This is a genomic window from Nocardia higoensis NBRC 100133 (assembly GCF_000308595.1).
Classification (GTDB): Bacteria; Actinomycetota; Actinomycetes; order Mycobacteriales; family Mycobacteriaceae; genus Nocardia; species Nocardia higoensis.
In genome coordinates this window covers 171811-228963 of sequence record NZ_BAGA01000077.1, presented here as the reverse complement: position 1 = coordinate 228963, position 57153 = coordinate 171811, and the positions used below count along the sequence as shown (strand labels likewise).

The window sequence follows — 57153 nt, the reverse complement described above, 5'->3', positions numbered from 1 at the left end:
TCGGCACCGAGTTGACCGACCCGCTGGTCGTGCACGCGGCGATCGCGGCGCGCACCGAGCGGATCAAACTGGGCACCGCCGTCTATCTGGCGCCGCTGCGGCATCCGCTGCACACGGCGCGCAGCACGATCACCGTCCAAGAGCTCAGTGGCGGCCGGCTGCTGCTCGGCGTGGGAGCGGGCTGGCAGCAGGAGGAGTTCGACGCCTTCGGCATCCCCTTCCGCACCCGGATATCCCGCACCGAGGAGTGCGTCGAGGTCCTCCGTAGAGCCTGGTCGGGCGAGGAATTCGGCTATCGCGGCACGCATTTCGCCTTCGATGCCGTGCAGGTGCATCCGCGCCCGGTGGACATCCCCGTGATCATGGGCGGGAACGCGCAGGCCGCGCTGGCCAGGGCAGCCCGCCTCGGTGACGGCTGGTTCACCTCGGGCACCCCCGCATTCGACGAGGCACGGCGGCTGGTCGCCGAGGTACACAGGCACCGCGAAGAGCACGGCAGAACCGGCCCGTTCACGACCTACGTGCGCGCACCGAAACCCGATATCGCCGAACTGCGGCGCTACGAGGAGCACGGGATGGCCGACCTGGTGTTGTGGGCCGACGCGGTCTGGCACGGCCGCACCTCGGCGGAGCGGCACGACAACCTCGCGGCATTCGCCGAACGAGCCGGTCTCACGCCGGTGGCCGCACCGAAGGGCGGTGCGCTAGCGTGATGAAATTCGTTCGCGAACACGCGATTACACCACGAGATCGGGGGGTGACACGGTGGGCAATGTGAAGGTGCGCGAAGCCGAGGGGCAGCGGACACCGGGCGGCGCGGCGACGAGCCGCAAGGCCGTGAAGGAGCGCGGTCCGGCGAACGCCAACGGCGGCGAGGTGTCGCTGCTGCGGCCGCTCAAGGCCGCCGAGTCGGTCGCGCGCACCATCGTCGGCGAGATCCAGAGCCGGCGGCTCGCGCCCGGCGCGAGCCTGCCCTCGGAAGCGGCGATGCTGGAGAAGTACGGCGTGAGCCGGGAATCGCTGCGCGAGGGGCTGCGGCTGCTCGAGGTACAGGGCATGATCACCATCCGCCGAGGCCCCGGTGGCGGGCCCATCGTCGGATCGGTGGACGCCGCGCATCTGGGCCGCGTCTCGGCGCTGTTCTACAACATGGACGGCGCCACCTACGAGGAGTTGCTGGAGTCGTGGGTCTGGGCCGAAGGCGAGCTCGCCGAGCGAGCCGCGCGCTATCCGGACGCCAAGCTGCGCGCCGCGCGGATGGAGCCGTTCCTGCACGAGCACGACGACACTCCCGAGGGGCTCGGCACCTACCTGGAGCGACATGCGGGATTCCACGGCAGCGTGGCGGGGTTGGCAAGCAATCGCGTCCTGGCGTTGAGTCTGCAGACCTACGGTCAGATCGTGGCGCACCACGTGGCGGTCCTCGCCGATCCGCGGCAGCTGCGCGACGTCCTCGTCGACGACCATCGACACATCGCCAAAGCCATCGCACTCGGCCGTCCACGCCAGGCGCGCGAGCTCATGACGGCCCATCTGCGCGGCGTCGTGGAGTACTGCCGCGAACGCCTCACCGTTCCACTGGATTCACCCATCGAGTGGTTGTAGCCCTCCGAAGGCCCCATCGAGCCGGTAGCGCATCCGCGCTGCCGGCTTTTTTCGTCCCTGGTCAGCAGTAGTTTTCCGCTATCAGCCCCGGCCCGGGCCAACTTCGGGCTATTACCGCAATACATCATGAGGAATTCTGGCGAGAGCTCTTGACTTACGAGTTCATCATGAGCAATATGGTGGTCAGCGCGAGCGAGTGACAGCAGTCACAAGACTTTCGCCAGGTCGATTTCCTCACCTGAACCTCGAGAGGAACACCTCCACTGCACGGGAGGCCGCCCGGACGATCCGGCGCGGCCGATACACCCGTGCCGAGAGAGCGCAGGAGGCGCATATGAAGCGGTTGGACGGCAAGGTCGCCTTCATCACCGGAGCTGCCCGCGGCCAGGGCCGCACGCACGCGCTGCGGCTAGCACAGGACGGCGCCGACATCGTCGCGGTGGACCTGTGCAAGCAGCAGTCGAATCTGGACTACTCGCAGGGCACCCCCGAAGACCTCGCCGAGACCGTCGCACTGGTCGAGAAGGAGGGCAGGCGCATCATCGCCCGCGCCGCCGACGTGCGCGACCTGGCCACGCTGCAGGCGGTGGCCGACGAGGCGCTCGCGGAATTCGGCCGCATCGACATCCTGGTGTCGAACGCGGGCATCTCGAACCAGGGCCAGGTCGTCGGCCTGACCGATCAACAGTGGACCGACATCCTCGACACCAACCTGATCGGCGCCTGGCACGCCTGCCGCGCGGTGCTGCCCTCGATGATCGAGCGCGGTGAGGGCGGCTCGATCGTCTTCGTCAGCTCCACCGTCGGCCTGCGCGGCGCGCCCGGCCAGTCCCACTACGCGGCGTCCAAGCACGGCATCCAGGGCCTGATGCTCTCGCTGGCCAACGAGGTGGGCCCGCACAACATCCGCGTCAACTCGGTGAATCCGGGCGCGGTCAACACCCCGATGGCGATCAACGACAGCCTGCTGCGGATGTTCCTTCCGCACCTGGAGAACCCGACCCCCGAAGACGCCGCCGAGCTGTTCTCCGAGCTGACTCTGCTGCCGATCCCGTGGGTCGAGCCCGAGGACGTCAGCAATGCCGTGGCCTGGCTGGTCTCCGACGAGGCCCGCTACATCCACGGCGTCGCGATCCCGGTCGACGGCGGGCAGCTCGCCCGGTCCTAGCCCGCCGGACCCAGCCCACCCCGGCCGACAGCCCTACCGGGCGAAGGAGGAAACCATGACGACGAAGACGGCGAAGGTCGCGGTCGACCTCGACTACTGCCAGGCGCACGGCCGCTGCTACGCGCTGTTCCCCCAGCTGTTCACCGCCGACGACGAAGGACGCGGCGTCGTCCTCGGTGACGGCACGATCCCCGCCGATGTGGATGTCTCCGAGGTCACCGCTGCCTGTCCCGAAGCAGCGATCACCGAGGAATGAGAAGAAGGACCCGAACATGACCGAGCAACTGGAATCGCCGGCGAAGGCCACCACCACCGGCTGTCCGATCGACCTGTGGTCGGAGGAGTTCAACCAGAACTTCTGGACCGAGATCAACGCCATGCAGGACCGCGACGAGTTGGCGGTGCACACCCAGGGCGAGACCCCCTGCTACGTCGCCACCCGCTACGAGGACGTCTTCAAGATCCTGCGTGACTGGAAGCGCTTCTCCTCCGAGTACGGCGTCGCGATCCTGGGCCACGACAACCGCGCCGAGCCGCCGAAGAACGAGGGCCGCTTCCTGCCCGAGGACCTGGATCCGCCCGCCCAGACCGATTGGCGCAAGCTGCTCAACCCGGAGCTCACCGAGGAGCGGATGAGCCGCTTCGCCCCGAACATCAACGCCGTCATCGACGAGTACCTCGATGCGGGCATCGCCGCGGGCAGCTTCCGGATCATGGAGGACTTCCTGCGTCCGCTGCAGCTGCGGGTGGTCTTCTCCAACCTGCTCAACCTCGGCGGCGACCGGATCGACGACTGGATGAAGTGGGCGCACGACATCTTCGTCGGCGAGACGGCCGAGGAATCCGAGACCGCGTTCGTCAGCCTCTACACCGCCATCGATGCCCTGGTCCGCGAGCGCATGGCCAATCCGCTCGAAGACGACCTGGTGAGCCTGGTCTGCCAGGTGAAGGAGATCGACGGCCGCGAGCCCACCATGGCCGAGCGCATCGCCGTGGTCCTGCCGCTGTCGATCGCCGGCCTGGAATCCACCGGCACCGTGCTGGGCGGCACACTGCACCACCTGGCCACCCACCCGGACGACCTGGCCGAGATCGTCGCCGATCCCGCCCTGATCCCCAACGCGGTGGAGGAAGGTCTGCGGATGTTCGCCAATGTGACCGTGCTGCAGCGCACCACCACCTGCCCGGTCTCCATCGGCAAGACCGAACTGCCCGCCGAGGCCAAGGTCTGGACCTCCTACAACGGCGCCAACCGCGACCCGCGCAAGTTCCCCGAGCCGCACACCTGGAATCTGCACCGCAAGGACAAGAACCACATCGCGTTCAGCATCGGCCCGCACCGCTGCCTCGGCTCCAACTTCGCCCGCGTGGTCATGAACTGCGTGCTCGAGCGCTTGGTCGAGAAGATGCCGAAGTTCACCCTCGCCGAGGGCCAGGACGTGCATTACCACTCGATGCCGACCCGCGGAATCCACGAGTTCGTCGTCGCCGTCGCGCAGTAGTCCTCTCCGCCACCCTCTCGAAGGAATACGAAACATGAGCAATACCGATCCCGACGAACTGCTGAAGCTGGCCCTGTCGGTCGTCGACGCCTGGAACCGCCTCGACATCGACGCCCTGCGCGATCTGGTCGACGAGAACGTGGTGGTCGTGCACCAGAACCGCGGCGTCGCGGCCAAGGGCCGTGACCTGATGCTCGAGACCGTGCAGCAGATGTCGCAGGTCTTCCCCGACCGGTTCATCGGCGAGACCACCCGGTGGGCGACCACCGGCAACTCGATCATGCGCGAGACCACCTGGCAGGGCACCGCCACCGCCGACGTGCCCGGCTTCGGCAACGCGGGCGAGTTCTGCAAGCTCGACGTGCTCTCGATCATGAGCTTCGACAACGGTCGCCTGACCGAATGGTGCGACTACGGGTAGATCCCCTGCCGCGCCCGGCCCTCGTCCCCTCCGGGGGCCGGGCGCACTCCCCTGCCAAAGTCTCTCGGAAGTGGACATGGACCTCGAACTGCGTGTCGTGCAACGACGCCTCATCGCCGACGGCATCGTCGAACTGGGCCTGGAACGGCCCGGCGGCGGCGCGCTTCCCGCGTGGGAACCCGGCGCCCACATCGATCTCGAACTCGGCGACCTGGTGCGTCAGTACTCGCTGACCGGCCTGGGCGCGACCGGGCCCCGATGGACGGTCTCGATCCTGCTCGAGCCCAACAGCCGCGGCGGATCCAAGTACGCCCACGCCGCCATCGCCGAAGGCGACACCATTCGGGTCTCCCTGCCGCGCAACCACTTCCAGCTCACCACCGATGCGCCGTCGGTGCAGTTCGTGGCCGGCGGCATCGGCATCACCCCGCTGCTGCCGATGATCGCCGAACTGGAGCGGGCGGGCACCCCGTGGCGGCTGTTCTACTGCGGCCGCTCCCGCGCGAGCATGGCCTACCTCGACGAGCTCGCCGCCTTCGGTGACCGCGTGCGGATCCACCCCGACGACGAATTCGGCATTCCGGATCTGCGGACGCTGCTCACCGGCACCGACGCCGACACGGTCGTCTATTCGTGCGGCCCCGAGGGTTTGCTGGCGGCGCTGGAGACGCACTGCGCCGACCCCGCGCACCGCCGCACGCTGCGCCTGGAACGCTTCGTGCCCAAGGTGGTCGAGCGCGACGAGCCCGACGGTGAGTTCGAGGTCGAATTCGCCACCAGCGGGATCACCGTCACCGTCGCCGCGGACCGCACCATTCTCGAAGCAGCCGAGGAAGCCGGCGTCGACATCGTGTCCTCGTGCGCCGAAGGCACCTGCGGCACCTGCGAGACCCCGGTGCTGTCCGGCGTGGTCGACCACCGCGACTCGGTGCTCTCCGACGAGGAACGCGAATCCAACACCACGATCATGCCGTGCGTCTCGCGGGCCCGATGCGCCCGGCTGGTGCTCGACGCCTGAGCGTCACCCGAATCTTCGTCCCCGACAGGAAGAAACATGAACGACAAGGCAGGCCCGCTCGCCGGGCAGACCGCACTGATCACCGGAGCCAGCGAGGGCATCGGCCTGGGCATCGCCGAGGCGATGGTCGGCGCGGGCGCCGATGTGCTGATCTCGGCCCGGCGCCGCGAGAAGCTCGAGCTCGCGCAGAAGCAGCTGCGCGACCTGGCCGTCGCCGGTCAGCGCGTGGAGATCGCCGAGGTCGATGTCCGCGACCCGGCATCGGTCGAAGCGCTCTATGCCACGGTGGACGCCGAATTCGGCGAGCTGAACATCCTGGTCGCCAACGCAGGCGCGGGCTCGATGGTGCGATTCCTCGACATGACCGAGGAGATCTGGCACAACACGCTCGATCTGAACCTCAACGGCACCTTCCGCACCGTGCACGGGGCCGCCACGCGGATGGCCGCGCGCAAGGACCCGGGCAGCAATGCCGCCATCGTGGTGTTGTCGTCCATCCGCGCCCTCGGCACCCGGCCCGGCACCATCCACTACGCGACCACCAAGGCGGGACTCAACCAGTTCGTCCGGGTGGCCGCCTACGAACTCGCCGAGCACGGGGTGCGCATCAACGCGCTGTCCCCCGGCATCACCGCCACCCCGATGGCGCTGGAACGCAATCCCGAGACCTTCGCCAGGATGGCCGCCACGGTGCCGATGGGACGCGCGGGCTCGGTCGCCGACATGGGCGCGGCCGCAGTGTATCTGACCAGTCCGGCCAGCGGTTTCGTGACCGGCGTCAACCATATCGTCGACGGCGGCGAGTCGCTGTACTGACCCGGGTCGGTGCATCCGACCGGAACGGAGAACCATGACGACCGATCGCAACAATCTGCGTGACAAAGTTGTTCTGATCACCGGCGGCAGCCGAGGGCTCGGCGCCGAGATGGCCTGGGCCTTCGCCGACGAGGGCGCGAATATCGTCATCGCCAGCCGCAAAGCGCAACCCTGCATCGACCTCGCCGCCGAGATCGCCGCCGAGAAGAAGGTGCAGGCCCTGGGCATCGGCGCGCACGTCGGCGACTGGGATGCGCTGCCCGCGCTGGTGGATGCCGTCTACGAACGATTCGGCCGCCTGGACGTGCTCGTCAACAACGCCGGCATGGCGCCGCTCTACGACGGCCTCGAGTCGGTGAGCGAGCAACTGTTCGACAAGATCATCGATGTCAACCTCAAGGGGCCGTTCCGCCTGAGCACCCTGGTGGCCGAGCGCATGAAGGCCGCGGGCGGCGGGTCGATCATCAATATCAGCTCCACCGCCTCCGAGCGGCCCGCCCCGGAGTACGTGCCCTACGGCGCGGCCAAGGCCGGGGTGAACTCGCTGACCAAGGGATTCGCCGCCGCCTACGGGCCCGAGGTCCGGGTCAACACCATCATGGCCGGCGCCTTCTTCACCGATATCAGCAAGGCCTGGGACATGGACTCCTTCGGGGAGCTGTCCTCGGCCTGGCCCATCCCGCGCGGCGGTGATCCGAAGGAGATCGTCGGGGCCGCAGTGTATTTCGCCGGTGACGCGGCGAGTTTCACCACCGGCACGATCCTGCCGGTCGACGGCGGACGGATGGCCGTCGGATGACTCGCGCACCGCAACGAGGATCGATGAACGAAGCATGGGAAGAGAAGCGATGACCACGATCGAAGGCCTGGCGCCCGCCACCGGCGAACGCCGACCGCGCCCGCGCGTCGGCCCGCTGGCCGGCATCCGGGTGGCCGATTTCTGCTGGATGGGTGTCGGCGCGGTGGCGACCCGCATGCTCGCCGATTTCGGCGCCGAGGTCATCAAGATCGAGTCGCGTGACCGGCTCGACATGCCGCGCAGGTTGCCGATCTACAAGGACGAGGTCCGCTCCTATGGCGAGGAGGACCCGAATCCGGACCCGAACAAAGGCGGGCTGTTCAACAACTACAGCCGCAACAAGCTCGGCATCACCGTGAACATGAAGTCCGAGCGCGGGCAGCAGCTGGTGCGCGAGCTGATCGCCCGGAGTTCGGTGGTCACCGAGAACTTCGCGCCCGGCGTCATGGAGAAGTGGGGCCTGACCTACGAGGATCTGACCAAGATCAACCCGGAGATCATCATGGCCCGCATGAGCGGGTACGGACACTCCGGCCCGCACCACCGCTACAAGAGTTACGGGCCGGTCGTGCAGGCGGTCTCCGGGCTGTCGTTCATCTCCGGCCTGCCCGGCCGTGAGCCCTCCGGCTGGGGGCTGTCCTACATGGACAATCAAGCGGCGTACCACAATTCGGCCGCCGTGCTGATGGCGATCATGCGCCGCAACATCACCGGCAAGGGCCAGGAGATCGACGTGTCGGCCGTGGAGGCGGGCATCAACATGATCGGCCCCGATCTGCTCGACGTGTCGGTCAACGGGGTGGCCACCCGCCGCCCGGGCTATCCGGCGGGCAACCGGCTGCTGGAGTCCGATGCCGCGCCGCACGGTGTGTATCCGGCCGACGGCACCGACACCTGGGTCGCCATCGCCGTCACCGGTGACGACCAGTGGGAGCGTCTCGTGCGGGCGCTCGGTGCGCCGGAGTGGACGCGGCGTCCCGAGTTCGCCACCGTTGCTCAGCGGCGCGCCCACCAGGACGAACTCGACGAGCACCTGTCGAGCTGGACGGTGGCCCGTTCCGCGCACGAGACCATGCATCACCTGCAGGCGGCAGGCGTGCCCGCCGCGGCGGTGCAGAACTCGCGCGATCTCGCCGAGTTCGATCCCCAGATCGCCCATCGCGGAACGTTCTTCGAGCTCGACCACCCGGTGATCGGGGTGGCGAAGTTCGAGGGCACCCCGATCCGGTTCGGCAGCACCGTGCAGGAGAACTGGCGTTCGGCGCCGCTGCTCGGCGAGGACAACGACTACGTGTTCGGCGACATTCTCGGTCTGAGCTCCGAGGAGATCGCCGCATTGACCGAAGAGGGCGTGATCTGATGGAACTGCCGTTCGAAGGCATCCGCGTCGTCGAGATCGCCGACGACCCCGCCGGCGAGTACACCGGCAAGCTGCTCGCCGACCAGGGCGCGACCGTGATCAAGATCGAGCCGGTCGGCGGGGCCGCCAGCCGCCACATCGGCCCCTGGGCGCACGGCAAGCGCGACCCCGACCACAGCCTGAACTTCTGGACCTACAACACCTCCAAGCAGTCGGTCGTGCTCGCCGACGACGAGGCGGGCCGCGCCGAACGCGCCACGTTGATCGCGGGCGCCGACGTGCTGCTGGTCACCGGCCGCCCGGTCGACCTCGAGGCCGCCGGACTCGATCCGGATGCCCTGGTCGAGAACCACGACCGGCTCATCGTGCTGTCGGTGTCGCCGTTCGGCCTGACCGGCCCGTGGGCGAACTACCTGAGCACCGACCTGGTCGGCCTGGCCGCCGGCGGCCTGCTCAACAGCTGCGGCTACGACGACCACTCGATCCCCCCGATCCGCCCCGGCGGCAACCAGGGCTACCTGACCGCGGCCAGCTACGCGCTGTGCGGCGTGCTGCTCGCGCTGATCGAACGTCAGCAGACCGGCAGGGGCCAGCTGGTCGACGTGTCCATGCACGAGGCCATCGCCGTGACCGGCGAGCTCGCCAACCCGTACTGGTTCTATCCGAAGGCGATCGTGCAGCGGCAGACCTGCAGGCACGCCCAGCCCGTGCCGACCCAGTCGGCGCTGTTCCAGTGCGCCGACGAGGTGTGGGTGTACTTCGCGCTGATCCTCGCCGATCAGGCCGCGTGGAAGGCGCTGGTCGGCTGGATGGACGAGGTCGGCGTGGCGGCGGATCTGACCGAGCCGCACTACGATTCGCTGGCCTACCGGCAGGAGAACTTCGCCCACATCCAGGGCATGCTCGAGGCGTTCTTCATGATCCAGGACTCGGAGACCGTCTACCGTGACGGCCAGCGCTGGGGTCTGCCCATCGGCCCGCTGCGCGCCCCCGAGGAAGTCCTGCACGACGAGCATCTCGCCGCCCGCGGCTTCTTCGAGCAGGTCGAGCTCGCCGACGGATCCACCGCGACCTTCCCCGGCGCGCCGTTCCGGTTCTCCAGCGGCTACGGCGGTCCCGGGCGCCCGCCGAATCTGGGCGAGCACACCGAGCAGGTGCTGGCGAATGTCTGATACCTCGACCACCCGATCGGCATGGCCGCGGGACCGATGCGCGATCGTCGGCGTCGGCGAGTCCGAGTACTCCAAGGACTCCGGGGTCAGCGTCACCACGCTCGCCGCGCGCGCCGCGCTGGCCGCACTCGCCGACGCCGGCGTCGACCCCGCCGAGGTCGACGGCGTGATCCGCAACGACATGGACCTGGTCTCCTGCGCGGCGCTGGCCGATGCCATCGGAGCCCGCGATCTCACCTACTACGGCGAGGCGGGCCCCGGCGGGTCGGGGCCGTGCGCGATGGTCGCCCAGGCGGTCGGCGCGATCCTCAGTGGGCAGGCGAGCACCGTGGTGGTGTTCCGCTCGCTCAACGGCCGCTCCGGCAACCGCTTCGGGCTGTCGTCGGAACTGGACGCGAGCATCGGCGGCGGCGAGACCATGACCGAGTTCTTCGGTCCCTACGGGCTGCTCTCCCCCGGCCAGTTCTTCGCGCTGCTCACCCGCGAGTACATGCTGAAGACCGGCCTGACCAGCGAGCAGCTCGGTCACGTCGCGCTGGCCGCGCGCAGGCACGCCAACAACAATCCGCGCGCCCAGATGCATGCCCGCACGATGACTCTCGACGACTACCTGAACTCCCGCATGCTGTCGGAGCCGCTGCGGCTGTTCGACTACTGCCTCGAAACCGACGGCGCGGCGGCGGTGGTCGTCACCAGTGCCGAGCGCGCCCGCGATCTGCGGCACACGCCCGCACTGATCCGCGCGGTGGCGATGGGCAGCGGGCCGCGCCCCCAGCCGGGGCAGATGTATCCGGTGCTGATGCGCGAGGATCCGCTGTCGCTGCCGTCGCGGCACTGCGCCGAAACACTCTACGCGCGAGCGGGTCTGGGCCCGAGCGAGGTCGACAACGCCCAGCTGTACGACTGCTTCACCATCACCGCGCTGCTCCAGCTCGAGGACTACGGGTTCTGCGCCGAGGGCGAGGCGGGCGAGTTCGCCGCCGACGGCGAACTCGAGATCGGAGGCAGGTTGCCGTTCAACACCAGTGGAGGTCATATGTCCGAGGGCTACATCCACGGCATGAACCACATCGTCGAGGGGGTTCGCCAGATCCGCGGCACCTCGACCAGCCAGGTGCCCGGCGCGGCCGTCTCGCTGGTCACCTCGGCGCCCCCGCCGTCGACCTCCGCGATGATCCTGGTGGCGCCATGACCGGCCGCCTCGCTCCCACCGTCGTCGACCCGGCCTCGCGCGGCTTCTTCGAGGCCGCCGCCGAGGGCAGGCTCGCCGTGCTCACCTGCGCGAGCTGCGGCGGGCACACCCACCTGCCGCGCCCGTTCTGCGTGCACTGCGGCGCCGACGCGCTCGCCTGGCAGCAGGTGCCGCGCCGTGGCCTGGTCCGCACCTGGACCGTCGTCGAACACCAGGTGCACCCGTGGTTCCCCACGCCCTACACCGTCGCGGTCGTCGATATCGAGGACTGCCCCGGTGTGCGCATGATCGCGCATCTGCCCGGCCGCGCCGATATCGACGAGAACACATGGCTCAGTGCGGATTTCGAGGATCTGGGGCCGGACGCGCACGGCAATCCGACCGTCCTGCCGCGCTGGCGCCGGGAGGAGACCGCATGACCGCCGACAGCAAGGAAGCCAGGACCGAGCTCGCGCGGGTCCGCCCCGGCGAGGACCTCGACTGGGACACCCTCGCCGCCTACCTGCGCCGGGAACTGCCCGAACTGGGCGGCGAATTCTCGGTCCTGCAGTTCCCGCGCGGCTCGGCCAATCTCACCTACCAGGTGCGCTTCGGCGACACCCGCCTGGTCGTGCGCAGGCCGCCGTTCGGACAGCTCGCGCCCGGCGCGCACGACATGGCCCGCGAGTACAAAGTGCTCTCCCGCCTGTACCAGCGCTATCCGCGCGCGCCGAGGGCCCTGCTGCACTGCCCGGACCCGGCCGTGATCGGCGCGGAGTTCCTGGTCAGCGAGTACCGCTCCGGGATCGTCGTGTGGGACGAGATTCCCGAATCCATGCGGCAGGTGGCCGGGCCCGGCCGTCGTATCGGCCTGGCCGTCATCGACGCGCTCGCCGATCTGCACGAGGTCGACCCGGACGCGGTCGGCCTGTCGGATCTGGGCCGCCCCGACGGATACCTCGAGCGGCAGGTGCGCGGCTGGCGGAAACGCTGGGCCGCGGTCGAGGCCGAGGCGGTCGATGCGGAGGGAAACGGTGACGGCACCGCCGTGCTCGTGCGCGAGCTCGGCGAGCGGCTGGCCGCCACGATGCCGCGGACGCTGCGCAGCGGCATCGTGCACAACGACTACAAGGTCGACAACTGCCAGTTCGCCGAGGGCGACCCCGACCGGGTGGTGTCGGTCTTCGACTGGGACATGGCCACGCTCGGCGATCCGCTGGTGGATCTGGGCACGCTGCTCAACTACTGGCCCGATCACACCGTCGACCCGGACTCCGACGCGGCCTTCACCGCCGTGCCGGGCATGCTCGGGCTCGGCCTGCCCTCCCGGGCCGAGGTGGTCGAACGCTATGCGAGCCGCAGCGGAGCCGATATGAGCAGGATCGCCTGGTACGAGGCGTTCGGCTGCTGGAAGACCGCCGTCATCCTCCAGCAGCTCTACGCCCGCTGGGTGCGCGGCGAGTCCACCGATCCGCGCATGGCCGAGCGCGGCCCCGCCGTGGCCCCGTTGACGCGCCGGGCGCTCGATCTGCTGCGGTGACACCGGGGAACTGTTGCGTTGAGACAAGGAAGTAGGTGCGGGATGTCCGATCCCGATATCGAGGAATTCCGCAGGCAGGCGCGGGAGTGGCTGGCCGCGGCGGGCGTCGCGCGCAAGCCCGCGGTCGGCGACGGGGTGCCCGCCTGGGGCGCGGGATCCGAGAACGTCGCGGTGTTCCACGATCTGTCCTTCGAGGACGAGCAGCGGTTGCTCGACCGTCTGCGGGAGTGGCAGCGCGTCAAGTACGACGCGGGCTACGGCGCGCTCGGCTGGCCCGCCGAGTACGGCGGCCGGGATCTCGGTCCCGACTACGAGGCCGCCTTCGAGGCGGAGGAGCACGCATTCGAGACCGGCGGCGCGCACGAACTGCTCTCGGTCACCCTGCATCTCATCGCCCCGACGATCCGGCTGCTCGGCACCGAGGCGCAGCGCGAGCGCTTCATCCGCCCGTTCCTGCGCGGCGAGCAGCTGGCCTGCCAGCTGTTCTCCGAGCCGGGGGCGGGATCGGACCTGGCGTCGCTGGGCACCCGCGCGGTGCGTACGGGCGACGAGTGGGTGGTCACCGGTCAGAAGGTCTGGACCTCCGGGGCGCAGTTCGCGCAGTGGGGTGAGCTGATCGCGCGCACCGATCCCGATGTGCCCAAACACCAGGGCATGACGGCGTTCATGGTGCCGTTGGATCTGCCCGGGATCCGGATCAGGCCGCTGCGGCAGATGTCGGGCGGCACCAGCTTCAACGAGGTCTTCTTCGACGAGGTCCGCATTCCCGACGAGCTGCGCCTGGGCGAAGTCGGTGCGGGCTGGAAGGTCGCGCTCACCACGCTCGGCTTCGAACGCGGCGCGAGTTCGTCGAACACCGAGGTGGGCGGCAGCTGGCAGCAGACGGTCGCGCTGGCCCGGTTCACCGGCGCCGATCGCGATCCCGTGCTGCGACAGCAGCTCGCCGACGTGGTCATCGCGCACAAGCTCGCCGAGATCGCCAAGGTGCGTGACGAGGCCGCCACCGAACGCGGCGAACCGCTCGGCGCCCTCGGCTCGGTGCGCAAGATGCAGTGGGTGCACCGCATGCTCGGTATCTCCGAGTTCGTGACCGCGGCGCTGGGCCCGCGCCTGGTGGTCGATTCGGGCGAGTGGGGCACCTTCGCCTGGACCGAGCACGTCCTCGGCGCGCCGGGCTACCGCATCGCGGGCGGCTCGGACGAGATCCAGCGCAACATCATCGCCGAACGCCTGCTCGGACTGCCTGCCGAACCCCGTGCCGATCGCGGCATGTCCTGGCGCGAGAGCAGGCACTGACCCCTCGCACCCGGTCGGCGGAGAACGAGAAACAGGAAACCCCTTGCCGAAATTCCTCATGATAAATAGTCTGCTATTCAGAAAGGAGGCGCGACGGTGACGAACCAGCGGCTGATCGACCCGAGCCTGTTCGCCGGCGATCTCGACTCCGGCGCCCCACTCGCCCTGCGCGGCAGTCGCTGCGGAGGGTGCGACACCGTCACCTTCCCCGCCCAGGACGCCTGTCCGCGGTGCAGCGGCACCGACACGACCGCCGAGGCACTGCCGAAAGAAGGCAGCCTCTGGACCTTCACCGTGCAGGGCTTCGAACCCAAGCCGCCCTATCGCGGCGACGGCCCGTTCACCCCCTACGGCGTCGGCTATGTCGATCTGGGCTCGGTGCTCGTCGAATCGCGCCTCACCGAGAACGACCCGGCGGCCCTGGCGGCCACCGATCGCGTCGAGCTTCGGCTGATCCCGGTGTTCACCGACCCCGACGGCACCACCGTGCTCACCTACGCTTTCGCGCCCGTCACCAGTCAGGAGATCCGATGAGCAGCAGCGACGTCGCGATCGTCGGCATCGGCATCCACCCCTTCGGTCGCACGCCCGGCACCAGCGGCCGCGCCCAGGGCGCCTATGCCGCCCGCCAGGCACTCGCCGATGCCGGGCTCACCTGGCAGGACATGCAATTCGCCTACGGTGGCAGCTATTCCGCCGGCGACGCCGACACTTTGGTCACCGACCTCGGCATGACCGGTCTGCCGTTCATCAATGTCGCCAACGGCTGCGGCACCGGCGGCTCGGCACTGACCTGCGCGAGCCAGGCCATCGGCTCGGGCGCGCACGAACTCGGCATGGTCGTGGGCTTCGACAAGCACCCGCCCGGCGCGTTCAACGAGGACCCGGCCAATCTCGGCCTCGGCGCCTGGTACGGCGAGTCCGGCCTGATGGTCACCACCCAGTTCTTCGCCATGAAGATCCAGCGCTACATGCGCACCCACGGCATCGAGCACCGGACTCTCGCCGAGGTCGCGGCCAAGGCCTTCCGCAACGGCTCGCGCAATCCGAACGCCTGGCGACGCAAGGCGCTCACCGTCGAGGAGATCGCCGCCGCCCCCATGATCAGCTACCCGCTGACCCAGTACATGTTCTGCTCCCCCGGCGAAGGCGCCGTCGCCTTGGTCGTCGCCCGCGCCGACAAGGCGGCGCAGTACACCGACACCCCGATCTACCTGCGCGCCTGCGAATTCCGCTCCCGGCGCTTCGGTTCCTTCGAGGTCTACAGCCCGTGGACATCGCCGGAGGTCGTGCCCGGCCCGACCACCGAAGCGGCCGCCGCCGCCTTCGAAGCCGCCGGTATCGGCCCGGAGGACATCGACCTGGCCCAGATCCAGGACACCGAGTCGGGTGCGGAGATCATGCACATGGCCGAGACCGGTCTGTGCGAGCACGGGGAACAGGGCGCGCTGATCGCCGCCGGCGCCACCGAGATCGGCGGACGCCTGCCGATCAACACCGACGGCGGCGTGCTGGCCAACGGCGAGCCGATCGGCGCTACCGGTCTGCGCCAGGTCTACGAGAACGTCCTGCAACTGCGCGGTGCCGCGGGCGACCGCCAGGTTCCCGGCTCGCCGCGCGCCGCCTTCACCCACGTCTACGGTGCGCCCGGGATCAGCGCCTGCACCGTGCTCACCCGCTGACATCACCCGAGGAGACCACCGCCATGAGCTGGGGATTCGAACCCGACGACGACTACCGCGAGGACCTGGAGTGGGTCGAGCGGTTCGTCACCGACGAGATCGAGCCGGTCGATCGCGTCGTCACACACGCCTGGGACGTCGGCGATCCCGTTCGCAACGCGCTCATCCGCCCGTTGCAGCAGCAGGTGCGCGAGCGCAAGCTGTGGGCCTGCCACCTCGGTCCCGAACTCGGCGGGCCCGGCTACGGCCAGCTCAAGCTGGCCCTGCTCAACGAGAAGCTGGGCCGCACCCACTCGGGTCCGGTCGTATTCGGTTGTCAGGCACCGGATTCCGGCAATGCCGAGATCCTCGCCCACTACGGCACACCCGAACTCAAGTCCCGCTACCTCGAGCCGCTGCTGGAAAACGAGATCGTCTCGGCCTACTCGATGACCGAACCGCAGGGCGGCTCCGATCCGACCGCCTTCGTCACCCGCGCCGAACTCGACGGCGACGAATGGGTCGTCAACGGCGAGAAGTGGTTCTCCTCGCATGCCAACTTCGCCTCGTTCCTCATCGTCATGGCGGTGACCGATCCCGAGGCAGACCGTCACCATCGGGCATCGATGTTCGTGGTTCCCGCCGACACCCCCGGCATCGAGATCATCCGCAATGTCGGCGTCGCCGGCCACGAGAGCCTCGGTGGCACCCACTCCTACATCCGTTACACCGACGTCCGCATTCCGAAAGACCACCTGCTCGGCGAGCGCGGCCAGGGTTTCGCGGTCGCCCAGACCCGGCTCGGCGGCGGCCGGATCCACCACGCCATGCGCACCGTCGGCCTCGTCCAGCAGTCGCTGGACATGATGCTCGAGCGCGCGGTCTCCCGGCCGAGCAAGGGCGGCACCCTCGCCGACCACCAGCTGGTGCAGGAGATGATCGCCGACTCCTGGATCCAGCTGCAGCAGTTCCGCCTGCTGGTGCTGCAAACCGCCTGGAAGATCGACAAATACAACGACTACCGCAAGGTGATCATCGACATCGCCGCGGTCAAGGCGGCCATGCCGAAGGTGCTGCTCGACGTCGCCGGTCGCGCCATCCAGCTGCACGGATCGCTCGGCATCTCCACCGAGATGCCCTTCGGTTCCTGGGTGCTCGAGAGCTTCCACATGGCGCTGGCCGACGGCGCCACCGAGCTGCACAAGATCCAGGTCGCCAAGCAACTGCTGCGCGGCGTCGAGCCCGCCCCCGGACTGTTCCCCACCGGCCACCTGCTCGCCAAGCAGGAGCAGGCGCGCGAGAAGTTCCGCGATCTGCTCGCCCTCGACGAGATCGGCTGATCGCTCCCGACCACCCCCGTCCCGCCCAGGGACCCTACGAAGGCAGACCCATGAAACCAGGTACCCGGCTCCACAGCACCGTGTGCGACACCTCCGTCGTCGTCGTCCGCACCTCCGGCGACGTCGCCGTCGAATGCGGCGGACAACCGATGGTCGAGGCCGGCGCTTCCGTCGAGTCCGCGGGCGAGCCCGCCGCGGGCCTCGACGGCGGCACCGTCGTCGGCAAGCGCTACGAGGATCCCGACAGCGGGCTCGAGGTGCTGTGCGTGAAGGCGGGCGCCGGATCGCTCGCCGTGGGCGGCCGCCTGCTGACGCTCAAAGACGCCAAGCCACTTCCCTCGTCGGACTGAGGAAGATCCCATGAACCTCACCATGCTGCTCGAGATGGCCGCCGACGCCGGGCCCGATCGCATCGCCGTCGGCACCCGCGAGCACGGCCTGACCTACCGCGAACTGTTCGACCGCTCCCGCGACCTGGCGGATCGGCTGCGATCGGCCGGTCACCGCAATGTCGCGGTCCTCGATCTGAACACCGCCGCGGTGCCGGTGCTGCTGTTCGGCTCGGCCATGGCAGGCGTGCCGTTCGCGCCGCTGAACTACCGGCTCACCGATGCCCAGCTCGCCGACGCGACCGCGCGTTTGGCGCCGGTTCTGGTGGCGGCCGGTCCCACCGCCCGCGGCCGCCTCGCCGCGCGCGACGGGGTCACGATCCTGCCGACCGACGAGGTGGTCACGCCTTCGGCGGATGATCCCGGCGCCGACCTGCCCTTCACCGATCCCGACGATCCCGCCGTACTGCTGTTCACCAGCGGCACCACCGGGGCACCCAAGGCGGCCGTGCTGCGCCACCGCCACCTGGCCGGCTACATCGTCGGCAGTGTCGAATTCTGGAACGCCGGCGAGGACGAGGCCATCCTGGTGTCGGTGCCGAACTACCACATCGCCGGCGTCAGTTCGATTCTCAGCTCCGTCTACGCCGGGCGCCGCATGGTCCAGCTGCCCCAGTTCTCCCCGGAAGGCTGGGTGGAAGTGGCTGCGGCCGAGGGCATCACGCAGGCGATGGTGGTGCCGACCATGCTCGGCCGCATCCTCGATGTCATCGAGGCCACCGGCACCGAACTGCCCGCGCTGCGCGCGTTGTCCTACGGTGGCGGCCGCATGCCGCTGCAGACCATCGAACGCGCCATGCGGTTGCTGCCCGAGGTCGGCTTCGTCAACGCCTACGGGCTCACCGAAACCAGCTCCACCATCTCGATCCTCGGACCGGAAGACCATCGCGCGGCCTGGGCCTCCGATGTGCCGGAGGTCCGCGCCCGCCTCGGCTCGGTGGGGCAGCCGCTGCCGTCGATCGAACTCGAGATCAGGGACCAGGACGGCAATCCCGTCCCGGCCGGTGAACCGGGCGAGGTCTACGTGCGCGGCGAGCAGGTCGCCGGCGAGTACACCTCGCACAGCGCCATCGACGCCGATGGCTGGTATCCCACCCGCGACCGGGGCTACCTCGACGCCGAGGGCTACCTGTTCCTCGACGGCCGCGCCGACGACGTCATCGTGCGCGGCGGCGAGAACATCTCCCCCGGCGAGGTCGAGGAGGCCCTGCTGTGCCATCCGTCGGTGGCCGAGGCCGCCGTGGTCGGCGTGCCCGACGCCGAATGGGGCGAGCGCGTGGAGGCCGTCGTGGTCGCCACATCCGGTCAGTGCGTCTCGGAAACCGAACTGCGGGAATGGATCCGGCAGCGCCTGCGCTCGACCCGGGTGCCCGCCCGCGTCCACGAATGGACCGAACTGCCCTACACCGAAACCGGCAAGCTGCTGCGCCGCACACTGCGCGAGGCGCTCGCCGCCGACGCCCGCACCCCGGAGATGGCCCGATGATCCTGCGCCACGATCCCGACCTCGCCACCTTGCGTGAGGTCACCCGCGAATTCCTCGGCCGGGAGCCCGTCGTCGCCGACGACGAGCCGAAGTGGAAGCCCGCGCAGTGGTCACGGGCATGCGCCGAACTCGGCCTCGCCGGTGTCGCCGAACCGGAGGAACTGGGCGGCGCGGGTATCGGGTACGCGGGCCTGGCCGTGGTCCTCGAAGAGGCGGGGCGCGCGCTGTCCCCGCTGCCGATCCTCGGTTCGGTGGTTCTGGCCCAAGGCCTGCTCGCCCGCGCGGGCGACGCCGACGCCCGCGCCGACCTGCTCCCCGCGCTGCTCGACGGATCCCGCACCGCCACGGTGGCACTCGACGCCCTACGCCGGGACGGCACCATTCCCGGCGAACTCCGCGCCGCCGCCGACGCTCAGGGCAGTTGGGTGATCACCGGTTCGACGTCCTTCGTCCTCGACGGCCCCACCGCCGACTGGGTCTTTCTGCGCGCCGACACCCCCGACGGTCCCCGGCTGTTCATGGTCGACAGCGACGGCCCGAACACCACTGTCACCGCGCAGGACTCGATGGACCTCACCCGGTCCTTCGCCCGCCTCGACTTCCGCTCCGCTCCCGCCCGCCCCCTCGGCGCCCCCGGCGCCGCCGACGCCGTCCTCGCCGACCTGCGCACCCTGCTGACGATCGCCGTCGCGTGCGAACAACTCGGCGGCGCCGAAAGAGCCCTGGCGATGGCCGTCGAGTACGTGCAGGTCCGCGTTCAGTTCGGTCGCGTGATCGGGTCTTTCCAAGCGATCAAACACCGCTGCGCCGATCTCGCGATTCAGCTCGACAACGCCAGATCCGCCCTCGACCATGCCGTGTGGGCCCTGCACGAACACCCCGGGCACCTCCCCACCGCCGCCCCCATGGCCGCCGTCGAATGCGCCCGAGCCTTCGTCGCCTGCGCCCGCGAGAACATCCAGCTCCACGGCGGCATCGGCTTCACCTGGGAACACCCCGCCCATCTCTACTTCCGCCGCGCCACCACCGACGCCGCCCTGTTCGGGGACGTCAACCGTCACCGTGCGGATCTGCTCGCCGCGACCGGCATCTGAGCCGGCGGATGCCGTCGACCGCCGGCTCGTGTTCGGTGACGCGCTACCCGTCCCGGTGGCGCTGTTGATGGTAGGCGAGCACTTCGGCCAGTAATCGGGTCAAAGTCTCCCGGTCGGGCGGCGACAGCGGCGCCAGGAGTTCGTCCTGCACCTCGCCGAGCGTTGCGTCCAGGCGGCGCAGTTGCCGTCGACCGGCCTCGGTGAGGGTGACGATATTGCGGCGCCGGTCGGCGGGATCCGGCGAGCGCTCGACGTAACCCTGTTCGGCGAGTTGGTTGATCGCCGCCACCACGTCGCTGCGGTCGATGTTCCCGCGACGCCCGATATCGATCTGGCTCGCCGGGCCGAACTCGGCCAGGGTCGCCAGGATCCGGTAGTGGTATCCGCGCGCGCCCGCCTCGGCGAAGCACTCCGACGAGAGCTTCTTGGCGTGCACCGCCAACTGGGTGAGCAGCCAGCTCGGCTTCGCGGTCAGGCGTTCGGGTGTGTCTTCCACGACAGCAACCTTACATTGTTGGCAATCCCAACGAATATGCATATAGTTGGCAGCACCAACATTGGTGTCGCCAATTCATTGGCGCTGATCGAATCGTGGAGTCCACACCGTGATCGAACCCTTCCGCATCGACATCCCCCAGACCGACCTCGACGACCTGAACGACCGCCTGGCCCGCACCCGCTGGCCCAACGAGGTCGACGGCGCGGGCTGGGACTACGGCTTCCCGCTGGTGCGGCTGCGGGAACTGGCCGACTACTGGCGCACCGAATACAACTGGCGCGAACACGAGGCCGAGCTGAACGAGCTGCCGCACTTCACCACCGAGATCGACGGCCAGAACATCCATTTCGTCCACGTCAGGTCATCGAAGCCGGACGCCTCGGCACTGATCCTCACCCACGGCTGGCCGGGTTCGTTCCTCGAGTTCCTCGGGATGATCGAACCGCTGTCACGGGACTTCCACCTGGTGATTCCCTCCATCCCCGGCTTCGGCTTCTCCGGGCCGACCCACGAACGCGGCTGGGATGTCGTCCGGATCGCCCGGGCCTGGGCCGAACTGATGCGCCGCCTCGGATACGAGCGCTACGGCGCGCAGGGCGGCGACTTCGGCTCGGGCGTCTCGACGGCTCTCGGCGCGGTGGCGCCCGAACACGTCGTCGGCGTGCACGTCAACTACCTGCCGACGCGGCCGGACCCGGACGCCGGCGTCACCCTGTCGGCGGTCGAGGAAGCACGCTTGGACAAGGTCAGGAACTTGATGGCGAATCGTCCGCCGTACCAGGCGCTGCAGGCCGCCACCCCGCAGACGATCGGCTACGCGCTCACCGATTCACCGGTGGGCCAATTGGCCTGGATCGCGGAACGTTTCGCTCAGTGGACGGGGCCGGACACACCGGTCGACGACGACCGGATGCTCACCGATGTCGCGCTGTACTGGCTCACCGCCACCGCGGCCTCCTCGGCACGGCTGCACCACGACACCGCACGGCGGGTCGAGCCCTGCCCGGTGCCGCTCGGGGTCGCGGTGTTCGCGCACGACATCACGCAGTCGGTGCGTCCGCTGGCCGAGCGGCTCTACGACATCAGGCATTGGTCGGAGTTCGAGCGCGGCGGTCATTTCGCGGCGATGGAGGTGCCGGAACTGCTCGCCGCGGACATCCGCGCATTCTTCCTCGAAAGCCTCGCGACGGCCTGAGGGCCTCTTCTCCCACGAGCCGCCCCGCTCGGACCCGTCGCTCTCGCGCGGGGCCGCCATCGTCGCGATCCACCGCACGCGGCCGGTGCGGGGCATCGCTCGGCACGGCGATCGGGCAGGATCGAAGCGCAGACCACGCGAGGAAGAGGAGCGACGATGAGCCAGGGTGAGCGCGTCCCCAGCAAGTGGGAGGAGATCGTGGCCGCCGATCCCACCCACTCCGACCGCTATATCCAGCGGTTCCGCGATCTGGCCGAGCAGGGCCACGACATCGTCGGGGAGGCGCGGCTGATCGACGCGATGCTCCCGCGCGGCGCGCGGGTCCTGGACGCGGGATGCGGACCGGGCCGGGTGGGCGGTCATCTGCACGAGGTGGGCCATGTCGTGGTCGGCGTCGACGTGGATCCGGCCCTGATCGCGGCCGCCGAGGAAGATCATCCCGGGCCCACCTGGCTGGTCGGCGATCTGGCCACGCTGGATCTGCCCGCTCGCGGCATCCCGGGCGAATTCGACGCGATCGTGTGCGCGGGCAATGTCATCACCTTCGTCGCCCCGCAGACGCGCGGCGCGGTGCTGGCCGGATTCGCCCGTCATCTCGCCCCCGCCGGGCGCGCGGTCGTCGGCTTCGGCGCCGGCCGCGACTACGCCTTCACCGATTTCCGCACCGACGCGAAAGCCAACGGCCTGAAGATCGACCTGCTGCTCTCGACCTGGGATCTGCGCCCCTTCACCGAGAATTCGGACTTCCTGGTGGCGATCATGTCCCGCGCGGACGCGGCCTAGCTCACAGCGGCTGCCACCCCGCGGTGGCGCCGTCCCGGAAGGCGGCGAAGGAGGCGCCGAGATCGCCGGTGGCGCTGCACATCACCTGGGTGCGGTTCTCGATGTCGAGGGCGTGACGCAAGCTCGGCGCGTCCACCGTCTGCCACATCGTCTCCTTCGTCATCCACACCGCCAGCGGCGAGTTCCGGGCGATCTCCTCGGCCTTGGCGACGGCTCGCGCGATCAATTCGCCGGACTCGACCGTCTCCAGCACCAGACCGATCCGCTCGGCTTCCTCCGCACCGAAAACCCTTCCGGTGAGCAGCAATTCGGCCGAGCGCGAGGCTCCGACCAGCCGGGGCAGGTGGTAGCTGGTGCCCATGTCGCAGGCGGAGATGCCGTGGCGGATGAACACCGCCCCGAAGGTGGCGGCGGGCGTGGCGTAGCGGATGTCGCAGGCCAGCGCGAGGGCGAAGCCGCCGCCGACCGCGGGACCGTTGACGGCGGCGATCACCGGCTGGCGCAGGCGGTGGATCTTCTCGAACGCCGAGGCCATCAACTCCTGCGACGCCAGGATCCGGCCGACCGGTGATCGCACCGCGCCGAGCAGCGCCGCGGTGGGCGTGGCGCCGGTGGCGGTGAAGTCACCGGGGTCCGCCTTCACATCCGCCCCCGAACTGAACGCCGCACCCGCCCCGGTGATGACCAGGGCGCGCACTTCCGGGTCGCCGTCCACGGCGTCGAGGGCGGCATGCAGTTCGGCGATGGTCTGGCTGTCCAGGGCATTTCGGCGGTGCGGGCGGTCGATGGTCAGCACCACGACGCCGGAGGGCAGGCGGTCGACGGACAGTGCGGGCACGGTGGTCTCCTTGTCGGAAGGGTCAGCGGGCGACGGTTCCACCGTCGACGAGGACGGTCTGGCCGGTGATGAAACTGCCCGCGTCCGAGCACAACAGCAGCGCGGCGCCGACCATCTCGTCGGGTTCGGCGATCCGGCGCAGCAGCGGAGCCTGGGCCATCGCCTCGATGAACTCCGGCGGGTTCTTGCGCACCATGTCGGTGTTCACCGCGCCGGGCGCCATGGCATTGACGCGGATGCCGTCGGCGGCGAACTCGGCCGCCATCGAGCGGGTGAACGACAGCAGCGCGGCCTTGCCCGCCGCATACATCGACAGCGCACCGGCGAACTGCAGGGCGGCGACCGATCCGAGATTGAGCACCGCCGCGTGCTCGCTGGCGCGCAGGTGCGGCAGGGCGGCCTGGACCAGGAACAGCGGACCGTTGACATTGACAGCGAAGGACTTCTCGACCGCCTCGGGCTGCATCGTCGCCAGCGGCTGCGCCAGCGCGTTCGCGGCGTTGTTCACAATGATGTCGATGCCGCCGAAGCGGTCGACGGTGGCGTCGACCAGTGCGCGCAAGGCCGCGATCTCGCCGAGATGGGTCGGCACGCCGAGCGCTTCGGCGCCCAGTTCACGCAGCCGGGCCGCGGCCTTCTCGCACGCTTCCGGCTTGCGGCTGGCGACCACGACGTTCGCGCCCGCGCACGCCAGCCCCTCGGCGATGGCAAGGCCGATGCCCCTGGTGCCGCCGGTGACGATCGCGGTCCGGCCGCTGAGGTCGAACAGCTTCTGGAAGGAGTCCTTGTCCACGGGACCAACCTCTCGATCTCGCGGGCGGCGCCGCCCGACTGGAACCAGTTCTACCGTGTGCGGGCACGCGAGGCCATGGGGCGTCGCAGCAGACTCCAATCAGACCATTGCGTGCGCACGTGCGCACGTGTAGGAAGGTGGCGTGGATCGAAGCAACGGGGCCGGCGACATACGGGCCGTTCTGCACCAACCGGTGTTCCGGCGGCTGTTCACGGCCCAGGTCGTCGCACTGGTCGGAACCGGGCTGCTGACGGTCGCGCTGGGGTTGCTCGCCTACGACCTGGCCGGCAGCGCGGCGGCAGCCGTACTCGGCACCGCCCTGGCCATCAAGATGGTCGCCTATGTCGGTATCGCGCCGGTGGTCGCGGCGCTCACCGAACGGTTGCCTCGGCGCACGGTTCTGGTCACCGCCGATGCGGTGCGGGCGACTGTCGCGTTGCTGCTGCCCGCGGTGTCGGAGGTCTGGCAGATCTATGTGCTGATCTTCGTCCTCCAGGCGGCCTCGGCGACGTTCACGCCCGCGTTCCAATCCATGATTCCTTCGGTGCTGCCCGACGAGCGGGACTACACGCGAGCGCTGTCGCTGTCCCGGCTGGCCTACGACCTGGAGGCGCTGTTCTCCCCGCTACTGGCCGCGCTCCTGCTGACGGTGATGGGCTACCACTGGCTGTTCCTGGGCACCGTCGCCGGATTCGGCTTCTCCGCACTTCTGGTGGTGACGACCGCGCTGCCGGTCCGGGCGCCTCTCGATCGGCCCGACCCCCTGATCGACCGCATCCTGGCCGGCTCTCGCCTCATGCTGTCACGGACGGCTCTGCGCCGGTTGCTGGCGATGAACATGGTCGTGGCGGCGGGGACCGCACTGGTGGTGGTCGGCACCGTCGTCGTCGTGCGCGATGTCCTCGGCGGGTCCGACAGCGCCGTGGCGATCGCGCTGGCCTGCTACGGCGCCGGTTCGATGGGTGTCGCGCTGGTCGTGCCGCGACTGCTGACCGTGACGGCGGACCGGACGCTGATGCTCGCCGGCTGCGTGCTGATCTCGGCGGCCCTGCTCGTGACGGCCGCATGGCTCGCGGCGGACCCGGGGCCGGCGGTGGGCTGGGCGGCGTTGGGCCTGTGCTGGGCGGCACTCGGCATGGGAACCTCGGCGGTCAACACTCCTGCCGCGCGCCTGTTGCGTTCCGAATGCACCGAGCGGGAACTGCCCAGCGTCTTCACCGCGCAATTCTCGTTGTCACACGCCTGTTTCCTGCTCACCTACCCGCTCGCCGGCTGGCTCGGCACACACGCCGGGCCGGGTATCGCGGCGAGCGCGTCGGCCCTGGTCGCTACACTCGCAACAACTGCCGCCGTGCGCACAGTGCCGGCGGACCGGCCCTCGAAAGCGGCGCCGGTGATGCGATGAGAGTGGTGAGGGCGATGGCCGAGCATGTGGCGAGCCGACCATCCGAACCCGAGGCCAGTCTGCAACACCCGGTTTCGCCCGACCCCAGCCGGCTCGACGCGGCCACCGGCATCTTCCAGATGCTCGCCGATCCCACCCGGCTGCACCTGCTCTGGCTGCTCACCCACGGCGAAGCCGATGTCACCGCCTTGGTCGATGCCTGCGGCGCCTCCCGCACCGCGGTCAGCCAGCATCTGGCGAAGCTGCGGTTCACCGGACTGGTCGACACCCGCCGCGAAGGCCGGCGCGTGATCTACCGGCTGCGCGGCGGGCATGTCACCCGGCTGGTCGAAGAGGGCCTCAACCACGCGGACCACATCGTCACCGGGGAGCCCCCGCACCACTGAATCCCTCGCGCGTCCCCGGCGTGTCACGGTGACGGATCGAGGCCCAAAGCCCCGCGGCCCGGGACCGAAAGTCCGTTCCCCGCAGCCCTTTCGCACCACAGAATCGTCGCAGACCCGATCGCGGTGGCGGTGCGGGCAGGTTCCACGGTCCCGCAGCATCGAAAGGGCATCGCGATGTCTGTTCCTCACGCGCTCGATCCGAACCGGAGCCGATCCGCCGTCGTCGTGGGGGTGGACGGTTCGGTGGGCAGCGAGCGCGCGGTGCGCTGGGCGGCCACGGAGGCCGTGCGACGCGACCGGCGGCTGGCGCTGGTGCACGCGCTCGAGATCGACACCGCCCACGATCTGCTCACCGATCCCGGCGCCGTCGCCATCCGCACGGTACGCGAGCGCGGGGTCGAGCGGTTGCTGAGCGCCGCCGCGATCGCCCGTCGCGTCGAGCCCGAGGTGCTCATCGAGACCGCCCTGCTGGACGGCGGCGCGGCCCGTGCGCTGATCGGCCGGTCCCCCACCGCTCACCTGTTCGTCCTCGGCGCGACGGGCACCGGCGGCGCGGCCACCCATCTCGGCTCGACCCTGCTCGCGGTCGCCGGTCATGCCACGGGGGCGGTCGTCGTGGTCCGCGACGCGGAGTTCAGCCGCCGTGACGACGGCTCGGGACCGGTGGTCGTCGGCATCGACGCCGATCACCGGGGCGGGCTCGCCGGCCACCGCGCCGTGGAGGCGGCATTCGCCGAGGCGAGCGAACGCGGCTGTCCCCTGGTCGCCGTACACGCCTGGAGCGATCTGCCGTTCGGCGAGCTGGACGAGGCGATCGAGGAGACGACCCCGCCCGAGACGGAAGCCGCCGCGCTGACCCTGCTGGGGGAAGGGCTGGCGGGGTGGCGGGAGAAGTACCCCGAAGTCGCCGTCGAGCAGTACGTCTATCGCTGCGGGGCGCGTCATCACCTCTTGATGTGGTCGAAGACGGCGCAACTGCTCGTGGTCGGCGCGCGCGGCCGCGGCGGTTTCCCCGGCCTGCCGCTCGGCTCCACCACCAATGCGATGATCCAGCGCGCACATTGCCCTGTTCTCGTCGCGCACGACCGCTGAGAGCGCCGTCGCAAGAGCCGACGGCCACCTATCGCCGGGCCCCACCGCCACCCCGTCCCATCGAATAGCCGATCGCCCCTGTTCAGACGCGCATCAGGGGACCACACTGGGGCTATGACCGATCATCGCGCCGAGCTCCCGGTCCCCGACCAGCCGACCGTGTTCGCTGTCATGGCCCGCGCCTCGCGCGCGCCGTCGATCCACAACACCCAGCCGTGGCGGTGGGAATTCGGCGGCGGCGAACTACGCCTGTTCCGTGACGACGAGCGACACCTCACGGCCACCGACCCGCACGGCAGGCAGCTGGTCATCAGCTGTGGCGCGATGCTGCACCACGCGCGCACCGCCTTCGCCGCCGCGGGCTGGCGCACCGACGTCGACCGCTTCCCGCCCTCGGCCGACCCCGAACACCTCGCCACCCTCACCTTCCGCCCCTGGCCCGACCCGCCGCCCGGCGTACGCGCCCGCGCCCAGGCGATCGAGCAGCGCTGGACCGACCGGCTGCCGCTGAACACCCCCGCCGACCTGGTGAGCATCGTCCGCACGGCGCGCAAACTCGCCGACCCGCACGACGTCACCCTCGCCGTCCTCGACGAGTCCGCCCCCGACCGCCTGGCGTCCACCGCCGAACACTCGACCGCCCTGCGCCACTACGACATGCCCTATCAGGCCGAACTGCGCTGGTGGACCGGTCACGAGCAAGCGCCCTACGGCATTCCCGCGCACGCGCTGGCCTCCGAGGAGGAGGCATCCCGGGTCCCGTCGGGACGCGCCTTCCCGGCCTCCGGCGAATCCACCCGCCGTGCGGACCTCGAAGACAGCGCCGCCCTGGTCGTGCTCAGCACCGCGGGCGACACCCCGTACTCCTGGCTGCACGCCGGTGAAGCGCTCTCGGCGATCCTGCTCGAATGCACCGCCGCCGGTCTGTCCACCTGTCCCATCACCCACATCACCGAATCCCCCGCCACACGTCAGATCGTCGCGAATCTCGCCGGGCGCGAAGGTATTCCGCAAGTGCTGGTCCGCATCGGCTCCGCCCCCGATGCCGCACCCCACGAACCGACCCCGCGCCGAACGCCCGCCGAATTCCTCACCTTCACCCATCCCTGACCACCGCCCACCCGGATCGCGATTTGGTGTTCCCCCGGGTTCGATGTCTATGATCTTGGTGCACCCGCCCCGGTGGGGCGGCACAACTGAACACAGCACGAGTCCGGGTGGCGGAATGGCAGACGCGCTAGCTTGAGGTGCTAGTGCCCGTATAGGGCGTGGGGGTTCAAGTCCCCCTTCGGACACCAGTGCCAACCCCACAAGGGGTGACGCCAACGATCGCGCACCGCTTGCCAGGGTGGTAGCGCACTTCCAACTCCAGAGCTCGAGACGAATCTGTCTCGGCTTGGGCGGTGGTCATCGCCGCGACCAAAGCCTTCGGATCGACCCCGGCCTCGATCGCGGCCACATGGCGAGCGAGTTTCTCCTCCGTCATCGGAGCTGCGCTTCGGTGAAATCCGCCACCAGAGCAGGATCCCACCCCGAGTTGCCGCGTTGCGTCGTAGCTCCCACGAGATCGTCGGCGGCGAACGGCCCATAAGGCCCGCGATCCGGCGAACGCCGAAACCGCGAGCATGCAAGACCGCGATCTCCTCCCGCTCGACGAAAGACAGATACCCGCGAGAAGTGAATTGCACAGGGCGACAGTGATGCTCCACCAGATTCGCGGAACCAGCAGCTTCCCACCGCAGGGGATACACCCGCCTCGACACCAGCGTCCTCACTACTTGCACGGTGGCCACGCTGGCGGCGACAAGTTCCGGCGGTCTGGTCAGCGGCGAGCCCGGCTGCCGAGTCGTCGACGGGCAACAGGATTCGGCGGATCATCGAGCTTCCTCCGTGTTGTGCACGGCCCGCCTGCAGGCCAGCCCCTCGGCCCTGTCCTGTTCTTCGAGCGCGAGATCCAGTGTCGCGAGGGCACGCGACAGTTCGGGGATCCAGCACCGGTCGAGCGACCGAACACACTGCCGGGTCGTGGCGATCTCGCGTTGCACCACTCGCAGTGCCTCGGTCGCGATCGCGTGCGATACTCCGGCCAGCAGTGCCTCCCGCAGTGCTGCTTCGGCCCGGACCACCGCACCACCCGCTACGACAACGACCCCCGCAGGGTCACGCGGTGGTGTGACAGCACCCTCGACGGGGTAGCTGGCGCCCATCGAGGTCGTCCATCTGATGGTCACGTCCGCCGGCTCAGCGGTGGTCGCGAGCCGGATCGCGCGGTCACCGCATGCCAGCCGCGCGCGCACCAGCCAGCAGTCGGCCTCGGATGCGGACGTGCTCCACCACTCGGCGGTGCGCTGGGCCCGCAGTCGCAGCCTGCGCTCTTCCTTTTGGAGAGTTCGTAGCTTCTGCTCCAGCAAGGTCGTGGCACCGGTGGCGGTCGCGAGTCTGCGCTGCAGCCACAGCCGCCCGGCTCTGCCCGGCGGGACGCGTATTGTCATCTGGCCTCATCTCCGTGCGCCGCGAGTAATGCGGCGGGCAGCATGGACAGTTCGCGGCGCGGCAGCCGCAGCAACACACGCCATGCACGGTCGAGCGTGTCGTCGATCTTGCGAGTTTCGTCGCGCCGCTGCGTAGCCAGCTCGGCGCGGAAGCCGCCCTCCAGCTCGAGATACTGCTGGTCGGTTCGGCTCAGGGCGTCCACGCCGACAAGATCCGCCAGCTCGTGGACCTGCCGGGCCCGCGCGAGCGCGGCCAGCAGTTGGGCCGCCACGTCGAGGTGATCCGGCCGTGTCCGTCCAGGGCCGGCCCCGTGCCGCATGAGCCGCGACAGCGACGACAGAGGATCGACCGGTGGATACCCGCCCGCGGCCTGAGCCGCTGCGGAGAGCACGATCTGCCCCTCGGTGATGTAGCCGGTCAGGTCGGGTACCGGATGGGTCAGGTCGCCCGCGGGCATGGTCAGCACCGGCACGATCGTCACCGAGCCGGGTCTACCCCGGATCCGGCCGCACCGCTCGTACAGCGAGGCCAGATCGCTGTAGAGGTAGCCGGGGTACCCGCGGCGCGCCGGGATCTCGTTGCGGGCGGCCGAAACCTCACGGAGTGCCTCCGCGTAGCTCGTCATGTCGGTCAGCACAACGAGCACGTGCCTGCCCTCGGTGAAGGCGAGGTGCTCGGCGACAGTGAGCGCGACTCTCGGGGTGATGATCCGTTCGATGGCTGGGTCGTCGGCGGTGTTGAGCAGCAGGACCAGCTCGCCGGAGGCGGAGCGTTCATCGAGCGTGTCGCGCACCAGGGCCGCGTCGGCGTGGGTCAGCCCCATACCGGCGAAAACTACGGAGAACGGTTCGCCGACGGCGCTGGATTGAGCGGCAATCTGGGTGGCGAGGTCGAGGTGCGGTAGACCTGGCTCGGAGAAGACCGGCAGTTTCTGGCCGCGCACGAGTGTGGTGAGCGCGTCGATCACCGACACGCCGGTGTGTACAGGCTCGGCCGGCGGGTCGCGCCAGGTCGGGTTGATCGGATACCCGGAGACCGGCGCGCGAACGGCCGCGAGCAGGGGCGGGCCACCGTCTATAGGCTCGCCGCGCCCGTTGCACACCCGACCCAACCAGCCGGTTCCGACCGGAATCTGTAGGGGCTCGCCACTGAATTCCACGCCGGTGCGGCCCGCCGCCATCCCGCTGGTCCCTTCGAGCACCTCCACCACGGCGAGATCGCGATCGACCTCGAGCACCTGGCCGTACCGCCACGTGTCGTCCTCGAGCCGAATTCGGGCGAACTCGTCCCACCCCACGCCGGAGAGCCGATCCAGCACGAGCAGCGGGCCGCGCAGCTTGCGGACCGACGTGAATTCCCTGCGGACACCACCGCTCATGGTGTCACCTCGTGCAGCGCGGCGAGCACGGTGTCCCGTGGGCCCCGGACCCCCTCGGCGTCGCGCGGCCCGGTCTCCTCCCGGGCCCGTAGCAGCGGCGAGAAGTCGACGTCCTCGACCACGGCAGCGGCCGCACCTGAGATCACAGCGGCTTGGGCGGCATCTATGACCGCCAGCACGGCATCGGTCAGCGCAGCCATTTTGTCCTCGGCGCAGAATGCGTCCTGTGTGGACAGCGCGCTCTGCTGCAGCACAGCCTCCCGCAGCAGGCGCGCGCCCAGCAACGTCACCCGTTCGTGCCCGGGCAGCGCCGCCGCACCGACCAACTCGGCCAGCGCCGACAGCCGGTCCGCGTCGGCCAGCAGCCCGGTCACCCTTCCCCGGCGTTGGGACCATTCGGGATCGCCCGAGCGCGCGTACCAGACGCCGATGGCCTCGGCGTCCCGGGAGAACGAGCCAGCCCAAGAAACGGCCGGATAGTGGCGGGCGTAGGCCAGCTCCCGATCGAGGGTCCAGCGGCAGCGCACGAATCGCTCGGTGTGGGCCGTCACGGGCTCGGTCAGGTCGCCGCCAGGAGGCGACACGGCACCGATCACGGTTACCGAACCCGCCCTCCCACCGAGGGTCTGCACCGCGCCTGCCCGCTCGTAGAACGCCGCCAGCGCCGAAGCCAGCTCGGCCGGGTACCCCTCTTCCGCGGGCAGCGCACCGGTGCGGGAGCCGAACTCGCGCAGCGCCTCGGCCCATCGTGATGTCGAGTCGGCGATCAGCACCACGTGGTTGCCCATGTCGCGGAAGTACTCGGCCACCGTCATTCCGGTGTGGACACTCGCCTCGCGCGCCATCATCGGCATGTTCGAAGTGTTGGCGATGATGACCGTGCGGTCGGCGAGTGTGCTGCCCGAGTGCGGGTCGGTCAGCGCGAACAGCTCCGCGACGATCTCGGCCATCTCATTGCCACGCTCGCCGCAGCCCACATAGACGATCACGTCGGCATCGCACCACTTGGCCACCTGTTGCAGCAGCAGGGTCTTGCCGGTGCCGAAGCCGCCGGGCACGGCCGCCGTACCGCCGCGCGCGACGGGAAAGAGCAGGTCGAGCACACGCTGCCCCGTGTGCAGGGGCTCCACCTCGTCTCGCCGCATGCGGTAGGGCCGGGGCCTGCGCACCGGCCAGTGCTCGACCGGCCGCACCGGTACACCTGCCACGCGGGCCACCACCGCATCCTCCGCGTAGGCGCCGGGCCGCGCGACGAACTCGACCCGACCGGTCACGCCGGGCGGAACCAGCAGTCGATGCTCGATGGCACCCACGCCAGGCACGATGCCTATCAGCCCACCCTCGTTCACGTCGTCGCCCACGGCGGCAGATGGCCGAAACGCCCAGGACGAGCTCTGACCGGCAACCGCTGCCCCAGGGGCCAAGAAGGCGGGCGCCCCGGACAGGGGCCGCAGGAGCCCGTCGAACACATGCCCCAGCAGCCCGGGCCCCAGCCTGGCGGACAGGGGCCTACCGCCGGTGGCCGCGGGATCGCCCGGGGCCAGACCGCCCGTGTACTCGTAAGCTTGGACCGTCACCACGCGGTCCGCGATCGCGACGACCTCGCCGGGAATCCGCGACGGCCCGAGCTCGACCGTGTCGTACATCGCAAGGTCGGTCTCGGTATCCAGCTCGACCAAGGGGCCGGACACGCGGCGCACCCGGGCGTCCGGTCCGCTCACGACGCCCACAGCCCCTCCAGCTCCGGTCCGAGAGCTGCGACGGCACGTGCGGCAAACCCATCCAGCGACAAGTCGGCTCGCGCCGCCTCGCCCTCGGCGAGCACTCCCCCCGCAGGCGCGTCCTCCACCACGGCGTCCGACCCGAGCATCCGGTACGCTTCGGCGGCCAGTTTCTTCCGCAGAAGCGGGTACTCCGGTTCGTCACACAGCTCGCGCAGCGTCGCGGTGACCCGTTCCCGTAGCCGGGCATAGACCTGTGCGCGGGCGCTCAGCTCCGCCGCGCGCACGAGCCGCCGAGCTCGGGCACGTTCAGCGGCTGCGATCTGCGCTCCCTCCGCCTCCCCACGCGCCCGTGCTTCCTCCCGGATCGCGGCGGCAGCGTGCTCGGCGCCCCCGAGCACGCGCACGGCGTCGGCTTGCGCTCCGGCGAGTGTCCGATCGGCGTCGGCGCGGGCACGTCGCAGTATCGTCTCGCGCAGGGGACGCAGGGCCACGTCCATCTCGTTGCACGCGGTCACGGCAGGACCACGATCAATGGCCCGCCACGCCCGGTCTCCGCGGACAGGAGCGCGGCGGCGACGGGGGTCAATACGACAACGGCGATATCGTCTGCCAGGGCGTGCCACGCTTCGCGCACCTGCGCCGCATCGTCCGCGCCATGCACCACGGCGCCCGCCAGCTCCCAGCCCGAGACGAGTGCCCGCTCGCCGATCACCGCCACCCGCGCCACCTTCACGCCTTCCCGATCAGGATGATCGCGACAATCAGCCCGTAGATGGCAATACCTTCGGCGAGGCCGACGATGACCATCGCCCGGCCGAAGATCTCGGGTCGTTCGCTCAATGCCGCAAGGGCAGCACCGCCGGTGTAGGCCACCGCAATCGACGCTCCGATCGATGAACCGGCCACCGAGATCGCGGCACCCAGCAGCGCGGCCCAGTTGCCGGAACTGGTCTGCACCGCCGCCTGAGCGGCCACCGGCGCAGCCTCGGCGGGACTGCCACTGCCTGCCAGCGCGAACACCAGCACGACGAGGGCTCCCGCCAGCAGCAGCGCATTCAACCCCAGCACCACAACCAGGCCGGACCGTCGCCCTCCGCGCAGCGAGCGGACCGCGAGGAGGAAGACCGCCGCCGCGACCGGGAGCGCAAGCAACCATGCGGTCACGACATCACCTCCTTGTCTGTGTGTTCCGCGGGCAGTCGCCACGGGCGGAACGGTTCCCCCTCGCCGCTGAACACCCGGGAGAACAGCTCGTAGAACTCCAGGCGCAGTGCCTGAATCGCCGCGATCAGCGCCTCCAGCGCGAACGCGAGCGCATTACCCACCACGAACACCACCACGCCGACCACCGCATCCACCCCCCCGGCGTGCCACAGGTTCACGGTGGCGGTCCAGACCAGCCAGCCCAGCGCCGCGTGCGTGAGACCGAACGCCGCGAGCCGGGCGAACGAGAACAGGTTGGACCCGAGGCGGATCACGGTGTCGAAAACCTCGACCCCCGCCTGAGCCACCGCGCCGGCACCACCGCCGGCCTCGGAATAGAAACCGATCGCGGCCAGCACCAGACCGAGTCCGGCGACCACACCGCCGGTCGCGGTCAGCGCCCCGGCGCCGAGAAAGACCCCCGCTGCCACGCCACCGAGGCCGAAGAACACCGCCAGCCCCGCGACGCCCGATGCGGCGTACACCGCCCGCTGCAGCCCACCTTCCCGCCAGCGATTGACGATCGCCACCGCGTAAGCGACCGCGAGAAGCACAGCCCCGACTGCGACCGCGGCGGTCAGCAACCGCACGGGGTCGGCCAGCGGAGCGAGCCACAACACCGGCAATACCCCGGTCGGGCCGAAGAACTCACCGTAGAGTGCCCCGAAAACTACGGCCGCGACACTCGCCGCGCCGACGAACGGCCACGCCGCACGCAGCTGCGCGAACCTACCGGGCCGCCCGGCGCGCAACAGCAACGCAGCGCCGGCAAGCAACAGCCCATGCCCGGCATCGCCGAACATCATGCCGAACATCAGCACGTAGGCGAAGCCGGCCGGAATCGTCGGATCGAAGTCTGCATACGGCACAGTGCCGTAAGTGCGCACGAGCGCGGAGAACGACGTGCGCACCTGCCCACCGGCGGGCAGCAATGTCGGAGGGTCCACGCCACGCGGCGACGGCAGTGGACACGCAGTCCCCCCGATCTCGCCCAGCCGCGACGCGACATCCGCCAGCTCGGCCTGCGGCACCCAGCCGGTGAGCGCGGCGACTTCACCGTGCGGCACGGCGGCCTGCACGTACTTCGCGACCTGCTCGTCGTCGGCCACCGGCTTTTCGTCGGAGATGCGGTCGAGCTGCACGGTACCCGCCTCGGCGAGTGCAAGGAGGGCCGAGCGCAGCTCGTCGCGAGGGGCGACGAGCGCAACCCGCCGCATCCGCACCGGCTCGGTAGCGTGGCCGATGCCGTGCCGGTCAGCCGATTTCATCGAAGAGCTCCAGCACTCGGCCGCCCCGCGCCGCGCCTTCCAGCGCTGCTCGCACCCGGCGGGCATCCACGGCGAGAAACGCCACCGTGCCGAGCAGAGTGGCGCGCCCCGGCCGCGGCTGCCGCACCAATAGCGCGGAATCCCGCGACACTTTCGACCACCAAGCCGCCTCACCCCGCCACAGATCCTCGGGCCCGGCAAGATCGGCCAGCGGCCAGCGCGCGGCGGGGCGCAGCCCTGTGGCAAAGGCCTCCCACGTCTTTGCCGTAGCGCCATCGCCGAGTACGGCTTCCGCCCGCCGGGCCACCGCGCTGGGCAAATCGATGCTGAGGGCGAGCCGCTGCCGCGCGACGAGGAGCGCCGCACCACCCTCGGCCCAGGCGGCGGCCTCGGGAACCGCGGCCCGCACCCTCGCCGCCCAGGCCAGCCCCATCGACACCGCCACCGCCACTGGGGTGCCGTCCCCGGCGTCCTCCCACGCCGAGGCCGTCAGCGCGGCCCGCAACGCCGATGGCGACCCGGCCGCTGCCAGCCGAGACCAAGCGGTCGCGAGCCGCCCCAGCTCGAACAGGCGCCCCGACTCCTGCCCCGCCAACGCGCGGGCGTGTTCGGTGGCGTTGGCGATCTCGAACCAGCCCGCCAGCTGGCGCACGAGTTCGGCGCCTTCTCGCGGCTGCCAGCCCGCGAGCACCCGCAGGTGCCACAACGTGGTCGCGGCGACTCCGTGCTCGACATCCGCGAGGGACTGACCGCTGTGGACGAACCGGCCGTAGGGACCCTCCGCCAGAATCGCGACGGCGGCGGCCACCGAGGGGCTCGCGGCGAGGTCGCGGGCGCCGGCGTCACCCAGTCTGCGGCTCAGCAGTGCGCGTCCGCGCACCTGACCGATGAGCCATCCGGCACCCACTATCCTCTCCCCGCGTCATTGCCGAGTTGGTCGAGCGCCGCCCGAGCCCGCCCGACCGCGCGGGCGACGTATTCCGGCAGCCTCTCCTCTGCCCGGCACCGCACGTGCTCGGCCATCTCCGCTGCGGTCCGTTCGGCACTGTCCCGTTCCGTGTCCGCAGCGGCTCTGGCTTTCGCCGCCGCCCCCGCCCGTAGCCCCTCGGCACGTTGGCGGGCGCCGGCGACGAGGGCGTCGGCACGCCTGCGCGCGTCGGCACGAATGCGCTCGCCCTCGTCCACGGCACGCTGCCGGATCACACTCGCCTCCTGTTCGGCGTCCGCGAGGAGCGCGAACAGAGGCTCCAGCTCCCGGGTCTGCTCAGCGGTGCGGTCGACGGGCACACCCCTCACTCCCGGCGCACCCGGCGTGCCTATGGGACGGAACCGCGCCAGGAAGTCCCGAAGTCCTGTCATCACACCTCCGCCCGGCGAAACCAGTAGCGATCAGGTGAAACCTGTAGCGATTATCAGCCGGGCCACCGCCGCACCTCCAGAGACGAACTCCCCCGGCGCTGAGGACTTTCGCCCCGGGCGGGATACCGCACGGCGGGCAACGTGATCACGGCGGAACCCGCCGCTGGGCGTGTCCTCGGGGCGATGGTGTCGCCAATCGCGCCGACAAAACGTTCGGCCAACGGACGGGCCGAGCCCACTGCGCTGGTTGCCGGGGTGCTGGAACGGGGTGAACGACGCCTCGGTGGCGCGGCCCCGACGCGTTCGGTCGGTTCCGATTCGCCGGTGAGCGCGGACATGTCCACCTCGATCGCGCCGGCGAACAGACGAACGAAAAGGACCATCCGCCGCCCCTGAGGAGGACCTTCTGGCACAACAGGGTGCCGACGCGATTGGCGGACGCCGCTGACACCGCGTCGAGGCGTGTCGGTGGACGATCAACGAGGCATCGAAGGATCGACGAAGCTGGCTCTCGACGCAATCGGTGGCCCGTTGATCCCTTCGTACTCGGCACTCACGCCCTCAACGCGACATTCGCGGTGTGTTGCCGACTCCCCACCCGCCATCGAGGGCATCCTTTCACCGAACAGAGCTTCTGCCGTAAGTGAACTGTCACATTCCCATCGATGAGGCGCTGGGAACCGGAAAGGAGCTCTGTCCACGCCTGGACGACCGCTCGACTCGCTGTGTCCGCGCCCCTACAAGGGCACCACTTGGAGGTTGTAGGAATGTCTGTCGTGGTCTTCACGGTGCTGACCGTGGCTGTCTTCGCGCTGCTGGGCCTGATCCAGCGAGGGGTGGAAGAACTGTGATCGCGAACATCATCGGCCTCGCGCTGGCCATCGGCGTCGCGGTCTTCATGGTCGCGGCCCTCTTGTTTCCCGAGAGGTTCTAGTTGAACACGACAACAGCGGGAATCGTCTTCACGGCCTCCCTGATCATCGCTCTCGCGTTCGTCCACGTACCGCTCGGCGACTACATGTTCCGGGTCTACAGCAGCAACAAACACTCCCGCGCGGAACGGGCCATCTACAAGACCATCGGCGTATCACCGCACGTCGAGCACAATTGGAGCGTCTACACGCGCAGCGTGCTCGCGTTCTCGGCGGTCAGCGTCTTGTTCCTGTTCTTCTTCCAACTGATTCAGGGAAAACTGCCACTGCACCTCGACGATCCGGGCACCGAGATGACCCCGGCACTCGCGTGGAACACCGCAATCAGCTTCGTGACGAACACGAACTGGCAGAGCTACTCCGGTGAATCGACCCAGGGGCACCTGGTTCAGATGTCCGGTCTCGCGGTGCAGAACTTCGTCTCCGCCGCAGTCGGAATGGCCGTGGCGATCGCCCTTGTCCGCGGATTCGCCAGGCAGCGCACCAGCGATCTCGGCAACTTCTGGGTGGACCTGGTGCGGGGCACCATCCGCATCCTGCTGCCGATCGCCTTCGTCTTCGCGATCGTGCTCATCGCCGGCGGCGTCATCCAGAACTTCCACCTGCACGACCAGGTGGCCTCGACGCTCAACGGCACGCAGCAGACCCTCACCGGCGGCCCGGTGGCCAGCCAGGAAGTCATCAAGGAACTCGGCACCAACGGCGGCGGCTTCTACAACGCCAACTCCGCCCACCCGTTCGAGAATCCAACCGCCTGGACGAACTGGATCGAGATCTTCCTGCTGCTGGTGATCAGCTTCTCGCTGCCGCGCACCTTCGGGCGCATGGTGGGCAGCAAGAAACAGGGCTACGCGATCGCCGCGATCATGGGCACCATCGCCATCGTCAGCGTTTCCCTGAGCAGCATCTTCCAACTGGCGCACCACGGCACCGTGCCGACCGCGATCGGCGCGTCCATGGAAGGCGTGGAAACCCGCTTCGGCGTAGCCAACTCGGCGACCTTCTCCGGCGCGACCACCCTGAGCGGTGCCGGTGCGATGGACTCGTCCCACGACTCCTACACCAGCCTCGGAGGCATGATGACCATGTTCAACATGCAACTGGGTGAAGTGGCACCGGGCGGCAGTGGTTCGGGACTCTACGGAATGCTCATCCTCGCGGTCATCACCGTCTTCGTCGCCGGTCTCATGGTCGGACGCACCCCGGAATACCTCGGCAAGAAGATCACCCCCCGAGAGATCAAACTCGCCGCGACGTACTTCCTGATCAGCCCGCTGATAGTCCTGGTGGGTACCGCGGTGGCGACGGCGATGCCGGGGCAACGAGCAGGCATGCTCAACTCGGGTCCGCACGGACTGTCGGAAGTGCTGTACGCCTTCACCTCGGCGGCCAACAACAACGGTTCGGCCTTCGCCGGTCTGGCCGGCAACACCGAGTGGTACAACACCGCCCTCGGCCTGGCGATGGTGTTCGGCCGTTTCCTGCCGATGATCTTCGTCGTCGCCCTCGCCGGGTCACTGGCCCAACAGGGCACCACCCCCGCCTCGATCGGCACCCTGCCGACGCATCGGCCACAGTTCGTCAGCATGGTCGTCGCGGTGACGGTGATCCTGGTCGCGCTCACCTTCCTGCCTGCCCTCGCACTCGGGCCGCTCGCCGAAGGAATCCACTGAAATGACCGGTGCCGTAACAGATGTAGACGATCACGCCGAACGTCCGAGCAAGGGCGTCCGTCGGGGCGCGCTCGATCCGAAGATGCTGCTCACCTCGCTCCCCGACGCGATCCGCAAACTCGATCCACGAACCATGTGGCGCAATCCGGTGATATTCATCGTCGAGATCGGCGCGCTCTGGTCGACGGCACTCGCGATCGCGAACCCCACATTCTTCGCCTGGGCGATCGTGGTGTGGCTGTGGCTGACAGTGATCTTCGCGAACCTGGCCGAAGCCGTAGCCGAGGGCCGAGGCAAAGCACAAGCCAACGCGCTGCGCAAAGCCAGGACCGACACGGTCGCGCGCAGACTCTCCGACTGGACACCCGGCGGCCGGACCGTCGAAGAACGGGTGGCCGCACCGGCACTACGGCGCGGTGACCATGTGGTCGTCGAGGCCGGGCAGGTGATCCCCGGCGACGGCGACGTGGTCGAGGGCATCGCCTCGGTCGACGAATCGACCATCACCGGCGAATCCGCCCCGGTCATCAGAGAATCCGGCGGCGACCGCTCCGCGGTGACCGGCGGCACCTATGTGCTCTCGGATCGCATCGTCGTGCGGATTACCCAGGAACCCGGCCAGAGTTTTCTGGACAAGATGATCGCTTTGGTCGAGGGCGCGAGCAGACAAAAAACGCCCAACGAGATCGCGCTCAACATCCTGCTCGCCTCGCTGACGATCATCTTCCTCTTCGCCGTGGTCACCTTGCAACCGCTGGCGATCTTCTCCAAGACCGACAACCCCGGTGTACCCGACACGGCAGCGCTCGACGCGCACGGTGTCACCGGGATCGTCATGGTCTCGCTGCTGGTCTGCCTGATCCCGACCACTATCGGCGCACTGCTCTCGGCCATCGGCATCGCGGGCATGGACCGGCTGGTTCAACGTAACGTGTTGGCCATGTCGGGCCATGCAGTGGAGGCTGCAGGCGATGTGAACACGCTGTTGCTGGACAAGACCGGCACCATCACCCTCGGCAACCGGCAAGCCTCGGAATTCGTCCCGTTGCCGGGCGTTCCCGATGACGAGATGGCCGACGCGGCACAGCTGTCCAGCCTGGCCGACGAGACCCCCGAGGGTCGGTCCATCGTGGTCTACGCCAAACAGGCGTTCAACAAACGCGCGCGGACGCCCGGTGAACTGACCGGAGCGACCTGGGTGAAGTTCACCGCCCACACCCGCATGTCGGGTGTCGACCTGTCGGACGGCCACCGGTTGCGCAAGGGGGCGACCGGCGCGGTCACCGAATGGGTACGCTCACAGGGCGGTGACGTACCGGCGGAGCTCGGCGCCATCGTCGACAGTATCTCGGCCTCGGGTGGCACGCCGCTTGCCGTCGCGGAAGTGGACCACGGCCGGGCACGGCTGCTGGGTGTCATCCATCTCAAGGACGTCGTCAAACGCGGCATGCGCGAGCGCTTCGATGAAATGCGGCGCATGGGCATCCGCACCATCATGATCACCGGCGACAATCCCATGACCGCCAGAGCTATCGCCGACGAGGCGGGCGTCGACGATTTCCTCGCCGAGGCCACTCCGGAGCACAAACTGGCGCTGATCAAGGGGGAACAGGCCGGTGGACGGCTCGTCGCGATGACCGGCGACGGCACCAACGACGCACCGGCCCTCGCACAGGCCGATGTCGGGGTCGCGATGAACACCGGTACCTCCGCTGCCAAGGAGGCCGGGAACATGGTCGATCTGGATTCGGACCCGACCAAGCTCATCGAGATCGTGAAGATCGGCAAACAGCTGCTCATCACCCGCGGCGCGCTGACCACCTTCTCCATCGCCAACGACATCGCCAAGTACTTCGTGATCCTGCCCGCCCTGTTCATCGGGCTGTTCCCCGGCCTCGACCTGCTCAACGTGATACGCCTGGCCAGTCCTGAGTCGGCGATCCTGTCCGCAGTCATCTTCAACGCACTCGTCATCGTTGCCCTGATTCCGCTGGCGTTACGCGGGGTGCACTACACGCCCTCCAACGCGTCGAAACTACTCAGCCGCAACCTGACCATCTACGGTCTCGGCGGCATCGTCGCACCATTCATCGGTATCAAGATCATCAACCTGGTCGTCCAACTCTTTCCAGGGATGTCCTGAAATGAAGATGCCAACACGGCTTCATCAGCATGTCGCAGCGCTGCGCGCGCTGCTCGTGCTCACCGCGATCACCGGAATCGCCTATCCGCTAGCGGTCTTCGCAGTCGCGCAGGCTCCCGGCCTGCGCGACAAGGCCGAGGGCTCATTGCTCACCTCCGACGGCAAACTGGTCGGCAGCAGCCTCATCGGGCAGTCGTTCACCGACGCCGACGGCAACGCCTTGGCGCAGTACTTCCAGAGCCGCCCCTCCGTGGCAGGGGCAGGATATGACCCGCTGTCCACCGCGGCAAGCAATCTCGGACCCGAAAGCATCGTCGACACCCTGGACACCGACCCGACGAAGGTAACGCTGAGCCTGCTATCGACGGTGTGCTCTCGGAGCAAGGCCATCGGCGACCGTGAGGGGGTCGACGGCAGCCGTCCATTCTGCACCGACGACGGCCTCGGCGCGGTGCTCTCGGTCATCGGCCCGCGAGACGCCGACGGCCGAATCTCGCGGCCGGTGCGGGTCATCAGCATCAACCAGACCTGTCCGGCCACACCGTTCCTGGCCACCTACCTCGGACTCACCGTGGAATGCGCCGAACCCGGAGCGGACTACTCGACCGGGCTCATCGTCCCGATCTTCGGCAGCGCAACCAGCCATACCGCGGTACCCGCGGACGCGGTCACCGCGAGCGGCAGCGGCCTGGACCCGCACATCTCTCCCAGGTATGCAGATATCCAGGTCGCCCGAATCGCCGACGCCCGCCACATCACCGCCGATCAGGTGCGCGAACTCGTCGAAGCGCACACCCAGAGCCGAACACTCGGTTTCCTCGGCGAACCCCGAGTCAACGTGGTCGAACTCAACCTCGACCTCGACCTCAGATATCCGATGCACGGCTGACCCCGAAAATGGTCGAACAACAACTGAAGCTCCCGGGTTTCGTGCGCACCGGGTTGTCTGTCCGCAGCGGGTTGCCGAGAGCAGTTGGCATAGTAGTCCGGCTTCGTACTCGGTCGGTGGTTTCCGGTCGAGGCGGTAGGGCGCCTGGAAACGACCGACCATCTGGGAGCCGACGCCCCGACATTGCAGCCGCCGGCGGCGCTGAGCCGGGCGCTCTCGCCATCCGACCGGCATCACACTGCGCAGAGAGAACTGCTGCCGGCACAGCGAGAAGTTCTACGACTCGCGCTACAGGCTCATATCTCGAACCGGCTGGATCTGCCGTTACTGCCTCCCGTCGGCCGACTTCCTGAAGGCGGCCGACGGCTCATCCGTTCGGCTGTCCCCCATCTCGAACAACGGGTCGAGTAAGGATGCCTGGCGGGGGCTGATTCGCCATCGATTCTCGTGCCGCCGATGGCGTCGCCGAACCCGCCACCTCGCTGCGAGACAGCGGCATCGTCCCCCACCTCATTCGGGAGCGGGACGGTAGCCTATCGAGGGAGGATACGGATGTGCGCGACGCAATCGAACCGGGATGGGATCTGCCACGGGTCCGGCGGGAAGAGGTTCGACGAGCCGCAGCGGTCGCGCTGGAAGAAGGAATGAAGGCTATGGAGACCCCCGGAGCTGGAGACGGCACGTCGAAAGTCACCCGGCTACCGCGTCGTCCGCGGCGCGTGACGGAAGAGGCCGGCGGGGGGCCGCGCAGGACCTGGTGCGCGCAGGGTGGCTCCGTCTTCGACCCCGCACCGACCAAGCCCGTACTGCGATCGGAACTGCAACGCGAGACAGGGTGGTGGCCGGTCGCCCCCGTCACGGCGCGGCACCCGGCTCCGGAGAACGACCCGGGCAGTTCCGGCCCCGATGGCAATGTCGTCGATCTCGACACGTTGAGGCGCAAACGCGCCGGCGGTTAGACCGGCACCGGACCGCCCCCCGGGGGGGCCGGGGGCACACCGAAGAAAGGACGCGCCGCGCACGGCGGGGCGACAGTCATCGATCGACGTCACCGGTAGAGGGCGTCGATGCTGTCGGCGAGGTTGTCGACGACCACCTTGCGGCGCAGTTTCATACTCGGTGTGAGTTCACCGGTCTCGACGGACAGTTCGTGGTCGATGATGGCGAATTTCTTGATCTGTTCCCAGCGATCGAGCTGGGCATTCAGCTCGTCGATATAGGTGGCGAGCAGGTCGTGGGTCTTCTCGTCCCGCGCGATTTCGGCGAACGGCTTTTCTCCCAGACCGTGCTTGCCCGCCCATTCGGCGATGCTCTGGGCGTCGAGGCCGATCAAGGCGACGCAATAGGGCCGCGCCTCTCCGTAGACGATGAATTCGCCCGCGTACGGGCACATGCCCTTGAAGGTGGCGGCGATCGCGGAGGGCGCGACGTATTTGCCCTGCGATGTCTTGAACAAGTCCTTCTTGCGGTCGGTGATGCGCAGGAAGCCGTCCGCGTCGATCTCGCCGATGTCGCCGGTGCGGAACCAGCCGTCCGCGTCCAGCGCCTCGGCGGTGGCCTCGGGGCGGTTGTGATAGCCACTCATCACACCCGGACTCCGAAGCAGGATCTCGCCGTCCTCGGCGATCTTCACCTCGGTGCCGGGGAACGGCTTGCCCACGGTTCCGAACCGGTAGGCGTCCGGCCGGTTGATGAACGACGCGGCGGCGGTCTCGGTCAGACCGTAGCCTTCGAGCACGATGATTCCGATCGCGTCGAACCATTCCGCGACGTCGCGGGCCAACGGCGCCGCCGCCGAAACGAAGTACCGCAGCCGACCACCGAAGCGTTCACGGATCGTGGAGAGCACCAGCTTGTCGGCGACTCTGTGCTGCACGGCGACCGGCAACGACGGATTCTCGCCGGCCTGTCTCGCACGCGACACCTTCAGGCCGACGCCGACCGCCCAGTCGAACAGCTTCTTCTTGATCCCGCCTTCGTCGGCCACTACGCCCTCGATACGGGCGTGCGCCTTCTCGAAGATGCGCGGGGCGCCGGCCACGATGGTGGGATGCAGAATCGAGAGGTTGTCGACGATCTTGTCCACCCGACCGTCGATGGCTGTGGGGAAACCGACCAGCGGTGACAGCGCCAGCATCACCTTGCCGAACGTGTGCGAGAGCGGAAGCCACAGGAAGTTCAGGTCGTCGGGACCGAGCACACCTACGGCGTCGATAGCCGCCGCGCTGTACGTCCACGTCGAATGCGGCAGCCTGACGCCTTTCGGGGTGCCGGTCGTGCCGGAGGTGTACATGATGCTGCCCAAGTGCTCGGGCCGGATGCCACGGATGCGATCGGCCACCGCGTCGGGGGATCCGGTCAGCAGGGCGCGCCCGCGCTCTTCGAGATCGTCGAGCGTGATCACCCAGTCTCCGTCGCCTTCGCCGTCGAAGATCACCACCCGTTGCACGTCGGGCAACTCGGCGCGGTGCTCGATCAGTTTGTCGACCTGGGCCTGATCCTCGGCGACGACGACACGGCTGCCCGAGTCGGCGATGATGAACGTGACGCCAGGAGCGGTCATGGTCGGGTACACGGTAGTGGTGGCCGCGCCGGCGTACATCACGGCGAAGTCGGCGAGCACCCATTCGTATCGGGTGGACGACACGAGCGCTACCCGGTCCTCGGCCTGGATTCCCAGGGCGATCAACCCGGCGGCCAGGATGTCGACGCGCTCACCGAACTGTTTCCAGGAAACGCTGGTCCAGCCCTCGCCGTCGGGGAACCGGAATGCCTCTGTGTTCGGTGTGGCGGTGACGCGGTCGACCAACATGTGTGCGACCGAGGATGCCCGGTGCTCGATCGTGCTGAGATCGGAAAGCTCCTCGGAATTCCGGAGGAACGTCATTACTCGATTCTAGGCGAATCCGAGGCCGAATCGGTGCGGCGCTCGGACACAATCGATCGCCATCTCCGCAGCTCGTAGCGGGTCGTGACCCGAACGGCGCACAGATACGAGCCGCCCGCGACAACGGCGCGGTAATCGCCGCGGCACTGTTCGCCCGGGGGCGTCGACGAGCGCGTTGCGCGGGGTGCAACAAGTCGGTAACGGGGCGGCGAGAGCGGACATGGTCGGTGGCACGCCCACGGGTTGCCGGCCATGTCGAGGAGGCCTGACCGAGGGGGACAGAGCCGACCGCCGTGGTGCCCGGCGTGCGTGTCCACCCCGGCCGCGCACTCCCCTTCCGCTTGCCCACCCGGGCCGCGTACGCCACGGGGTCGCCATAGGCGAGCCGGGGACGGCGCGCGCACACCACGCCAGGCCCGGATTCCGCAAATCCGCGCACACCACAGGCCACCACCCCCGACACTAGAGCCAACTGCTATCAAAGGGGTGATCGGGATGGTCGGAACACACACGGTCGCGGCCGGGGAAACGTTGCCTATGTTGGCTTTACGTTTCCATGGAGACGCCGAGCTGTACCGGCTCATCGCCATCGCCAGCGGGATCGCCGAACCCGACGAGGTCGGCGCGGGACAGCGGCTCATCATCTCCGGATACACGAGGTACGAGGTCGTCACCGCAGACACGTTGCCGGAGCTGGCAACTCGCCACTACGGAGACGCCTCCTTCGCCCCGTTCATCGCCGCCGCCAACGGCATCATCGAATCCGACGCCGTCGCCGCGGGACGACAGCTCATCGTGCCCGATCTCGTACGGCACGAGGTTCGAGCGGGAGAAACGTTGTCGGAGTTGGCCTCTCGCTACTACGGAGACGCCTCCCTCGCTCCGCTCATCGCCGCCGCCAACGGCATCGCCGAACCCGCCGCCGGCCAGGTCCTCGCGATATTCCTCGAGCGAAGCGACGGGTTCGGTTTGTCGATCGTGGAGCGCGACGAGGACGACCCGCGCATGTGGTACTACCGATTCCGGACGGCTGCGATCGGCTGGAACCCCGGAGTCAACGTCCTGCTACCCGACGATTACCACACCAGCGGATACACCTATCCCGTCCTCTATCTGCTCCACGGCGGCGTCCAGGATTTCCGCACCTTCGATTCCCTGGGCATCCGCGAATGGACCGCGGGAAAGCCGATCATCGTCGTGATGCCCGATGGCGGCCGAGCCGGCTGGTATTCCAATCCGACCGGATCCTTCGTGGGTCCGCGCAATTGGGAGACATTCCATATCACCCAGCTTCTCCCGTGGATCGAGGCGAACTTCCGAGTCCATGCCGAGTACGACGGTCGCGCGGTCGCCGGGTTCTCGATGGGCGGCTTCGGCGCGCTGAAATACACGGCCAAGTATCACGATCGTTTCGCCTCGGTCAGCAGCCATTCCGGCCCGGCGAGCCTGCGTCGCGACTTCGGCCTCGTCGTGCATTGGGCGAATCTGACCTCGGCGACGCTGGAACTGGGCGGCGCCACGGTTTACGGGGCACCGTTCTGGAACCAGGCCAGGGTCAGCGCGGACAATCCGATCGAACGGATCGAAAGCTACCGCGACAAGCGGATATTCCTCGCCGCGGGCACCAGTCCGGAACCGATCGATTGGTTCGACAGCGTGAACGAAACCCAGGTGCTGGCCGGCCAGCGGGAATTCCGCAAGCGCCTCACCGATGCCGGCATCCCACACGAGGCGCACGAGGTTCCCGGCGGTCACGAGTTCCGGCCCGAACTCTTCGCGACCGACCTGGAAGGAATCATCGCCCACCTGCGGCCTGCGGCACTCGCATGACGCCCACTCGGCGGCGACTCACCGAGCGGGTTCGAGACACGCCGACTCGACATCGCCACAGCCACCACTCCGATGCGACACGAACGAATTTCTTCGACGCCCGGATAGAATTATCCGGCAGAAACAAGATCGAATTATCACGAATTCAAGATCGAATTTCGTAACCCCGATAGAACAGGTAGTTTGCCAAGTATTAACGGTGATTTATCACACAAAAATTAAAGGTAGCTTCGACGGTCTCCCTTCCCTAACGTTGCGGGTGCGCGCCGTGATGGTGTCGTTATATCCGAACCGTGGAAGGAAAGCTCCGCCATGATCTCTCGCAAGGTTGTTGCCGCCGCCGGCGCCGTCTCCGCCGCCGCCCTGCTCTTCGGCCCGGTCGCCGTGGCCTCCGCCGAAAGCGCCACCGCCGTCACCGGCTCCGCCGCACTCGCCACCGGCTCGGCCGGTCTGGCCGCAGGCTCCGCCGAGACCGGCCTGGCCACGGGCTCCGCCGAAGGCCTGGCCACCGGCTCGGCCGGCCTGGCCACCGGTTCCGCCGAAGGTGGCGGCCTGGCCTCGGGCTCCGCGCTGCTCGACACCGGCAGCTCCGCCTTCGACGGCGGCACCTCCGCCCTCGTCAACATCATCGACGCGCTCCTCGGCGTGCAGGAGCTGACCCAGCCCGAGCCCGCCGCCTGATCCGATCTCGAAGAGATCACCGCGTCGCACGATCGACCCCCGGGGCCCCGATATTTTCGTTCCGCACGCTGAGCGCGGCGATGCATGTGAATTCGCCGGAGCGAAAACAGCCCCGGGTTCGATCACCATCTGGTCACCGGTTCCCCATCGGTAGCCGGATGCGATCTCCGATATCGGAAGTGCGGACCGACGGCACCGGTCGTCGACTCCGGCGGACCCGGTGGATCAGGACAAGTCCGCCACCTCGCCGATTTCCGGGTCGGTAACGCACAAGCCGAATCGAATGTCCGCGGCCCGAAGTGCGAGCAGCCGGCCTCAGGCGCCGGAGTTCCTGGCGTGTTCCCAGAAATACCGGAGCACATCGTCGTCGATGTCGGTCGGGGCGCCGATGGTTCGGGCGTCCACACCGTGCACCTCGGTGTGCAACTGCTCCATCCTGCGGTCGAGTTCGGCCGCGGTCTGGGCGGCGGTGGTCAGATCGTCGATGAGACGCTGCGGAACATGGCCGTCGAACTTGTAGAAGATCTTGTGCTCGGTCGTCGCCCAGAAGTCCATCGCGACGGTGCGAACCTGGAGTTCGACGATCACGTTCACCCGCCCGCTCGACAGGAAGACCGGGATCTCGAGCAGAGCATGCAGGCTCTTGTACCCGTTGGGCTTCGGGTGGGCGATGTAGTCCTTGACGGCGATCACGCGCACGTCGTCCTGGGAGGTGAGCGCCTCCAGCACCCGATAGGTGTCGGAGATGAAACTGCAGGTGATCCGCACGCCACCGATATCGGTGATGTGCTCGCGGATCGAGGGCAGACCGGGATCGATGCCCTTGCGGATCACCTTGCGCAGGATGCTCGTAGGCGACTTCACCCGGGACGTGACGTGTTCGATCGGGTTGTAGTGGTGCAGATTCAGGAATTCCTGGCGCAGGATCGTCACCTTGGTGAGCAGTTCCTGCACCGCGAAGTCGTACTCCATCACGAAGCGGGTCAGATCGTCCCGCATGCGGGTCATGTAGCCGATCATCGCGTCGTCGTCGGTCCCGCGCTGGTCGCCGCCACCAACTTCTCCTGCCACCACTGCGCCTCTCCCGTCGGCTCACGTGCTCAACACCGGTCACGCCGTTCAACGCGCACACGGCCGCGCGACCGGCGCTCCCGGACGTCGACCACGGTACGCTGCGCCCCCATCAGCTACGCGACCGCAATCATCACCCCAGGAGCCGATCGGCGGCGCGATACAGCGCGCCGGACGGCCCTGCCGATGCCGAGCCCGTGGACAACCAGGCCAACACCCGAAATGTGGCTGCGGCTGCGGTGGCGACGAGGCCTGCCGACACGAAGGACCCCCTGCCCGGCAGAGCGCCCGACCTTGCCGGCGAATCCGTGGTGAACCCGGCCGTCACACCGGCCCGGCGAGTCGGACCTCGGCGGGTGGGCCGGTTACCGCGCGGCGGGCACCGCCACCGGATCGGGTAGGCCGAAACGAGCCCGCACGGTCGATTCCGGATAGGCCGACGGGAACGCACCCGCCGCCCGCAGCAGCGGAATGACTTCCCGCACGAAGGTGCGCAGATCGCCGGGCAGGGTCGGAGGCTGGACGGTGTAGCCGTCGACGACGCCCGCGCGCCACCAATCGAGGATCTGCTCGGCCACCTCGGCCGGTGTGCCGAGCACGAGACGGTGCCCGCCCTCGATGCGGCGGGCCAACTGGCGAAGCGTGATCCGCTCCGTGGTGACCAGATCGCGGAAGGCCTTCGTGAATCCGATCGGGGACTGCTGGTCCGGGTCGATCGGAAAGAGTTCGGGGATGAGCACGGCCTCGGGATCGTAGGGCAGCCCGTGCCGGTCGGCGAAGGCGCGCAGCAGCGACTCCTCGTCGGGGTGACCGTTCAGGCGTTCGTGCTCGCGCAGAGCGGCCTCGGTGGTTTCGGCGACGATGGGCACCAGGCCGGGGAGCAGGCGGATGGCGCCGGGATCGCGGCCGTGGGCGATGGCGCGCGCGTTCAGTTGCGCGCGGAATTCGCGGGCCGCGTCGATGCCGAGCAGACCGGCATAGACGAGGTCCGCGCGAGCGCCGGCGAGGTCGATGCCCGCTTCCGAGGCGCCTGCCTGGCAGATGAGCGGGTGCCCCTGCGGGCCGACGGGCACATTCAGCGGGCCGCGGACGGAGAAGAACTCGCCGTCGTGGTCGATGGCCCGTGCGGAGTCCGCGGTCCAGAGTGGATCACCGAGCTCGGTGGGCGCGTCGGAAGCGGTGTGGTCCCAGCTGCGCCACAGCGCCTGGACCACCTCGACGAACTCCCCCGCCCGGCGGTACCGCGCGGCCCGGTCCGGCAGCGGCGCGGAGCCGAAGTTGGCGGCGATGTCGGGGTTGAAGCTCGACACCACATTCCAGATCACCCGTCCGCCCGACACATGATCCAGGCTCGCGAGCCGCCGCGCGAGGTTGTACGGGGAGTTGTAGGTGCTCGATGCGGTGATCACGAAGCCGATGTCGGGCACCTTGGCCGCGAGCGCGGTGAACAGCACGATCGGATCCAGTGAGTGCAAGGGCCTGTTCGTGGCGGCGCGCTGCAAGGCGGGGTGGTCGGAGACGAATACCGCGTCGAAGGTGCCCTCGCGGGCCAGTTCCGCCGCTTCGACGTAGTGGTCGAACGAAGTGAAGCGGTCCCATCGATGCCCCGGCGCCAGCCACGAGTTCCCGTGGTATCCGGTGCTGTTCACACCGACATTCAGGAACAGTCTGCGCTCGGACATGGCGTCTCTCCGTTTCGACATGCGGAAGAACATTCGCGACGATCTCCGGTCGCGGGTCGGAACAACAATGCGCCGCGGCGTCCGGCCCGGGCAACGAACCCGATCGGCGTGATCGGAATTATGCGCTTCGAGGCGGCATTTGAAGTTCCTCTTCATGAATCGTGTAGGCAATCTCAGCGATCGCAACGGGGTTCGCGCCGTCGGCGCCGCCTACGCTGGCACCCACATCCGATCCCGAACAGAACAGGTGGTGGGAAAGATGACAACCGCTGCGGCACAACCGATTTCCGTGCAGTCCACGGACGCGGCACCGTCCTCGATCACCGTGCATCCGCTGGCAGGCTACACCGGCGCGGAAATCTCCGGTGTCGATCTGGCACAGGATCTTCCGGACGCGGTGATCGCCGAGATCCGGCAGGCATTGCTGAAATGGAAGGTGGTGTTCTTCCGGGATCAGACAATCGGCCACGCGGAGCAGATCGCATTCGCGCGCCGCTTCGGCAGAGTCACGCCCGCTCATCCGTACGAGGAGAATCCACCCGAAGGATTCCCGGAAATCCTGCCCATCGACAGCAGGCGCTACACCGAACTCTACGGACGCAAGCGCACCTCCTATGACAACAGCTGGCACACCGATGTCACCGCCTTGGTGAACCCGCCCGCGTTCTCGATCCTGCGGGCCGACATCCTGCCGCCCTACGGCGGCGACACCGCGTGGACGAACCTGGTGGCGGCGTACGAGAACCTGCCCGCCGAGCTGCGCGAGTTCCTCGACAAGCTCGACGCCGAGCACACCTTCGACAATCGTGCCGCACAGGGCAGTTCGCGCTCGGAAATCATCTCGAACAAGCCGCTGCGCACGTTCCACCCGGTGGTGCGCGTACATCCGGAGACCGGGGAGCGGGTGCTGTTCGTCAGCCCGGGCTTCACCCGCAAGGCCAAGAACATCCGCGGCCTGGGCCCGAGCCTGAGCTCGCACCTGCTCGACGCGCTCTGGGAAGAGGCCACCCGCACCGAATACACGGTCCGCTTCCGGTGGCAGCCGGGCAGCGTGGCCTTCTGGGACAACCGCGCGACCGCGCACCTGGCCATCCCCGACGCCGGCCACCTCGGCTACGACCGGGTGCTCTACCGGGTGACCATCGAGGGCGACGTGCCACAGGGCGTGGACGGCCGCGTCTCGGAATCGTTGGAAGGCGAGCCGTTCCACGGCTCCTGAACCGTCACGTTCCGGCACTGCACGACCGGGAACGAGAAAGGCTCCGCACCTCGAAGGTGCGGAGCCTACAACTCGCGTCGACTAGATGACGCGGACGTCCTGAGCCTGCGGGCCCTTCTGGCCCTGCCCGATCTCGAACTCCACGCGCTGCCCCTCGTCGAGGGACTTGAAACCCGAGCCGCCGATGGCGGAGTAGTGCACGAAGACGTCAGGGCCGCCTCCGTCTTGGGCGATGAAGCCGAAGCCCTTCTCGCCGTTGAACCATTTCACGCTGCCTTGAGCCATGTTAAAAAAATTTCATTTCTGTAGATGAGCCGTGCTCGATTTAGCCCGGTCTCCGGGACCACTATGCCACACCCACGGAGATTCCGCACATCGGGCTCCGAACGACCGGAGCCGACCGCAGCTTCGACGCCGCGGATGGGCCGGAAAGTCCGCGCTGCCCGCGGCGCACTCCGACACGCTGCGCAGCTGCACGCTCACCAACGAACGTCGTTGCCGGACAAGAGCTTTCGGCTATATGTAAGCGCCTGCGGAGCCTGTCGGCGACGCTTGGGCTCGAAGGTGGACTCGACCTCGGATTTCCTGACGGCCTTCGCCTTCTTGTCCGCGCGTTTTGCCTCGAGGGATTTTCCGGACTTCTTCGCAGCAGTGCTGCGGGGAGATTTGCCGGACATAGACGTCCTTCGTTTCGAGGACCTGAACGGCCCGCCGCCCCATGCCTACGCGAGTCGGTTCGTGGGCGACCGCCGCGACCGGCTGTGCGCCATCCCGAGGCATGGCCGACGCCCTGGCCGCGCCCGTCGCCCGCCGCTGGGCGGCCAACCACTCCGACTGATGCCCGAGGGGCGGTGACCCGACTCTTTCCGGTTGCCCGTCGTTTCTCATAGGGATACGTTGTATCCATAGATGCCGAGCTCCCCCGGCCGGCTGCGACACGAGGACGAGCCACGCGCCGCGTTCGCTTGTAAAGGATTGATATGGGACCGCATCCGCACGGCTGGTGGATCATCGTGCACATCGTGTTGTTCGTCTTCTGGCTGGGCGGCGATCTCGGCGTCTTCTACTCCAGCCGGTATGTCATCGACCCGCAGATCAGCCCGGAGGCACGATCGACCGCGCTGAAGATCATGAGCGGGCTGGATCTGGCGCCGAAGATCTGCCTGGTGCTGTTCCTGCCCAGCGGCGTGACGCTGATGGCGGCCGACCCGCACGGCGCGCGACTGTTCGGCCACGACCTGTTCCCCTGGTGGCTGGTGGTGCTGACCTGGCTGTTCGCGGCGGGCTGGCTGACCCTGACGGTGATCCAGCACCGCACACACGGGAGCTACCCGCTGGTGGCCAGGACCGACCTCGCGATCCGGTATGCGGTGGTCGCCGGCATGGCGGCGGCCGGGCTGTACGCGATCCTCGTCGACGAGCCGTTCGGGGTGACGACCGAGCCGCGCTGGCTGGGCGCCAAGATCGCGCTGTACGCGACGGCGATCGCCGCAGGCCTGGGCATCCGAATGACATTGCGGCCCTTCGGTCCCGCCTTCGGCGCTCTCATGACGACCGGTTCGACCAGCGAGGTCGAACATGCCATCAAGCGCAGCGTGGACGGATGCCTGCCCTATGTGTGGACGATCTGGGGAAGCGTGCTGGTGGCCGCCGCGCTCGGCGTACTCAAGCCGGGGGCGGATCTCTGACCCCCGGCGCTCATCCGGCGTAACCCAGTTGCGCCGAGATGGCGCGCCCGGCTTTCAGCAACAGGGGAACGAATTCGTCGATCCGCGGCTCGAAACGCGACTGTGGTGCGCACACGCTGATGGCGGCCATGACGCCACCGTCGTGATCGAGAATCGGGGCCGCGATCGAGGCGGCGCCGAGCTGGCGCTCCCCCACCGAGACGGCGTAGCCGCGCTTGCGGATGGCCGCCAGCTCGGTGCGCAAGGCGGTGCGGCTGGTGATCGTGGCGTCGGTGAACGCGACCAGTTCCTGCTTGCGCAGATAGTCGTCGATGTCCTTCTTGTCGAGGTAGGCCAGGATCACCTTCGAGGAGCTGCCCGCGTAGAGCGGATACGGCACGCCGAGGGTGACCTCCACGCGCAGTTCCTGTTCCGGCACGACCTGATCCACATACATCCTGGTGTCGCCGCGCCGGATCGACAGCGTCACCGTCTCGCCGGTGAGCGAGCCGAGGCGGCGCAGTTCCGGAGCGGCCATGATGCGCAGGTCGGTGCGCGCCATATAGGCGCGGCCGAGAGCGATCGCGGCGTGACCGAGGGTGTAGCGGCGGGTGGCCGGCTCGAAGGCGATCAGGTCGCGATTGCGCAGCGCGGTGAGGATGCGATGCACCGCGGCCTTGGTGATGCCGAGTTCGGTGGCGATCTCGGTGACGCCCAGATCGGCGCGGCCGGAACGGCCGAACAGCAGCAACACGTCCATCGCGCGCTCGACAGCAGCGATCGACCGGCTCGGGCTCTCGGACTCTGTGATGGACACGCTTGCCAGTGTAGGCGACCGAATTTCCCTGGGGGAAACACGACAGACATGCGTTCCCCTTGCGAGCCCCCCGGCATGGCGTTACCTTGTGCGAGACGGTGTTTCGACAGCCGAAACGAGAGGTGCGTCGTGGATCGAGGGACTAGTCAAATGATCGGTGAACGACTCGTCGAAGACATGACCGCGGCCGAACGTGAGCGCGCCGAGCGGGTGGATTCGGTTCTACCTGCCCTGCGCGCCGCGGCCGACGAGGCAGATGCCACCGGCACCTTTCCCGCGGGCCATATCGCTCTGCTGCGGGATGCCGGACTGCTCGGGCTGATCGTGCCCGAAAAATTCGGCGGCCTGGGCGGCGGACTGCGTGACCTGGCAGCCGCCACGTATGCGATGGGCACGGCATGTCCGTCCACCGCGCTGTCCTATTTCTTCCACAACACCAGCGCCTCGCGCGGCCTGCTCCCGCTCGAGGCCATCGACGCGGGACTGTTCGACGCCGAGGAGATACCGGTGGTGGCCGCGTTCGCGGAGAAGGTGCTCACCCGCATGGCCGACGGGGTGTGGCTGGCGAACTTCGCCTCCGAATCGGTGAAGACCGAGGCGGCCAACATCACCATCGCGACCACCGCGACGAAGGTCGACGGCGGCTGGATTCTCAACGGCGAGAAGTCCTTCGGCTGCGCGACCGGCGTCGCCGACTTCTACCTCACCTCGGCCAAGCTCGACGGCTACGACACCGCCGCGGGTATCGCGACCTTCTTCGTGCCCCGTGATGCGGAAGGCGTCAGCACCCGCGCGCCGTGGGACGGGCTCGGCATGCGCGCCACCGCCAACAACGGCATCCGCTTGGCGAACGTCTTCATCGCCGACGACGAGGCACTCACGGTGCCCGGCGCGTTCCCGAAGATGCTCACCCAGAGCCGCGGCAGTTTCGTCGGCAATCAGCTCGCCATCGCCGCCGCGTACACCGGGTGCGCGCAGAACGTCTACGACGAGGCGGTCGCGGCGGCCACCTCGAAGACCTTCGCCGACACCGGCAAACCGGTCGCCTCCTCCCCCGTGCACCAGCTCCTCTTCGGCGAGATGACCCGCCAGCTGCAGACCGCCTACCTGTGGCTGCGCTACCAGCTCACGGTCGAGACCGCCGATCCGCCGTTCAAGTCCAAGCAGGACGTGTTCACGCAGTGGCGGCTGGGCAAGGGCTCGGTGACCGAGGCCTGCTTCCAGGTCGCGCTCGGGGCGCTGAAGGCGGGCGGAACTTCGGCGGCGTCGATGCAGGGTGCGGCGGGCCGCGCGCTGCGCGACCTCGCGATGGGACTGGTGATGACCTTCCCCGCCGAGCGCGGCATGCTCGAGGTCGCCCGGATCGTGACCGAGGCGAAGGCCAACGAACTGTTCACCACCGCACCCGCCGAGGCGAAGTGATGGACGTGGAGCTGCCCCCGGTCCTGGACTACATCGACGGCGAATGGGGCACACCCAGCGTCGATCTCGGCTTCGATCTGGAGGATCCGGCCACCGGCGCGCCGACCGTTCGCGCGGTGGCCACGTCCGCGGCGCGGATCGAGCGCGGCCTCGCGGTCGCCGCGGCCGCGGGCGGTCCGGTCGACCCGGATGTCCTCGACGCGATCGCCGACGCCCTGGAACCGGGACTGGCCGCCGTCGCCGCACTCGACGCGGCGACCACGGGTGTTCCGTTGCGGCAGGCCGAACCACTCGGCGTGATCGTCGCCGGGTCGTTCCGGCTGGCCGCCCAGCAGGTGCGGGCGGGCATTCTGCGCGAGGACCGCGACGGTATCGAGGTGTATCGCCTGCCGCTCGGCCCCGCACTGTGCCTGGTGCCGTGGAACGCCCCCGCGCCGATGGCCGCACACAAGGTGGCCAATGCGCTGGCGGCGGGATGCCCGGCGATCCTCAAGAGCAGCGAACTGACCCCGTTCAGTTCCGTCGTGCTGGCAGAGGTCATCGCGGCGCATGTCCCGCCCGGCATGTTCCAGCTCGTGCACGGCGGTGCGCAGACGGGCGCCGCGCTGGTGGCCGATCCGCGGATCAAGGCGGTGTCCTTCACCGGCGGCGTGCCGGGCGGGAAAGCGATCGCCACGGCCAGCGCCGGACTGCTGCGGCCGGTGCAACTCGAGCTCGGCGGGCACAATCCACTGGTCGTGCTGCCCGATGCCGATACCGACACCGCCGCGCGGATAGCGGTGGAACTGCTCACCACGCTGAACGGGCAGTGGTGCCGGGCGCTCGGGCGGTTGATCCTGCCCGAATCGCGCGCCACCGAGATCGTCGACGCGATCGGAAAACGTCTGGGCGAGTTGGTGATCGGCTCGCCATTGGATCCCGCGACCGACCTGGGTCCGCAGATCCACTCCCGGCACACCGCGATGCTGACCGGGGCCGTCGCCGGGATGCCCGCGCGGTCGTTCGGCACGCCACCGGCCGAGGGCAACTACTTCCCGCCGACCCTGGTCGAACAGGATCTGCCCGACGAGGTGTTCGGACCGGTCGCCGCCGTCGTCACCTACGACGAGCGCACCGATCCGGCGGAGGTGGCCAATGCCGTGCCCTACGGCCTGGAAGGCTACGTGTGCGGCGCCGACCTCGAGCGGGCGCTGGCGGTGGCGCGCCGGATCCGCGCGGGTGAGGTGAAGGTCAACGGCTCGACGATCATGAGTCTGCATCTCATGACGCCGCGGCCCGCGTGGGGTCTGTCCGGTCTCGGTGAGGAGGGCACGGCCGAGACGCTGCGGTTCTTCACCGGCGCCCGGGTCGTCGGCATCGAGGGGCGCTTCGCCCTGCACACGTCATGAGCGAGCCGCACGTGGTGGTCGCCGGGGCGGGCCCGGTGGGCCTGACGGCCGCACTCGCACTGGCCCGCCGCGGCGTCACGGTGACGGTGCTCGAGCAAGGGCCGGATCTGGCCGCGGAATCGCGCGCGTCGACCTTCCATCCGCCCACGCTGGAGATGCTCGAGCGCCTCGGCGTCGTCGAGACGCTGCTCGAACGCGGAATCGTCGCTCCGACTTTCCAATACCGCGATCGGCGCGGCGGTGAGATCGCCACCCTCGATCTCGCGGTGCTCGCCGCGGACACCGCCTTCCCGTATCGCGTGCAGTGCGAACAGAGCAGGCTCACCCCGATCCTGCTCGACGCGCTGCCACCGGAGGCCGATATCCGCTTCCGGCATCGTGTCCAGGGCGTGGTCCAGGACGGCGACAAGGTCCTGATACACACCGATCAGGGTGTGCTGCAGGCGGATTGGCTGATCGGGGCGGACGGCGCGCATTCGGCGGTCCGCAAGGCGCTCGGCGCGGAGTTCGCGGGAACCACCTATCCCGAACGCTTCCTGGTGGCCTCGGTGGACGAGGATCTCGAGGCCGCGCTGCCGGGGATCGCACTGATCAACTA

The 57153-nt window shown here is 68.8% G+C and carries 56 protein-coding genes, 1 tRNA gene and 1 pseudogene (2 of these 58 cut by a window edge); 40 read left to right on the top strand and 18 right to left on the bottom strand.

The features are described 5' to 3' along the window. From ON26_RS13525 to ON26_RS13425, 21 genes are all read left to right on the top strand, one after another. A protein-coding gene (locus ON26_RS13525) for a TIGR03619 family F420-dependent LLM class oxidoreductase (protein ID WP_040796415.1) crosses the window boundary here: on the top strand, positions 1 to 713 show its 3' portion. 187 nt of this gene lie to the left of the window's left edge; only the last 713 of its 900 coding nucleotides appear in the window; its start codon lies beyond the left edge, outside the window; the stop codon is at positions 711 to 713. Positions 714 to 765: 52 nt separating this feature from the next. After that, entirely contained in the window at positions 766 to 1605 is an 840-nt protein-coding gene (locus tag ON26_RS13520; protein WP_245545844.1) for a FadR/GntR family transcriptional regulator, read from the top strand. Between the two features lie 334 nt (positions 1606 to 1939). Next, a complete protein-coding gene (locus ON26_RS13515; protein ID WP_040796414.1) occupies positions 1940 to 2773 on the top strand; it encodes a mycofactocin-coupled SDR family oxidoreductase in 834 nt (277 codons plus the stop codon). 55 nt (positions 2774 to 2828) lie between these two features. Next, positions 2829 to 3029: a ferredoxin gene (locus ON26_RS13510; protein ID WP_040796413.1), complete on the top strand. Its 201-nt coding sequence runs from the start codon at positions 2829 to 2831 to the stop codon at positions 3027 to 3029. Between the two features lie 16 nt (positions 3030 to 3045). Continuing rightward, the gene (locus ON26_RS13505) at positions 3046 to 4275 is read left to right on the top strand and encodes a cytochrome P450 (protein WP_040796412.1); all 1230 of its coding nucleotides are present in this window, start codon (positions 3046 to 3048) and stop codon (positions 4273 to 4275) included. Positions 4276 to 4309: 34 nt separating this feature from the next. Then, positions 4310 to 4696, top strand: coding sequence for a nuclear transport factor 2 family protein (locus ON26_RS13500; protein ID WP_040796411.1), 387 nt, complete (start codon positions 4310 to 4312; stop codon positions 4694 to 4696). A 76-nt stretch (positions 4697 to 4772) separates the two neighbouring features. Next, positions 4773 to 5714 carry a PDR/VanB family oxidoreductase gene (locus tag ON26_RS13495; protein ID WP_040796410.1) on the top strand — a complete coding sequence of 314 codons (942 nt, stop codon included), beginning with the start codon at positions 4773 to 4775 and terminating at the stop codon, positions 5712 to 5714. A 36-nt stretch (positions 5715 to 5750) separates the two neighbouring features. Continuing rightward, positions 5751 to 6530 carry an SDR family NAD(P)-dependent oxidoreductase gene (locus ON26_RS13490; RefSeq protein WP_040796409.1) on the top strand — a complete coding sequence of 260 codons (780 nt, stop codon included), beginning with the start codon at positions 5751 to 5753 and terminating at the stop codon, positions 6528 to 6530. A 34-nt stretch (positions 6531 to 6564) separates the two neighbouring features. Next, positions 6565 to 7329 (top strand): SDR family NAD(P)-dependent oxidoreductase, encoded by a 765-nt coding sequence (locus tag ON26_RS13485; protein ID WP_040796408.1) that lies wholly within the window; start codon positions 6565 to 6567, stop codon positions 7327 to 7329. A gap of 49 nt (positions 7330 to 7378) precedes the next feature. Next, a complete protein-coding gene (locus ON26_RS13480; protein ID WP_040796407.1) occupies positions 7379 to 8689 on the top strand; it encodes a CaiB/BaiF CoA transferase family protein in 1311 nt (436 codons plus the stop codon). Further along, positions 8689 to 9861: a CaiB/BaiF CoA transferase family protein gene (locus ON26_RS13475; RefSeq protein ID WP_040796406.1), complete on the top strand. Its 1173-nt coding sequence runs from the start codon at positions 8689 to 8691 to the stop codon at positions 9859 to 9861. The genes ON26_RS13480 and ON26_RS13475 overlap by 1 nt, the downstream gene beginning before the upstream one ends. After that, on the top strand, positions 9854 to 11053 hold the full coding sequence (locus ON26_RS13470; RefSeq protein WP_040796405.1) for a thiolase C-terminal domain-containing protein: 1200 nt from the start codon (positions 9854 to 9856) through the stop codon (positions 11051 to 11053). The genes ON26_RS13475 and ON26_RS13470 overlap by 8 nt, the downstream gene beginning before the upstream one ends. Beyond that, positions 11050 to 11472: a Zn-ribbon domain-containing OB-fold protein gene (locus tag ON26_RS13465; protein WP_040796404.1), complete on the top strand. Its 423-nt coding sequence runs from the start codon at positions 11050 to 11052 to the stop codon at positions 11470 to 11472. Before ON26_RS13470 ends, ON26_RS13465 begins: the two co-directional genes overlap by 4 nt. Then, positions 11469 to 12572, top strand: coding sequence for a phosphotransferase family protein (locus ON26_RS13460; protein ID WP_040796403.1), 1104 nt, complete (start codon positions 11469 to 11471; stop codon positions 12570 to 12572). Before ON26_RS13465 ends, ON26_RS13460 begins: the two co-directional genes overlap by 4 nt. A 42-nt stretch (positions 12573 to 12614) precedes the next feature. Beyond that, entirely contained in the window at positions 12615 to 13868 is a 1254-nt protein-coding gene (locus ON26_RS13455; protein WP_040796402.1) for an acyl-CoA dehydrogenase family protein, read from the top strand. A 96-nt stretch (positions 13869 to 13964) separates the two neighbouring features. After that, positions 13965 to 14402 carry a Zn-ribbon domain-containing OB-fold protein gene (locus ON26_RS13450; protein WP_083884054.1) on the top strand — a complete coding sequence of 146 codons (438 nt, stop codon included), beginning with the start codon at positions 13965 to 13967 and terminating at the stop codon, positions 14400 to 14402. After that, entirely contained in the window at positions 14399 to 15550 is a 1152-nt protein-coding gene (locus tag ON26_RS13445) for a thiolase family protein (RefSeq protein ID WP_040796400.1), read from the top strand. The genes ON26_RS13450 and ON26_RS13445 overlap by 4 nt, the downstream gene beginning before the upstream one ends. Positions 15551 to 15573: 23 nt before the next feature. Continuing rightward, positions 15574 to 16869, top strand: coding sequence for an acyl-CoA dehydrogenase family protein (locus ON26_RS13440; RefSeq protein ID WP_040796399.1), 1296 nt, complete (start codon positions 15574 to 15576; stop codon positions 16867 to 16869). Between the two features lie 50 nt (positions 16870 to 16919). Next, positions 16920 to 17219, top strand: a complete 300-nt coding sequence (locus ON26_RS13435) for a hypothetical protein (RefSeq protein ID WP_040796398.1) — start codon at positions 16920 to 16922, stop codon at positions 17217 to 17219. A gap of 10 nt (positions 17220 to 17229) precedes the next feature. Next, positions 17230 to 18744 carry a class I adenylate-forming enzyme family protein gene (locus ON26_RS13430; RefSeq protein ID WP_040796397.1) on the top strand — a complete coding sequence of 505 codons (1515 nt, stop codon included), beginning with the start codon at positions 17230 to 17232 and terminating at the stop codon, positions 18742 to 18744. Beyond that, entirely contained in the window at positions 18741 to 19838 is a 1098-nt protein-coding gene (locus tag ON26_RS13425; protein WP_040796396.1) for an acyl-CoA dehydrogenase family protein, read from the top strand. The genes ON26_RS13430 and ON26_RS13425 overlap by 4 nt, the downstream gene beginning before the upstream one ends. Before the next feature lie 43 nt (positions 19839 to 19881). Here ON26_RS13425 and ON26_RS13420 read toward each other — a convergent pair whose 3' ends face one another. Then, a complete protein-coding gene (locus tag ON26_RS13420) occupies positions 19882 to 20334 on the bottom strand; it encodes a MarR family winged helix-turn-helix transcriptional regulator (protein ID WP_040796395.1) in 453 nt (150 codons plus the stop codon). A gap of 109 nt (positions 20335 to 20443) precedes the next feature. Here ON26_RS13420 and ON26_RS13415 point away from each other — a divergent pair, with 109 nt between their 5' ends. Together ON26_RS13415 and ON26_RS13410 are read left to right on the top strand one after the other, a co-directional pair. Next, a complete protein-coding gene (locus ON26_RS13415; protein ID WP_040796394.1) occupies positions 20444 to 21532 on the top strand; it encodes an epoxide hydrolase family protein in 1089 nt (362 codons plus the stop codon). A 156-nt stretch (positions 21533 to 21688) separates the two neighbouring features. Next, positions 21689 to 22315, top strand: a complete 627-nt coding sequence (locus ON26_RS13410) for a class I SAM-dependent methyltransferase (RefSeq protein WP_040796393.1) — start codon at positions 21689 to 21691, stop codon at positions 22313 to 22315. Between the two features lies 1 nt (position 22316). On the opposite strand, the gene ON26_RS13405 is transcribed toward ON26_RS13410, so the two are convergent. Continuing rightward, positions 22317 to 23144, bottom strand: a complete 828-nt coding sequence (locus tag ON26_RS13405) for an enoyl-CoA hydratase/isomerase family protein (RefSeq protein ID WP_040796521.1) — start codon at positions 23142 to 23144, stop codon at positions 22317 to 22319. 31 nt (positions 23145 to 23175) lie between these two features. Beyond that, on the bottom strand, positions 23176 to 23946 hold the full coding sequence (locus tag ON26_RS13400; RefSeq protein WP_040796392.1) for an SDR family NAD(P)-dependent oxidoreductase: 771 nt from the start codon (positions 23944 to 23946) through the stop codon (positions 23176 to 23178). Positions 23947 to 24088: 142 nt separating this feature from the next. Between ON26_RS13400 and ON26_RS13395 the strand changes: the two genes are divergently transcribed. The 5 genes from ON26_RS13395 to ON26_RS13375 all read left to right on the top strand — a co-directional run bounded on the left by ON26_RS13395 (position 24089) and on the right by ON26_RS13375 (position 28127). Continuing rightward, a complete protein-coding gene (locus ON26_RS13395; RefSeq protein ID WP_245545843.1) occupies positions 24089 to 25351 on the top strand; it encodes an MFS transporter in 1263 nt (420 codons plus the stop codon). 14 nt (positions 25352 to 25365) lie between these two features. Then, on the top strand, positions 25366 to 25737 hold the full coding sequence (locus ON26_RS13390; protein ID WP_051027051.1) for an ArsR/SmtB family transcription factor: 372 nt from the start codon (positions 25366 to 25368) through the stop codon (positions 25735 to 25737). 174 nt (positions 25738 to 25911) lie between these two features. Then, positions 25912 to 26829, top strand: a complete 918-nt coding sequence (locus tag ON26_RS13385; RefSeq protein ID WP_040796391.1) for a universal stress protein — start codon at positions 25912 to 25914, stop codon at positions 26827 to 26829. A 114-nt stretch (positions 26830 to 26943) separates the two neighbouring features. After that, entirely contained in the window at positions 26944 to 27939 is a 996-nt protein-coding gene (locus ON26_RS13380) for an Acg family FMN-binding oxidoreductase (RefSeq protein WP_040796390.1), read from the top strand. A gap of 101 nt (positions 27940 to 28040) precedes the next feature. Beyond that, positions 28041 to 28127 (top strand) — tRNA-Leu (locus ON26_RS13375). 222 nt (positions 28128 to 28349) lie between these two features. Here ON26_RS13375 and ON26_RS35195 read toward each other — a convergent pair. From ON26_RS35195 to ON26_RS13330, 10 genes and pseudogenes are all read right to left on the bottom strand, one after another. After that, positions 28350 to 28707: pseudogene (locus ON26_RS35195) on the bottom strand (helix-turn-helix domain-containing protein); the annotation flags it as partial. Continuing rightward, a complete protein-coding gene (locus ON26_RS13370; RefSeq protein ID WP_040796389.1) occupies positions 28704 to 29321 on the bottom strand; it encodes a V-type ATP synthase subunit D in 618 nt (205 codons plus the stop codon). The gene ON26_RS13370 and the pseudogene ON26_RS35195, both read right to left, overlap by 4 nt. Next, positions 29318 to 30700 (bottom strand): V-type ATP synthase subunit B, encoded by a 1383-nt coding sequence (locus ON26_RS13365; RefSeq protein ID WP_040796388.1) that lies wholly within the window; start codon positions 30698 to 30700, stop codon positions 29318 to 29320. The genes ON26_RS13370 and ON26_RS13365 overlap by 4 nt, the downstream gene beginning before the upstream one ends. Beyond that, positions 30697 to 32421 carry a V-type ATP synthase subunit A gene (locus ON26_RS13360; RefSeq protein ID WP_040796518.1) on the bottom strand — a complete coding sequence of 575 codons (1725 nt, stop codon included), beginning with the start codon at positions 32419 to 32421 and terminating at the stop codon, positions 30697 to 30699. The genes ON26_RS13365 and ON26_RS13360 overlap by 4 nt, the downstream gene beginning before the upstream one ends. After that, complete coding sequence (locus ON26_RS13355; protein WP_040796387.1) at positions 32418 to 32939, bottom strand: hypothetical protein; 522 nt, start codon at positions 32937 to 32939, stop codon at positions 32418 to 32420. The genes ON26_RS13360 and ON26_RS13355 overlap by 4 nt, the downstream gene beginning before the upstream one ends. Then, complete coding sequence (locus ON26_RS13350; RefSeq protein ID WP_157171882.1) at positions 32936 to 33142, bottom strand: V-type ATP synthase subunit F; 207 nt, start codon at positions 33140 to 33142, stop codon at positions 32936 to 32938. The genes ON26_RS13355 and ON26_RS13350 overlap by 4 nt, the downstream gene beginning before the upstream one ends. An 11-nt stretch (positions 33143 to 33153) precedes the next feature. Continuing rightward, positions 33154 to 33588, bottom strand: a complete 435-nt coding sequence (locus ON26_RS34545) for an ATP synthase subunit C (RefSeq protein ID WP_040796385.1) — start codon at positions 33586 to 33588, stop codon at positions 33154 to 33156. Beyond that, positions 33585 to 34961 (bottom strand): V-type ATPase 116kDa subunit family protein, encoded by a 1377-nt coding sequence (locus tag ON26_RS13340; protein ID WP_245545842.1) that lies wholly within the window; start codon positions 34959 to 34961, stop codon positions 33585 to 33587. The genes ON26_RS34545 and ON26_RS13340 overlap by 4 nt, the downstream gene beginning before the upstream one ends. Next, a complete protein-coding gene (locus ON26_RS13335) occupies positions 34882 to 35802 on the bottom strand; it encodes a hypothetical protein (protein WP_040796383.1) in 921 nt (306 codons plus the stop codon). Before ON26_RS13335 ends, ON26_RS13340 begins: the two co-directional genes overlap by 80 nt. Further along, positions 35802 to 36254: a hypothetical protein gene (locus ON26_RS13330; protein WP_157171881.1), complete on the bottom strand. Its 453-nt coding sequence runs from the start codon at positions 36252 to 36254 to the stop codon at positions 35802 to 35804. Before ON26_RS13330 ends, ON26_RS13335 begins: the two co-directional genes overlap by 1 nt. A gap of 752 nt (positions 36255 to 37006) precedes the next feature. On the opposite strand from ON26_RS13330, the gene ON26_RS34540 reads away from it, so the two are divergent. From ON26_RS34540 to ON26_RS13310, 5 genes are read left to right on the top strand one after another with little or no spacing between them, the layout of a single operon-like run. Then, positions 37007 to 37105: a potassium-transporting ATPase gene (locus tag ON26_RS34540; protein ID WP_245545841.1), complete on the top strand. Its 99-nt coding sequence runs from the start codon at positions 37007 to 37009 to the stop codon at positions 37103 to 37105. Then, positions 37102 to 37188, top strand: a complete 87-nt coding sequence (locus ON26_RS34535; RefSeq protein ID WP_245545849.1) for a potassium-transporting ATPase subunit F — start codon at positions 37102 to 37104, stop codon at positions 37186 to 37188. The genes ON26_RS34540 and ON26_RS34535 overlap by 4 nt, the downstream gene beginning before the upstream one ends. Beyond that, positions 37189 to 38859, top strand: coding sequence for a potassium-transporting ATPase subunit KdpA (gene kdpA, locus ON26_RS13320; RefSeq protein WP_040796382.1), 1671 nt, complete (start codon positions 37189 to 37191; stop codon positions 38857 to 38859). Between the two features lies 1 nt (position 38860). After that, positions 38861 to 41002: a potassium-transporting ATPase subunit KdpB gene (kdpB, locus tag ON26_RS13315; RefSeq protein ID WP_040796381.1), complete on the top strand. Its 2142-nt coding sequence runs from the start codon at positions 38861 to 38863 to the stop codon at positions 41000 to 41002. A 1-nt stretch (position 41003) separates the two neighbouring features. Further along, positions 41004 to 41891, top strand: coding sequence for a potassium-transporting ATPase subunit C (locus ON26_RS13310; protein WP_040796380.1), 888 nt, complete (start codon positions 41004 to 41006; stop codon positions 41889 to 41891). Between the two features lie 1048 nt (positions 41892 to 42939). On the opposite strand, the gene ON26_RS13300 is transcribed toward ON26_RS13310, so the two are convergent. After that, the gene (locus ON26_RS13300) at positions 42940 to 44778 is read right to left on the bottom strand and encodes an AMP-dependent synthetase/ligase (RefSeq protein WP_040796378.1); all 1839 of its coding nucleotides are present in this window, start codon (positions 44776 to 44778) and stop codon (positions 42940 to 42942) included. 495 nt (positions 44779 to 45273) lie between these two features. On the opposite strand from ON26_RS13300, the gene ON26_RS13295 reads away from it, so the two are divergent. Together ON26_RS13295 and ON26_RS13290 are read left to right on the top strand one after the other, a co-directional pair. Continuing rightward, positions 45274 to 46608, top strand: a complete 1335-nt coding sequence (locus tag ON26_RS13295) for an alpha/beta hydrolase-fold protein (protein ID WP_040796515.1) — start codon at positions 45274 to 45276, stop codon at positions 46606 to 46608. Between the two features lie 312 nt (positions 46609 to 46920). Beyond that, the gene (locus ON26_RS13290; RefSeq protein WP_040796377.1) at positions 46921 to 47289 is read left to right on the top strand and encodes a hypothetical protein; all 369 of its coding nucleotides are present in this window, start codon (positions 46921 to 46923) and stop codon (positions 47287 to 47289) included. 315 nt (positions 47290 to 47604) lie between these two features. Here ON26_RS13290 and ON26_RS13285 read toward each other — a convergent pair whose 3' ends face one another. Both ON26_RS13285 and ON26_RS13280 read right to left on the bottom strand, forming a co-directional pair. Continuing rightward, on the bottom strand, positions 47605 to 48309 hold the full coding sequence (locus ON26_RS13285) for a GTP pyrophosphokinase (protein ID WP_051027023.1): 705 nt from the start codon (positions 48307 to 48309) through the stop codon (positions 47605 to 47607). 416 nt (positions 48310 to 48725) lie between these two features. Further along, a complete protein-coding gene (locus ON26_RS13280) occupies positions 48726 to 50042 on the bottom strand; it encodes an NtaA/DmoA family FMN-dependent monooxygenase (RefSeq protein WP_245545840.1) in 1317 nt (438 codons plus the stop codon). Between the two features lie 259 nt (positions 50043 to 50301). Here ON26_RS13280 and ON26_RS13275 point away from each other — a divergent pair, with 259 nt between their 5' ends. Beyond that, positions 50302 to 51261 (top strand): TauD/TfdA dioxygenase family protein, encoded by a 960-nt coding sequence (locus ON26_RS13275; RefSeq protein ID WP_051027050.1) that lies wholly within the window; start codon positions 50302 to 50304, stop codon positions 51259 to 51261. An 81-nt stretch (positions 51262 to 51342) separates the two neighbouring features. Here ON26_RS13275 and ON26_RS13270 read toward each other — a convergent pair whose 3' ends face one another. Further along, positions 51343 to 51546, bottom strand: a complete 204-nt coding sequence (locus tag ON26_RS13270) for a cold-shock protein (protein ID WP_040796375.1) — start codon at positions 51544 to 51546, stop codon at positions 51343 to 51345. A gap of 695 nt (positions 51547 to 52241) precedes the next feature. Here ON26_RS13270 and ON26_RS13260 point away from each other — a divergent pair. Beyond that, on the top strand, positions 52242 to 52949 hold the full coding sequence (locus ON26_RS13260) for a hypothetical protein (RefSeq protein ID WP_040796373.1): 708 nt from the start codon (positions 52242 to 52244) through the stop codon (positions 52947 to 52949). Between the two features lie 10 nt (positions 52950 to 52959). Here the strand turns inward: ON26_RS13260 and ON26_RS13255 are convergent, their stop codons facing one another. Further along, positions 52960 to 53745, bottom strand: a complete 786-nt coding sequence (locus ON26_RS13255) for an IclR family transcriptional regulator (protein ID WP_218000577.1) — start codon at positions 53743 to 53745, stop codon at positions 52960 to 52962. A gap of 150 nt (positions 53746 to 53895) precedes the next feature. Here ON26_RS13255 and ON26_RS13250 point away from each other — a divergent pair, with 150 nt between their 5' ends. The 3 genes in view from ON26_RS13250 to ON26_RS13240 are tightly spaced (each overlapping or abutting the next) and all read left to right on the top strand, a layout consistent with a single transcriptional unit that may run on beyond the window. Next, positions 53896 to 55167, top strand: a complete 1272-nt coding sequence (locus ON26_RS13250; RefSeq protein ID WP_040796371.1) for an acyl-CoA dehydrogenase family protein — start codon at positions 53896 to 53898, stop codon at positions 55165 to 55167. Further along, the gene (locus tag ON26_RS13245; protein ID WP_040796370.1) at positions 55167 to 56555 is read left to right on the top strand and encodes an aldehyde dehydrogenase family protein; all 1389 of its coding nucleotides are present in this window, start codon (positions 55167 to 55169) and stop codon (positions 56553 to 56555) included. Before ON26_RS13250 ends, ON26_RS13245 begins: the two co-directional genes overlap by 1 nt. Continuing rightward, positions 56552 to 57153 carry the 5' portion of an FAD-dependent oxidoreductase gene (locus ON26_RS13240; RefSeq protein ID WP_040796369.1) on the top strand. It continues 538 nt past the right edge of the window, so only the first 602 of its 1140 coding nucleotides appear in the window; the start codon lies at positions 56552 to 56554; its stop codon lies beyond the right edge, outside the window. Before ON26_RS13245 ends, ON26_RS13240 begins: the two co-directional genes overlap by 4 nt.

Excerpts from the sequence above, each read along its gene's own strand:
- ON26_RS13515 (WP_040796414.1), top strand. The coding sequence starts at position 1,940 with ATGAAGCGGTTGGACGGCAAGGTCGCCTTCATCACCGGAGCTGCCCGC.
- ON26_RS13510 (WP_040796413.1), top strand. The coding sequence starts at position 2,829 with ATGACGACGAAGACGGCGAAGGTCGCGGTCGACCTCGACTACTGCCAG.
- ON26_RS13505 (WP_040796412.1), top strand. The coding sequence starts at position 3,046 with ATGACCGAGCAACTGGAATCGCCGGCGAAGGCCACCACCACCGGCTGT.
- ON26_RS13500 (WP_040796411.1), top strand. The coding sequence starts at position 4,310 with ATGAGCAATACCGATCCCGACGAACTGCTGAAGCTGGCCCTGTCGGTC.
- ON26_RS13495 (WP_040796410.1), top strand. The coding sequence starts at position 4,773 with ATGGACCTCGAACTGCGTGTCGTGCAACGACGCCTCATCGCCGACGGC.
- ON26_RS13490 (WP_040796409.1), top strand. The coding sequence starts at position 5,751 with ATGAACGACAAGGCAGGCCCGCTCGCCGGGCAGACCGCACTGATCACC.
- ON26_RS13485 (WP_040796408.1), top strand. The coding sequence starts at position 6,565 with ATGACGACCGATCGCAACAATCTGCGTGACAAAGTTGTTCTGATCACC.
- ON26_RS13480 (WP_040796407.1), top strand. The coding sequence starts at position 7,379 with ATGACCACGATCGAAGGCCTGGCGCCCGCCACCGGCGAACGCCGACCG.
- ON26_RS13475 (WP_040796406.1), top strand. The coding sequence starts at position 8,689 with ATGGAACTGCCGTTCGAAGGCATCCGCGTCGTCGAGATCGCCGACGAC.
- ON26_RS13470 (WP_040796405.1), top strand. The coding sequence starts at position 9,854 with ATGTCTGATACCTCGACCACCCGATCGGCATGGCCGCGGGACCGATGC.
- ON26_RS13465 (WP_040796404.1), top strand. The coding sequence starts at position 11,050 with ATGACCGGCCGCCTCGCTCCCACCGTCGTCGACCCGGCCTCGCGCGGC.
- ON26_RS13460 (WP_040796403.1), top strand. The coding sequence starts at position 11,469 with ATGACCGCCGACAGCAAGGAAGCCAGGACCGAGCTCGCGCGGGTCCGC.
- ON26_RS13455 (WP_040796402.1), top strand. The coding sequence starts at position 12,615 with ATGTCCGATCCCGATATCGAGGAATTCCGCAGGCAGGCGCGGGAGTGG.
- ON26_RS13445 (WP_040796400.1), top strand. The coding sequence starts at position 14,399 with ATGAGCAGCAGCGACGTCGCGATCGTCGGCATCGGCATCCACCCCTTC.
- ON26_RS13440 (WP_040796399.1), top strand. The coding sequence starts at position 15,574 with ATGAGCTGGGGATTCGAACCCGACGACGACTACCGCGAGGACCTGGAG.
- ON26_RS13435 (WP_040796398.1), top strand. The coding sequence starts at position 16,920 with ATGAAACCAGGTACCCGGCTCCACAGCACCGTGTGCGACACCTCCGTC.
- ON26_RS13430 (WP_040796397.1), top strand. The coding sequence starts at position 17,230 with ATGAACCTCACCATGCTGCTCGAGATGGCCGCCGACGCCGGGCCCGAT.
- ON26_RS13425 (WP_040796396.1), top strand. The coding sequence starts at position 18,741 with ATGATCCTGCGCCACGATCCCGACCTCGCCACCTTGCGTGAGGTCACC.
- ON26_RS13410 (WP_040796393.1), top strand. The coding sequence starts at position 21,689 with ATGAGCCAGGGTGAGCGCGTCCCCAGCAAGTGGGAGGAGATCGTGGCC.
- ON26_RS13390 (WP_051027051.1), top strand. The coding sequence starts at position 25,366 with ATGGCCGAGCATGTGGCGAGCCGACCATCCGAACCCGAGGCCAGTCTG.
- ON26_RS13385 (WP_040796391.1), top strand. The coding sequence starts at position 25,912 with ATGTCTGTTCCTCACGCGCTCGATCCGAACCGGAGCCGATCCGCCGTC.
- ON26_RS13380 (WP_040796390.1), top strand. The coding sequence starts at position 26,944 with ATGACCGATCATCGCGCCGAGCTCCCGGTCCCCGACCAGCCGACCGTG.
- ON26_RS13370 (WP_040796389.1), bottom strand. The coding sequence starts at position 29,321 with ATGACAATACGCGTCCCGCCGGGCAGAGCCGGGCGGCTGTGGCTGCAG.
- ON26_RS13365 (WP_040796388.1), bottom strand. The coding sequence starts at position 30,700 with ATGAGCGGTGGTGTCCGCAGGGAATTCACGTCGGTCCGCAAGCTGCGC.
- ON26_RS13340 (WP_245545842.1), bottom strand. The coding sequence starts at position 34,961 with ATGCCCGCCGGGTGCGAGCAGCGCTGGAAGGCGCGGCGCGGGGCGGCC.
- ON26_RS13330 (WP_157171881.1), bottom strand. The coding sequence starts at position 36,254 with ATGACAGGACTTCGGGACTTCCTGGCGCGGTTCCGTCCCATAGGCACG.
- kdpB (WP_040796381.1), top strand. The coding sequence starts at position 38,861 with ATGACCGGTGCCGTAACAGATGTAGACGATCACGCCGAACGTCCGAGC.
- ON26_RS13310 (WP_040796380.1), top strand. The coding sequence starts at position 41,004 with ATGAAGATGCCAACACGGCTTCATCAGCATGTCGCAGCGCTGCGCGCG.
- ON26_RS13300 (WP_040796378.1), bottom strand. The coding sequence starts at position 44,778 with ATGACGTTCCTCCGGAATTCCGAGGAGCTTTCCGATCTCAGCACGATC.
- ON26_RS13295 (WP_040796515.1), top strand. The coding sequence starts at position 45,274 with ATGGTCGGAACACACACGGTCGCGGCCGGGGAAACGTTGCCTATGTTG.
- ON26_RS13290 (WP_040796377.1), top strand. The coding sequence starts at position 46,921 with ATGATCTCTCGCAAGGTTGTTGCCGCCGCCGGCGCCGTCTCCGCCGCC.
- ON26_RS13285 (WP_051027023.1), bottom strand. The coding sequence starts at position 48,309 with ATGATCGGCTACATGACCCGCATGCGGGACGATCTGACCCGCTTCGTG.
- ON26_RS13280 (WP_245545840.1), bottom strand. The coding sequence starts at position 50,042 with ATGTCCGAGCGCAGACTGTTCCTGAATGTCGGTGTGAACAGCACCGGA.
- ON26_RS13275 (WP_051027050.1), top strand. The coding sequence starts at position 50,302 with ATGACAACCGCTGCGGCACAACCGATTTCCGTGCAGTCCACGGACGCG.
- ON26_RS13270 (WP_040796375.1), bottom strand. The coding sequence starts at position 51,546 with ATGGCTCAAGGCAGCGTGAAATGGTTCAACGGCGAGAAGGGCTTCGGC.
- ON26_RS13260 (WP_040796373.1), top strand. The coding sequence starts at position 52,242 with ATGGGACCGCATCCGCACGGCTGGTGGATCATCGTGCACATCGTGTTG.
- ON26_RS13250 (WP_040796371.1), top strand. The coding sequence starts at position 53,896 with ATGATCGGTGAACGACTCGTCGAAGACATGACCGCGGCCGAACGTGAG.
- ON26_RS13245 (WP_040796370.1), top strand. The coding sequence starts at position 55,167 with ATGGACGTGGAGCTGCCCCCGGTCCTGGACTACATCGACGGCGAATGG.